The following is a 57,671-nucleotide window of genomic DNA, read 5'->3' as shown; positions in this document are numbered from 1 at the left end:
GCCGTGCGCGGCATGATGAAGCGCAAGATGATGCTGGAGGTGGACCACATGGGCGTCAAGGCCGCGGGCCGGGCCTTCGACATCCTGGAGTCCGCCTCGTACCCGGGCGTCATCTCCTCGCACAGTTGGATGGACAGCGACTGGACCGAGCGGCTCTACAAGCTCGGCGGGTTCGCCGCCCAGTACATGAGCGGGTCCGAGGGATTCAGCGCCGAGGCCAAGGGCAAGGACGCGCTGCGCGACAAGTACCAGGTCGGGCTCGGCTACGGCACCGACATGAACGGGGTCGGCGGCTGGCCCGCCCCGCGCGGTGCGGGCGCGGCGAACCCGGTGACGTACCCCTACCGCAGCGTCGACGGCGGCTCGGTCATCGACAAGCTGACCAGCGGCCAGCGCACCTGGGACTTCAACACCGACGGCGGCGCGCACTACGGCATGGTCCCGGACTGGGTGGAGGACATCCGGCACGTCGGCGGCCAGGACGTGGTGGACGACCTCTTCCGGGGCGCCGAGTCCTACCTGCGCACCTGGGGCGCCTCCGAGCGGCACCGGGCGGGGGTCAACCTCGCCTCCGGGGCGGCCGCCTCGGCCAGTTCGTCGGAGTGGAACCCCTTCTACAGCTACGCGCCCGGCCAGGCCGTGGACGGCAGCACCGGCACCCGCTGGGCCAGCGACTGGAGCGACGACCAGTGGCTCCAGATCGACCTCGGCTCCGCGAGCCTGGTCAAGCGGGTCACGCTGGACTGGGAGCGCGCCTACGGCAGGGCCTACCGGATCGAGGTCTCCACGGACGGCTCGACCTGGCAGACCGCGTGGTCCACGACCACGGGTGACGGGGGCCTGGACACCGCCCTGTTCAACGGGGTCTCCGCCCGCTACGTCCGCGTCCACGGGGTGGGACGCGGCACCCAATGGGGTTACTCCCTGCACGAAGTCGGCGTATACAGCAGCTGACGCGATCACGTGGACGCCCGCTCCCGGCACGCCGGGGGCGGGCGTCCCCCGTGGCACCCGAACGAAGGAGACCGCCATGGCACGGATGCCGCTGGCCGAGCGGCGCCGGCAGCTGACCGCGGCCGCCATCCGCGCGATGACCCGCGACGGGGTCTCCCGGACGACCACCCGGTCCATCGCCGCCGAGGCGGGCGTGTCGCTGAGCGTCTTCCACTACTGCTTCGACTCCAAGCAGGCCCTGCTCGAAGCCGTCCTCACCACCATCAGCGACGACTACATCACCGTCGTGCGCGAGGCGATCCGGCCGCGCGCCACCCTCCACGAGACCGTCCGGGCCGGCTTCCGGGCCTACTGGGACCACGTGGCGGCCCACCCGGGCGAGCACATGCTCACCTACGAGCTCACCCAGTACGCGCTGCGCGAGCCCGGCTTCGAGCACCTGGCCCGGCGGCAGTACGCCTTGTACTGCGACACCTACGCCCAGCTCCTCGACGAGCTGGGCCAGCGGATCGACTTCGAACTCCTCGTGCCCGTACCGGTGTTGGCGCGCTACCTGGCCGCCATGACGGACGGGGTGACCTTGAACTTCCTCGTCCTGGGCGACGCGGCCGCCGCGGCCGACATCCTCGACATGATCACCGATCACGTCGCCGGGCTGATCCGCGAGCGCTGACCGCCGGACGCGGGGCCGCCGCTCACAGGGCTGCCGGGCGCGGGGCCGCCGCTCTCACCCCAGTACGGGGTGCACCTCCGGGTGCGCGTCCCACCAGGCCCGGTGGAAGGGGTTGTTGTCCACATTGGCCAGGTACGCCCCCGCCGCCGCCCGGTAGAAGAGCTCCGCCTGGAGGCCGGAGACCGCCGCGCGGTTCCAGGCGAGCCGGATGCGGCCCACGACCGGCTCTCCGACCAGGGGGCGCATCACCGTCCCCGGCACGGCCGGGGCGGTGGGCTGGCACAGCGAGACCGCGCGGCCCGCCGCGATCAGGTCGTACTGCATCATGCGGTCGGTGATCCGGTAGCGCAGCAGGGGCGTGAACCCGGCCTTCTCGCACGCCTCGACCAGGGCCTCGGGCCCGCCGTCGTCGTCCTCGACCAGGGTCATCCAGGGGTCGTCGGCCAGGTCGGCCAGGTCCACGCCGGCCCGCCCGGCCAGCGGGTGCCGGTCGGACATCCGGATGCAGAAGGGCTCCCTGGGGACCAGGGTGCGGCCCGACACGCCACTGGGCAGCGGGACCTCGTGCTCGTTGACCTCGCCGTACACGATGACGTCGTAGCGGCCCGCGCCGAGCATCCGCACCAGCGCGGTCACCGAGTCCTCCAGGTCGACGGTGATCTCCCGCCCGTACAGGTCCAGGTCGGTGCGGGCGAGCAGGCCGTCGAGCAGGACGAGCATGATGCAGCCGAGGCGCAGCGGACTGTGCCCGGCGATCGCGCGCGCCTCGGCGCCGAGCGCGTCCATCTCGTGCAGCACCCGACGGGCCTTGGCCAGGACGAAGTGGCCCAGCGCCGTGGGCTCCACGCCGTGTCGGCCGCGGACGAAGAGGTCACCGCCGGTGACCCCCTCGATCCGCCGGAGCTGGGCGGAGAGCGCGGGCTGGGACACGCCGAGGAGCCGGGCCGCGCCGCCCAGGCTGCCGGCTTCGGCTATCTGACAGACGGTGTGCAGGTGCCTCAACTCGAGCTGCATTGCGGCAGCTTACGCAGCGTGACGCGACCCGCACCATAACGCGGGTCTTATGCGTGCAGGGATGTCCCAATCTCGCCATGCCCACGCCCATACTCGGCGGCGGACCGCCCGCCTGCGCACATCCCCGGCACAGCCCACGCACAGGTACTGCACAGCCTTTGCCACGGCTGCGCACAGGCCCTGGACAGGCGGCTCCCCGCCAAGAACCCCCCACACACGATCGGAGTGGACTCTTGCAGCCCACCAGATGGATGGCGACCGTGGCAGCGATGGCGCTGACCACGAGTCTCGCCGGAGCGCTGGCCGGTACCGCATCGGCCGCGCAGCAATCGACACGGCAAGTCCAGCCCCCACAGGCGAAGTCGGCGGCCCGCGCGGTCGCCGCCGCCGACGCGGCCGTCAAGAGCGGCCTCGACTCCCTGGTCAACTCACCCCAGCAGCAGTACGACCGGCGAATGGTCACGCCGTGGGTGCAGGACCTGTACTCCGTGGCCTACGAGCGCACCTACCGCGGTCTGCCCGTGGTCGGCGGCGACGCGGTGGTCCTCGCCGACGGCGAGGGCAAGGTCCGCGCCGTCCAGTCGGCGTCCGCCACCGCGATCGACGTGGCGACGACCCCCACCGTCACGGCGAAGGCCGCCGAGGCCACCTCCCGCAAGGAGCTGGTCGCCACCGACAAGGTCCTCGACGGTCGGCTCGTGGTCCGGCTCAAGGACGACCGGCCGGTGCTGGCCTGGGAGACCGTCCTGTCCGGACGGACGGCGACCGCGCCGAGCAAGCTGCACGTCTTCGTCGACGCCCGCACCGGCAAGGTGGTCGACCGTTACGACGAGGTGGTGGCCGGCAGCGGCACCAGCAAGTGGAACGGCCCGAACCCGCTGACCATCGACACCACCGCGTCCGGGGGCACGTACTCCCTGCGCGACCCGAACCGCACCGGGCTGAGCTGCGCCGACTACAGCAGCGGCAGCGTCTTCTCCAAGTCGTCGGACTCCTGGGGCACCGGGAACGCGACGTCGAAGGAGACCGGCTGTACGGACCTCATGTTCGCCGCCCAGAAGCAGTGGGACATGCTGGGCTCCTGGCTCGGCCGCAACGGGGTCAGCGGCAACGGCCGCAGCTTCCCGGGCAAGGTGGGCCTGTCCGACCTGAACGCCTACTGGGACGGCAGCTCGGTCACCATCGGGCACAACAGCGCCAACGAGTGGATCGCCGGCGTCGACGTGGTGGCCCACGAGTACGGGCACGCCATCGACACCAACACCCCCGGCGGCACCAGCGGCCAGGAGGCCGGGCTGGGCGAGGGCACCGGCGACATCTTCGGCGCGCTGACCGAGGCGTACATCAACGAGCCGTCGCCGTACGACGTCCCGGACTACACCGTCGGCGAGATGATCAACCTCCAGGGCCGCGGGCCGATCCGGAACATGTACAACCCACCGGCGGTCAACAACGACCCGGCCTGCTACAGCTCTTCCATACCCGGCACCGAGGTGCACGCGGCGGCCGGCCCGCTGAACCACTGGTTCTACCTGCTGGCCGAGGGCACCAGCCCCGGCGGCGGCAAGCCCAACAGCAGCACCTGCAACAGCACCACGCTCACGGGCGTCGGCGTGCAGAGCGCCGGCAAGATCTTCTACGGCGGCATGCTGCTCAAGACCAGCAGCATGAGCTACAAGAAGTACCGCACGGCCACGCTGAGCGCGGCCAAGTCCCTGGACCCGAGCACCTGCAACCTCTTCAACCGGACCAAGGCCGCCTGGGACGCGATCAGCGTCCCCGCGCAGAGCGGTGACACGACCTGCGTCCCGAGCGGTCAGAACGACGACTTCTCGATGGCCCTCAACCCCGCCTCCGGCACCGTCCAGCAGGGCGCCTCGCTCACCACCAACGTGGCCACGAGCACCACGACCGGATCCGCCCAGCAGGTCACCCTCACCGCGACCGGGCTGCCGGCCGGGGTGAGCGCCTCCTTCAACCCGGCCACCGTGCAGTCCGGCCAGTCCTCGGTGCTGACCCTCAGCGCCTCCTCCTCCGCGGCGCCGGGTTCCTCCACCGTCACGGTCAAGGGCCAGGGACCGGGCCTCTCGCACACCGTCGACTACGCGCTGACCGTCGGCGGCACCACACCGCCCGATCCCGGCCAGCCGAACATCGACGTCGCCAACGTCCAGGCGCACCTGACCCAGCTGAACCAGATCGCCTCCCAGAACGGCGGCAACCGCCGCGCCGGTAGCGGCGGTTACACCGCGTCGGTCGCCTACATCAAGGGCAAGCTCCAGGCCGCCGGCTTCACCGTCAGCGAGCAGAGCTGCACCTCCTGCACCTACCCGTCGAACAACCTGATCGCCGACTGGCCGGGCGGACCCGCCGACCAGACCGTGATGTTCGGCTCGCACCTGGACAGCGTCTCCGCGGGCCCGGGCATCAACGACAACGGCTCCGGCTCCGCAACCCTGCTGGAGAACGCGCTCGTCCTGGCCCAGCGGAACCCGACCATGACCAAGCACGTGCGCTTCGCCTGGTGGACCGACGAGGAACAGGGCCTCAACGGCTCCAAGTTCTACGTGAACCAGCTCAGCAGCACCCAGAAGTCGGCCATCAAGGGCTACTACAACTTCGACATGGTCGGCTCCACCAACGGCGGCTACTTCATCAACAACCTCAACTCCGCCACCTCGGCGCCGATGAAGGCGTACTGGACCTCGCTGAACCTCGCCCCCGAGGAGAACGTCGAGGGCCAGGGCCGCAGTGACGACTACTCCTTCCAGCAGGCGGGCATCCCGACCTCCGGCTACGCGGCCGGCGCCAGCGCCCGCAAGACCTCGGCCCAGGCCACGAAGTGGGGCGGCACCGCGAACGCCGCCTACGACTCCTGCTACCACAGCTCCTGCGACACCACGAACAACATCAGCGCCACGGTCCTGGACCGCAGCGCCGACGGCGTCGCCTACACCATCTGGAAGCAGGCCGTCGGCGGCGACACCCCGGCGCAGGACTTCTCGCTGAGCACCTCGCCCGCGGCCGGCAGCGCGAACCCCGGCGGCAGCGTCAGCTCCACCGTGAACACCACCACCGTGAGCGGCAGCCCGCAGACCCTGAACCTGACGGTCACCGGCGCGCCCCCGGGCGTCACCGCCACGCTCAACCCGACCTCCGTGCAGTCCGGCAGCTCCTCGACCCTGTCCGTCCAGGTCGGCGCGAGCACCACGCCGGGCCCCTACACCCTGACCGTCACCGGCACCGGCACCACCAGCCACGCCACCACCTACACCCTGACCGTCGGGGGCGGCGGCGGCACCTGCACCCCGCGCCAGGTCGTCGCCAACGGCGGCTTCGAGAGCGGTAGCGCCCCCTGGACCTCCACCTCGGGCGTCATCACCAACCAGGCGGGCGAAGCCCCGCACGGCGGCGCCTACATGGCGTGGCTGAACGGCTGGGGCAGCCCGCGCACCGACAGCGCGGCGCAGTCCCTGACCCTGCCGACGGGCTGCTCGACCGGCCGGCTCTCCTTCTACCTGCACATCGACACGAACGAGACCGAGAACGTCGTCTACGACACCTTCAAGGTGTCGGTGGGCGGCCAGACCCTGGAGACGCTGTCCAACGTGAACGCGACGTCGGGCTACGTCCTGAAGACCTACGACGTCTCGCAGTTCGCGGGCCAGACGGTCACCCTCCAGTTCCAGGGGGTCGAGGACCAGTCACTCCAGACCTCCTTCGTGGTGGACGACGTCACCCTCCAGGTGAGCTGACGCCCGCCGATCCACCCGCACGCCCCCGCACCGGGGACCGCACGGAACAGGCGCCTGGCCGGGACTTTCCCGGTCAGGCGCCGTCGTGTGTGTGCGTCCGCGCGTACAGGTGCGCGGTCGGGCGCGGGTGCGCGTGCTCCCGCCCCCGCTCAGGCGGTGGCCGCGGCCGCGGCCGCCTCGGCCATCCGGCGGCGCAGGCTCAGCGGCCGCATGTCGGTCCACACCACGTCGATGTGGTCCAGGCACTCCTGCTTCGTCCCGGACGCGCCCTCGGCCCGCCAGCCCTGCGGCAGCTCGCGGTCCAGCCGCCAGACGGAGTACTGCTCTTCCTCGTTGCGCACGACCTGGTAGCCGCTCTCACCGCTGGCACTCATCGCTTGGGCCCTCCCGCGTTCGATCGCCTCGACGCGCCCAGCCTGCCCCGGAACCGCGGGCCGCCATAGAGACAAACGCGCAGAAGCGGCGGTGTCCGGTGCTGCCCGTCCTTCCCTGGTGGCCCGCTCCCCGCGGCGGCAGGGTTCGAGGGAGCCAGGGTGACGCCGAAGACGGTACCCGGCGCGGAGTCAGTACCGCCTGGAAGGAGCCTCCGCCATGACGGACGTCCCGGAACACGTGCACCTGCCCACGGGTGGCTGGCGCTTGTGGGAACATTTCGCCCTGCGCGGCCCCGGCTTCCCCGCCGAAGGGGTGCTGCGCATGGCGCCTCCCGGGCTGGCCGTGGCAGCCGACAAGTTCGGGCCGCGGGACCTGCTGGCCGGGTCCGAATGGGAGGCCTTCACCGAGACCTTCGACACGGGCGCCGTGCGCACCGCCGAGCTGCTCCAGGAGATCGCCGCCGCCCCGCGCTTCCGCGCCGCGGTGGCCTGGCAGAACCGGACCGTGCTGCGCACGGGCATCGCGCCGTTCCTGAACTGGACGCCGACCGCCGCCTCCCGCACCAGCATGCCCCGCCAGCGCGAGGAGCTCGTCGCGCACTACTGGCAGCGGTTCTGCGTCAAGAACGACACCATCGGCTTCTTCGGCCCCGTCGGCTGGGGCCGCTGGGACCTCGCGAGCCACGGCATCGCCGTCGACCCGGGTACGGGTCTGCTCGCCGACTCCCAGGTGTACTTCGCCAGTTGGGCCATCGACGCGCTCGCCAAGACGCTGGGCGCGGACCCGGCGATGAAGGCGTGGATCCCGCCGCGCCGGGTGTCCTTCGTCCGCGCCGAGGGCCGGACCGTGCGGCTGCCCGGCCGTCCGCCGCAGCCCATCACCGACGCCGCGCGGGCCGTACTCGACCTGTGCGACGGGACGCGGCCGCTGGCCGCGATCGCCGGGGCCGCCGGGATCACCGAGGCGGAGGCGTCCGACACCGTCGCCTGGCTCCAGTCCAAGCGGTGGGTGCACTGGCGCCTGGAGGTGCCGAGCAGCACCTATCCCGAGCGGGAGCTGCGGGCCATCCTGGAGCGCGTCGGCGACCGGGCGCTGCGGGAGTCCGCCCTGGAGCGGCTGGACGTGCTGGAGCGCGGCCGGGACGCGGTCCAGGCGGCCGGCCTGGACGCCGAGGCGCTGGGCGAGGCGATGGGCGCGCTGGAGGCGGACTTCGCGCGGTTGACCGACACCGACGGCCAGCGGGCCAAGGGGGCGCGGACCGCGCCCTGCCGCGGGCTGGTCTACTCCGACTGCCGGCGCTCGGCGACGGCCACGCTGGGCACCGCGTTGCTCGACGAACTGACGCCGCTGGCGCAGTGCCTGACCTCCGCGCGCTGGATGACGAACCGGTTCACCGAGCGGGTGGGCGTACGGCTGCGCGAGGTGTACGAGCGGCTGCACGCGAGCGGTCCGGTGGACCTGGGCGCGATGTGGCTGGCCTGTCTGCCGTCGCCGTACGCCGAGGCGAACGCCGATCTGGACGTGATCCAGGCGGAGATGCGGGCGAAGTGGGCCCGCATCCTGGAGGTGCCCGAGGGGGCGCGCAGCGTGCGGGCGTCCTCGGCGGACATCGCCGAGCGGGTGCGGGCCGAGTTCGAGGAGCCGGGTGCGGGCTGGTCGCTGGCCCGCTACTTCAGCCCCGACGTGCTGGTCCTCGCCGAGGACGCGGCGGCGGTGGGGCGCGGTGACTTCGCGCTCGTGCTGGGCGAGATGCACAGTGCGCTCAACACGATGGGCGCCTCGCTCTTCGTCCACCAGCACCCCGACCGGGCGCAGTTGATCGCGGAGACCACGCGGGACTTCCCCGAGCCCCGACTGCTCCCGATGCTCCCCAAGGAGCTGCCGCTGAAGTGGTCCACGCGCAGCCGGCCCTCGCTGGACCGGCCGCAGGACTACTACGTCTCGCTGGTCGACGACACGGGCGACCCGCACCGGCCGCGCACGGTGCTCAGCGCGGACGTCGCGGTGGAGGACCGGGAGGGGACCTTGACGGCGGTGCTGCCGGACGGGACCGCCTTCCCCCTGCTCGACGTCTACGCGAACACCCTGACCCAGCGGATCATGGACCGGTTCACGATCCGTCCCGAGGGGGACCACACCCCGCGGATCACCATCGACAAGATGATCGTGGCCCGCGAGACGTGGACCTTCGCGGCCGGCGAACTGACCTTCGCTGACGAGAAGTCGGAGGCCAGGCGGTACGTCCGGGCGCGCCACTGGCAGCGGGAACACGACCTGCCGCGCTTCGTTTTCGTGGTCTCCCCCACCGAACCCCGGCCGTTCTACGTCGACTTCGAGAGCCCGGTGTACCTGACCATCCTGGCCAAGGCCGCGCGCAGGCTCGCCCGCAAGGACCCGGAGGCCCGGCTGAAGGTCAGCGAGATGCTGCCGACGCCGGAGCAGGCCTGGTTGACCGACGACCAGGGCAACGCCTTCACCTCGGAGCTGCGCTTCGTCGCCGTCGACCAGAGCGCACTGGACCGGAGCGCCGTGCCCGCCGCGGCGGACGGGGACGCGTGATGCGCACCTTCGTCGACGACATCGCGGCGCACGCGGCCCACCACCCGGGCCGGGTCGCGGTCACCACCCCGGACGGGGAGCTGACGTACGCGGAGCTGGCCGCCCGGATCGAGGCGCTGGCCGCGGTGCTGCGCTTCCGGGGCGCCGGCCCCGAGGTGGTGTGCGCGGTGGCGGTGGAGCGCGGGGTGGACGCCGTGGTCGCGATGGCGGCCGTGGTGCGCTCCGGCGCCGCCTTCCTGGGCCTGGACCCGGAGCAGCCCGCGCCGCGGCTGGCGGCGCTGGTGCGCAGCGGCGGCGCCGGGATGCTGCTGTCCCGGTCGGACCTGGCGGCGCGCCTGGACCTGCCGATCGCGGGGGCGCCCGTCCTGCTGGACCGGCCGGGTCCGGTCGGGGCGGGCGACGGCCCGGCCGGGGCGGAGCCGCAGGAGCGCGGCCTCGCCTACGTCAGTCACACCTCCGGGACCACCGGGGAGCCGAGCGCGGTGCTGGTCGAGCACAGGGGTCTCGATTCGTACCTGCGCTTCGTCGTCCGCGACTACGGTCTCGGGCCGGACACGGTCGCCCTCCAGGTCGCGCCGCTGGGCTACGACGCCTCCGTGCGGGACACCTTCGCGCCACTGCTGGCGGGCGGGCGCCTCGTCGTCGTACCGCGCTCGGCGCTGCTGCGGCCGCAGGAGTTCGGGGAGGTGGTGCGCTCCGAAGGGGTGACCGCGCTGCTGAGCGTGACCCCGTCCTTCCTGTCCTTCCTGGCCGGTCAGCCGGACGCGGCCGCCCTGCTGGCCGGACTGCGGCTGGTGGTCTCCAGCGGGGAGTCGCTGCGGCCGTTCCTGGCCGCGGGCGGCCGGGCGCTGGTCCCGGGCGCGCTGGTCAACCAGTACGGGCCCACCGAGTGCACGATGACCTCGACCCGGTACGCGGTGCCGGCCGATCCCGACACCGCGGCCGACCTGATCGGGACCCCGATCGACGGGGTCGTGGTCCGGCTGCTGGACGCGGCGCTCGCGCCGGTGCCCGAGGGCTCCGTCGGGGAGGTGTACATCGGCGGGACCGGGGTGGCCCGGGGCTACCGCGGGCGGCCCGCCCGGACCGCCGAGTGCTTCGTGCCGGACCCGCTGGGGCCGCCGGGCGCCCGGCTCTACCGGACCGGCGACCTGGCCCGCGGCGGCCCCGGGGGGTTGGCCTACCTGGGGCGCGGCGACCGGCAGGTGAAGATCCGGGGCTACCGCGTGGACCCGGCCGAGGTGGAGGGCGCGCTGCTGGCCCACGCCGCGGTGACGGGCGCCGTGGTCACCTCCGACACCGACGCGCAGGGGCGGGTGTTCCTGATCGCGCACGTCACCGGGGACGCCGCTGTTCCCGACACCGCCTTGCGGGCGCACCTGGGGACCACCCTGCCGCCGCACCTGATGCCGCGCCGGTTCGTCCGGCTGGCCGAACTACCCACCACCCGCGGGGGCAAGGCCGACCGGCGTGCCCTGGCCGAAAGCGGAGGCACCCGGTCATGAGCGTGACGACCATCGACACCCTGGGCCCGGCGGACGTGGACGCGGCCGTCGAACGCCTGGCGGGACACGTGCGGCGCACCCCGCTGCTGCCGGGGCTGGGCGCCGCGGGGCGGCCGCGCTCGGAATGCGCGCTGCTGCTGAAGGCCGAACACCTCCAGCACAGCGGCTCGTTCAAGGTGCGCGGGGCCGCCAACGCCGTCCTGGCGCTCGGCGCGGACCGGATCGTCACCGGGTCCTCCGGGAACCACGGGATCGCGCTGGCCCGGCTCGCGGCCCCGCTCGGGGTCGAGGTCACCGTGGTGATGGCGGCCGGGGCCAGCCCGGCCAAGGCCGCGCTGATCCGGGCGCTGGGCGGGCGGATCGTGTCCGTGCCGGGCGGGGTCGCCGAGCGGGACCAGCGGGCCCTGGAGCTGGCCCGGGAGGGCGGCGCGGTCTTCGTGCCCTCCTCGGACCACGAGCTCGTGATCGCCGGGCAGGGCACGGTCGGGGCGGAGATCCTGGCCGAGGTGCCCGACGTCGAGACCGTCTACGTGCCGACCGGCGGGGGCGGGCTGCTCGCCGGGGTCTGCCTCGCCGCCCACGGGCACCGGGTCCGGGTGGTGGGCGTGGAGCCCGCCGCGACGCCCCGGTACGCCCGTTCGCTGGCGGCGGGCCGGCCCGTCCGGCTGGCGCCGAGCGAGACCGTCGCCGACGGGCTGCGCGCGCAGCAGCCGGGCGCGGTGACCTTCCCCGTCATCCGGGACCGGGTCGACGACCTCGTCGCCGTGTCCGACGCCGAGATCCTGGCCGCCGCCGTCTTCCTGCGCCGGCGCGGGGTCGAGGCGGAACCCAGCGGAGCCGTCGCCCTGGCCGGGGCGCTGCGCGCGGGCCGCGGCGCCGGGCGCGCCGTCGCCATCGTCTCGGGCGGCAACACCACCGCGGCGCTCACCGCCGCCGCGGCCACCGAACCGTATCTGGAGGAGATCTCATGACCACGTCCCTGAACCCGACCCTGACCGGTGCCGCGCTGACGGAGCTGGTGCTCGACATCTACCGCGACACCCTGGGCGAGGCCGGCCTCGACGAGGACAGCGACTTCTACGAGTGGGGCGGGGACTCGCTGACCGCGTTCCGCATCACCGCGCGGATCGAGGAGGCGGTCGGCGTCGAGGTGCCGGTCGCGCTGGTCTTCGCCTACCCCTCCCCCGCCGACCTGGCGTCCGTCGTCGACGCCGACCTCGTCCAGGCGTGAGGGGCAGACCATGAGCGAGACGTACCTGCCGGGCGGCCGCTGGCGGCTGTGGGAGCAGTTCGCGCTGCGCGGGCCGGGCTTCCCGGCCCGGGGCGTGCTGCGGCTGGCCCCGGCCGGGCTGGCCGCGGCGGCCGACAAGTTCCCCGAGGGCGAGCAGCTGGCCGGGGAGGGCTGGAGCGAGTTCGGCGCGCTGTTCGCCGAAGCCGCGGTGGACAACGCGCTGGCCCTGCAGGACATCGCCCGGCTGCCCGCCTTCCGGGAGGCCGTGGCCTGGCAGAACCGGCCGGTGCTGAACTCCGGGATCGCGCCGTTCCTGAACTGGACGCCGACCGCCGCTTCCCGCACCAGCATGCCCCGCCAGCGCGAGGAGCTCGTCGCGCACTACTGGCAGCGGTTCTGCGTCAAGAACGACACCATCGGCTTCTTCGGCCCCGTCGGCTGGGGCCGCTGGGACCTGGAGGACGCGGGCCCGGACGGCATCGCCGTCGATCCCGGGACCGGCCTGATCGCCGACTCCCAGGTGTACTTCGCCAGTTGGGCCGTCGACGCGCTCGCGGCGACGATCGGGGCCGACCCCGGGCTGCGCCAGTGGGTGGCTCCGCGCCGGGTGCCCTTCGTCCGCCTCGCGGACGTCGAGGGCGCCACGGGCGCCGAGGTGCTGGTCCCCGGTCGCCCGCCGCAGCTCGCCGGGGACGGCGCCGCGGCCGTGCTGGCCCTGTGCGACGGCGTGCGCAGCGCGCGGGAGATCGCGGCCGCGCTGCCCGGTGTGGACGTCGCGACCGAGCTGGCGGGCCTGGTGACCCGCAGGTGGGTGGTGTGGAAGCTGGAGGTGCCCGCCGACGCGCGCCCCGAGCGGTTCCTGCGCTCCTGGCTGGAGCGGATGGGTGACGAGGCGGCGCGCGGGCGCGCCCTGGCCGCGCTGGACGTGCTGGAGCGCGGCCGGGAGGCGGTGGCGGCCGCCACGGGCCCCGAGGCCCTGGTCGAGGCGATGACCGCCCTGGAGGGCGAGTTCGTCGCGCTGACCGAGACCGCGGCCGTCCGCGAGAAGTCGGCCGGTACGGCGCCGTGCCGGGCCCTGGTGTACTCCGACTGCCGCCGTTCGGCGAGCGCCCGGCTGGGCCGGGTCGTGCACGAGGCCCTCGCCCCGCTGGAGCCGCTGCTCACCAGTGCGGGCTGGCTCACCGCCCGGCTGGCCGAGGCCGTGATGGACCGGGCGACGCCGGTGTACGAGCGCCTCGCGGAGCGGGGGCCGGTGGACCTGGCCGCCTTCTGGTTCGCCTGCATGCCGATCCTGCACGGGGCGGCGCGCACCGAGACGCGGGAGCTGCAACGGGAGTTCCGGGAGCGTTGGGCGGCGATCCTCTCGCCGCCGCCGGACGCCCGCCGGGTCCGGCTGACGCTGGCCGACATCGCGGGGCCGGTGGCCGAGCGGTTCGGGGCGGGCGCCGACCCGGTCGGGGGCGGCCGGGCGGGCGGTGTGCAGGGCGGCTGGACGGCCGCCCGCTATCTGAGCCCCGACATCATGATCGCGGCGACGGACACGGACGCGGTGGCCCGCGGCGAGTTCGAACTCGTCCTGGGTGAGCTGCACTTGGCCGCCAACACGCTGGGTTCCTCGCTCTTCGTCCACCAGCACCCCGATGCCGGGGAGCTGCTCGCGCTCACCGACCGCGACCACCCCGGCCCCCGGCTGATGCCCCTGCTGCCCAAGGAGCACCGCTCGCGCCTGTCGGTGCGCACCCGGCACGCCCTGGTGCGGCCCGAGGACTACCAGGTCGCGCTGGTCGACTTCACCGCCGATCCGGCCCGGGCGCGTTCGGTCCTGAGCGCCGACGTCACGGTGACCCGCGCCGAGGACGGCGAGCTGCGGGTGGTGCTGCCCGACGGCGCCGAATTCGCGGCGGTGGACGTGTTCGCGCACGTCCTGACCACACTGGCGATGGACCTGTTCCAGATCCTGCCGGAGGACGCGGAGCACGCGCCGCGGGTGACCGTCGACCGGCTGGTGGTGGCCCGGGAGACCTGGCGGCTGCCCCAGGACGGGATCGACTTCGCGGACGAGAAGGACGAGGCCCGCCGCTTCGTGCGCGCTCGCCAGTGGCGCGAACGGCACGGTCTGCCGCGCTTCGTGTTCGTGGTCCTGCCCACCGAGACCCGGCCGTTCTACGTCGACTTCGACAGCCCGGTGTACCTCAACATCCTGGCCAAGGCGCTGCGCCGGCTGGCCCGCAACGACCCGGACGGCCGCGCCGTGATCACCGAGATGCTGCCCAGCCCCGAGCAGGCGTGGCTGATCGACGACCAGGGCGCCGCCTACACCTCGGAGCTGCGCTTCGTGGCGGTCGACGAGGGCGGCGCGCCCCACGTCCCGGGCGGGAGCGACACCCCCTGAGCCGCGTGGTCCCGGCCGGACTCCCCCGTGTCCGACCCGGGACCACGCACCCCCGCGGCGGCGGCCCGCCCGAGCGCGAACGCGTGCGGGCGGCGCCGCCGTTGCGCTTTCTACCCCCACGGCTGCGTGCGGGGCTGCTTCTTCTTCCCTACTGACCGGCCTTCCCAGACAGCAGTGTTGTGGAAAACACCGCTTGGAGGCCCGCAGTGAAGGCATCGTTCGCGCAGCGCAGGCTGTGGTTCCTCGACCAGCTCACCCGAGGTTCCACCGACTCCTTGCTCCCCCTGGCCCTGCGGATCCGAGGCGCCCTCGACGTCCCCGCGCTGGAACGGGCGTTGACGGGGGTCGTCGCGCGGCACGAGGTGCTGCGCACCCGCTTCACCGCGGTGGACGGGGAGCCCGTCCCGCGGGTGGACCCGGCCCCGGCGATCACCCTGGAGCCGACCGACGCCGCCGACGCCGCCGAGGTCTTCGAGCGGGAGCTGTCCCGTCCCCTGGACCTGGCCACGGAGCACCCGGTGCGGGCCACCCTCGCCCGGCTCGGTCCGCGGGAGCACCTGCTGCTCGTCGTGGTCCACCACATCGCGGTCGACGGCTGGTCCTGGGACGTGCTGCTGCGCGAACTGGACGCCGGTTACCGCGGACAGGCCGTGGCGGCGCCCGCCCTCCAGTACACCGACGTCGCCGACGCCGAGGCCGAGCGGCTCGCCGGACCGCGCATGGAGCGGCTGCTGGGGTACTGGCGCGAGCGGCTGGCCGGGGCGAGCCCGCTGGCGCTGCCCACCGACCGGCCGCGGCCCGCGTTCTGGGACGGCTCGGGGGACGTGGTCCGCTTCGAGCTGCCGGCCGCGCTGGTCGCCGAGGTCGACCGGGTGGCCCGCGAGCACCGCGCGACCCGCTACATGCTGCTGCTCTCCGTCTACCAGGCCCTGCTGGGCCGGTACTCGGGCCGCCGGGACATCGCGGTGTGCACCACCCTCGCCGACCGCGGCCGGCCCGGGGTCTCCGAGCTGATCGGCCCCTTCGTGAACACCATCGTGCTGCGCACCGACCTGTCGGGGGACCCGACGTTCGCTGAGCTGCTGGCGCGGGTGCGGACCGGGGCGCTGAAGGACTTCTCGTACGCCGAAGCCCCCTTCGACCGCGTGGTCGGCGAGGTGGTCACCGAACGCGACCTGTCCCGGCACCCGCTCGCGCAGGCCTCCTTCACCCTCCTCAACAACGCCCCCGCCCCGGCGCGCCTGGGCGACCTGGACGTCGCCCTCCTCCCCACGCCGCTCGGCGGCACCGGGCTCGACGTCTTCCTGGACCTCAGCCTGCGCGCCAACGGCGATGTCGCGGCCATGCTCCAGTACTCCACCACCCTGTTCGACGACGCGACGATGGAACGGTTCGCCGAGGGGTACGTCGCCCTGGTGCGCGCGGTGGTGGCCGCGCCCACGGCCACGGTCGAGGCGCTCGCCCGGCAGCTGGAACCGCTGCCCGGCGGGGAGGCCCGGCGCCTGGTGGCGCTGGCGGGCGGCCCGGGAGCCGGGGCCACCGTTCCCGCGCCCCCGTTCGCCGTGTCCGGAGCCCCGCAGGCGCCGGCCCTGGTCTGCGGCGCGGAGTCCCTGAGCTACGGCGCGCTGGACGCGCTGACCGGTGACCTGGCCGCGGCCCTGACCGGGGCGGGGGTCCGGCCCGGCACCCCGGTCGGGGTGTGCATGCGGCGCGGCAACGCGTCCGTGGCCGCGATGGTCGCTGTCTGGCGCGCGGGCGGCGTGTTCGTGCCGATGGATCGCCAACTGCCGTCCGAGCGGCTGCGGTTCATGACCGAGGAGGCGGGGGTGCGGTGCGTGCTGACCGATGCCGCCACCGGGCCGACGGCGCGGGAGCTCGGCGCGCCGGTGCTGGTCGTGGAGGACGTGCGGCCCGGGTCGGGCGCGGACGGCGCGGCGCCCCGGCACGCACCGGATCCGCGGGAGCTGGCGTACGTCATCTTCACCTCGGGCTCCACCGGCCGCCCCAAGGCGGTCGGCGTGGAGCACGGGGCGATGGCCGCCCATGTCGCCGCGGCGCGGGCGGAGTTCGGGATCACCGCGGCCGACCGGGTGCTCGCCTTCTCCTCCTTCTCCTTCGACGCCTCCCTGGACCAGCTGCTGACGGCGCTCGGCTGCGGGGCGACCCTGATCGTCCGGCCCGACGAGCAGTGGCTGCCCGACCGGGTGCCCGCGATCGTCGAGCGGCACGGGATCACCGTCGTGAACCTGCCGCCGACCTACTGGACCGAGCTCGCCTTCTCCCTCACCGACGCCTCGGCCGCGGCACTGGCCCCCCTGCGCCTGCTGATCCTGGGCGGGGAGTCCGTCCCGGCGGGTGCGCTGGCCGCCTGGCGGGCCCGGGTGCCGGGGGTACGGGTGGTCAACGCCTACGGCCCGACCGAGACCACCGTCACCGCGACCGTCCACGACATCGCGGGCCCGGCGACGGGCGAGGCGGCGGCGGCCCGGGTGCCGATCGGCCGCCCGCTGGGCGGGCGCCGGGCGTACGTCGTGGACGCGCGGGACGAGCTGGTCCCCGAGGGGGTCGCGGGCGAGCTGCTGATCGGCGGACCGGAGCTGGCCCGCGGCTACCTCGGCCGGCCCGGTCTCACCGCGCGCGCGTTCGTGCCCGACGCCTTCGCCGGGGACGGCGGGCGGCTCTACCGCACGGGCGACCTGGTGCGCCGACTGGCCACCGGGGAGCTGGAGTTCCTCGGTCGGACCGACGACCAGGTCAAGATCCGCGGCTTCCGCATCGAGCTCGGCGAGGTCGAGGCCGTCCTGCTGGAGTGCCCGGGGGTGGTGGCGGCAGCGGTGGCCACCGGCCCGGACGCCCAGGGCGGTACGGCGCTGGCGGGCTACGTGGTGGGCGCCGACGGCCCGGTCCCGGCCCCCGTCCTGCGCGCCTTCTGCGCCGAGCGGTTGCCGCACTACGCGGTGCCCGCGGACTTCGTGTCCCTCGACGCGCTCCCGGTGAACGCCTCCGGCAAGCTCGACCGTGCTGCGCTGCCGGCCCTGCGCCCGGACCGCGACCGGGAGGCGAGCGGCGCCGAGTTCATCGCCCCGCGCAACGAGAGCGAGCGGGTCGTCGCCGGGATCTGGGCCGAGGTGCTGGGCGTGGACCGGGTCGGCATCGACGACGGCTTCTTCGACCTGGGCGGGCACTCGCTGTTGGCCACCATGGCGGTCTCGCGGATCGCCGAGCGGCTCGGCCGCGAGGTGGAACTGCGCACCCTGTTCGAGAACCCCAGCATCCGCTCCTTCGGGCCGCTGGTGGCGGCGGCCCGGCAGGCGGGGGCGACCGCGGTGGTCCCGGTGGACCGCTCCGGGCCGCTGCCGCAGTCCTTCGCCCAGGAGCGCATGTGGTTCCTGGACCGGATGTCGGAGGCCGGTGACGCGTACGTGCTGTGGTTCTCCTGGCGGATGCGCGGCGGCCTGGACCGGGCGGCCTGGCAGGGCGCCCTGGACGAGGTGCTCTCCCGGCACGAGGCACTGCGCACGACGCTGACCGAGCGGGACGGGCGACCCGTGCAGCAGGTGGTGGAGGGGGTCGGCGTACCGCTGGAGTGGCGCGCGGCCGCGCCCGGCGAGGAGTCCGTACGGCTCGGGGAGGTGCGCGAGCAGGCCTTCGCCTTCGCGACCCGGCGGTTCGCGCTGGAGCACCCGCCGCTGCTGCGGGCCGGGGTGTGGGAGCTGGGGCCCGAGGACCACGTGGCGGTGCTCTCCTTCCACCACGCGGCCACCGACGGCTGGTCCAAGGACATCATCATCGGCGAGCTGTCGGCCTGCTACCGGGCCCGACTGGCCGGGGAGCCGGCGGCGCTGGAGCCGGTCCCGGTGCAGTACGGGGACTACTCCGTCTGGCAGCGCGACCGGCTGAGCGGCGAGGTGCTGGAGCGGCAGCTGGACTACTGGGAGCGCCACCTCGCCGGGGTGCCCGCGCTGGAGCTGGCGACGGACCGGCCGCGTCCGGCGCTCTGGTCGGGCCGGGGCGGCGCCGTCGAGGTGGACCTGCCCGCGGAGCTGGCGGCCGGGCTGGGCGAGCTGACCCGCCGGTTCGGGGTGAGCCGGTTCATGGTGCTGCTGGCGGTGACCCAGGTCGTGTTGGCCCGCTGGTCGGGGCAGCGGGACCTGGCGGTGGGCACCCCGGTGGCGGGTCGCGGCCAGGTGGAGCTGGAGCGGCTGGTGGGGCTGCTGGTGAACACGGTGGTGCTGCGGGCCGACCTGTCGGGCGAACCGACCTTCGAGGAGTTCCTGGGTCGGGTCCGGGAGTCGGTGCTCGGGGCCTTCGACCACCAGGAGGTGCCCTTCGAGCGGCTGGTGGAGCAGCTGCGTCCGGAGCGGGACCCCTCGCGCAATCCGCTCTTCCAGGTGATGTTCGACGTACAGGAGAGCGCCACCGGCGGGCCGCGGGTCGCGGGGCTGGAGGTGGAGCACTTCGTCCTGCCCTGGCGCTCGGCGAAGTTCGACCTGACGGCCACCTTCCTGCTCTATCCGGACCGGTTCGCGCTGAACGTGGAGTACGCGAGCGACCTCTTCGACCCCGGGACGGTGACCCGGTTCGCCGGGCACGTGGGCCGGGTGCTGGCCGCGGTCGTGGCCGACCCGGGGCGGCCCGTCGGGCGCCTGGAGCTCCTGTCGGCCGCCGAGCGCGCCGAGCTCACCGCAGGGGCCGCTGGTTCGCCGACGGTCGCCACCGCGCCGCCCTTCGCGGTGCGGGGCGAGGCCGGTGCGGTGGCGCTGGTGTGCGGGCAGGACAGCGTGCGCTACGGCGAGCTGGACGCGCTGACCGGCGGCCTGGCCCGGGCGCTGGCCGCGGCCGGGGCGGCCCCGCACACGCCGATCGGGGTGTGCCTGCGCCGGAGCACCTGGTCGGTGACGGCGATGGCCGCGATCTGGCGGGCGGGCGGGGCGTACGTACCGCTGGACCCGCACCTGCCCGAGGAGCGGCTGCGCTTCATGGTGGAACAGGCCGGGGTCGGGTACGTCGTGACGGACGGCCCGACCGCCGACCTGGCCGCGGCGCTGGGGCGCCCGGTGCTCCGCGTGGAGGACGTGCGGCCCGATCCCGACGCGCCCCGGCACGTACCCGACCCGCGCGAACTGGCCTTCGTCATCTTCACGTCCGGCTCCACCGGCCGCCCCAAGGCGGTCGGCGTGGAGCACCACGCGCTGGCCGCGCACGCCCGCGCCGCCGGCGAGCGGTTCGGCGTGAGCGCCGAGGACCGGGTGCTGAACTTCGCCTCCCACTCCTTCGACGCCTCCCTCGAACAGATCCTGCCCGCACTCGCCGCCGGGGGCACGGTGGTGATCCGGCCGGACGAGGTGTGGACGGTGGAGGAACTCGCCGAGCAGGTCCGGGCGGAGGGAGTGACCGTCATGGAGGTCACCCCTTCCTACTGGGAGGAGATCGCCGCCCGCCTCGATGCGGTGGCCGGCGACCTCAAGAGCCTGCGGCTGGTGGTGACCGGCGGGGAGGCGCTGCCCTCGGCCCCGCTGGAACGGTGGTTCGCCCACCTGCCCGACGTGCCCGTCGAGAACACCTACGGCCCCACCGAATCCGTCATCTCGGCCACGTCCCACCTGGTCACCGAGCCGGTCGCGGGCCGGGTGCCGATCGGCCGGGCCTGGGGCGAGCGGCGGCTCTACGTCGTCGACGCGCACGACGAGCTCGTCCCGGTCGGCGTGCCGGGCGAACTCCTGATCGGCGGCGCCGAACTGGCCCGCGGCTACCTCGGACAGAGCGCACTGACCGCCCGGCGCTTCGTCCCCGACCCGTACGGCGCCGCCGGCGGCAGGCTCTACCGCACCGGTGACCTGGTGCGCCGACTGCCGGACGGGGAGCTGGAGTTCCTCGGCCGGACCGACCACCAGGTCAAGATCCGCGGCTTCCGCATCGAACCCGGTGAGATCGAGGCCGTCCTCGAACAGTACGAGGGCGTGCGCGGGGCCGCCGTCCTGGTCCGAGAAATGCGCGGGGACCGCGCCCTCGTCGGCTACGTGGCCGGAGCGGGCCTCGGAGTCGAGGAGTTGACCGCCTGGTGCCGCACCCGGCTGCCCGGCTACATGGTCCCGGCCGCCTTCGTGGTCCTCGACTCCCTGCCCCTGACCGTGCAGGGCAAGACCGACACCGCGGCGCTGCCCGACCCCGAACTCCCCGCGCCCGCCGCCTCCGTGGCCCCGCGGACCCCCACCGAAGAGGTGACGGCCCAGATCTGGGCCGAGGTGCTGGACCTGCCCGCCATCGGGGTCCACGAGGACTTCTTCGCCCTCGGCGGGCACTCGCTGCGCGCCGTGGCGGTGGCCTCCCGGCTCCGCACCGCCTTCGACTGCCCGGTCCAGGTCCGTGACCTGTTCGAGCACCCGACGGTCGAACTGCTCGCCGCACTGGTGGAGCAGCGGCTGTTCGAGGAGATCGCCGGGATGAGCGACGACGAGATCGACCTGTCCCTGACGGCTGACTTCTGAGACGAGATAGGACCGCATTCCCATGACCACTTCACAGGTCGAACCCTCCACCGCTCAGGGCGGGCTCTCCCCGGCGGCCCGGCAACTGCTGGAACGCAGACTGCGCGGCCGGGCCGGCGGCGCCGCGGCGGCGGGCATCCCCCGGGTCTCGCCCCGACCGGAGCGCGTCCCGCTGTCCTGCGCCCAGCAGGGCCTCTACTTCCTCCACCGGCTCGACCCCCGCGGCGTCGAGTACCTGATGCCCGCCGCCTGGCGGTTCACCGGTCCCCTGGACCTGCCCGCGCTGGACGCGGCGGTCGGCGACCTGGTCGTGCGCCACGAGCAGTTGCGGGTGGTCTTCCCGGACGTGGAGGGCGTACCGGCCCAGGAGGTGCTGCCCGCCGACGGCGCCGGCCTGCACCTGGTGGAGCTGCCCGAGGGGGCGGACGCCGCCGCCGTGGCCGAGGCCGTGCGCGCGGCGGCGCTGCGCCCCTTCGACCTGGCCGTCGAGCCGGGGTTCCGCGCCACGCTGGTGCGGGTGGCGGCCGAGGAGCACGTGCTGGTCCTGGCCCTGCACCACATCGTCGCGGACGGCTGGTCCCTCGACCTGCTGATGCGGGACCTGCGCGCCTTCCACGCGGCCCGGTCGGCGGGCACCGCGCCGCCCGCCGACCCGGCGCCGATCTCCTACGCGGACTACGCGATCTGGCAGCGCGGCCGCGACGAGAGCGCGGACATCGCCTACTGGCGCTCCGCCCTGGCGGGCCTGACTCCGCTCGAACTCCCCCTGGACCACCCGCGCCCGTCCGCCCGTTCCTACGCCGGCGCCGCGCACACCGTGGAGCTGCCCGCGGAGCTGACGCGGGCGCTGGCGGAGGTGGGCCGGCGGACGGACACCAGCGCGTACATGACCACCCTGGCCGCGTTCCAGGCCGCCCTGGGCTTCCACAGCGGGCAGGACGACATCGTGATCGGCACGGTCGTCGCCAACCGCGAGCGGCCGGAGACCGAGCAGCTCGTCGGCTTCTTCGTGAACACCCTGGTCGTACGGACCGACCTGGCGGGCGACCCGACCGGGGACGAGCTGCTCGCCCGGACCCGGGAGAGCGTGCTGGGGGCGCTCTCGCACCAGACCTTGCCCTTCGAGCGGGTGGTGGACGAGCTGAGTCCCGACCGGGACCTGTCGCGCAATCCGCTCTTCCAGGTGTTGTTCACGCACACCGCGGCCGAGCGGGGCGACTACGCGCTGGGCGGCGCCACCGGCGCGGCCTTCCCGATCGACCTGACCACCGCCAAGTTCGACCTGACGCTGGACGTCCTGGACGACGCGGGCCGCCAGAGCCTGCGCCTGGTCTACCGTCCCGACCTGTTCGCGGCGGAGTCGATCGCCCGGCTGGCGGAGCACACGGTGGCGGTCCTGCGGGCCTTCACCCGCACGCCGTCGCTCCCGCTGAGCCGCACGAAGCTGCTCACGGACACGGAGCTCGCGGAGCTGCTCGGCCCCGAGGGCCCGGCGAACCGGCCCGTGGCGGGCGTGGAGGGGCCGGCGGCGATCGGGGCCGGGAGCGAGGGGCCCCGGCTCGCCGGCGAGCGGCTGGCGGAGCACGTCCGGCGCACGCCCGACGCCGTGGCCGTCTCGGGCGGCGGGCGCGCCCTGACCTACGCCGAGCTGGACGCGGCCTCCCGGGCGCTGGCCCGGCGGCTGCGGGCCGCCGGGATCGGCCCGGAGTCCCTGGTCGGGGTGTGCCTGGGCCGCTCGGTCGACCTGGCCGTGGCGCTGCTCGGGGTGTGGCGGGCGGGGGCGGCGTACCTGCCGCTGGACCCGGCGCACCCGCGGGCCCGGCGGGAGTTCACCGTCGCCGACGCGGGGGTGGAGTGGGTGGTCACCGACGACACCGGGCTCGCCGCGGTGGAGGGGCTGGCGGTGGGGGTGATCCCGCTGTCGGAGCCCGCGGCGGCGGCCGGCGCGGCCGACGACCTCGCCGACGTGGTCCCCGGTCCCGACGCGCTCGCCTACGTCATCTACACCTCGGGCTCCACCGGGCAGCCCAAGGGCGTCGAGGTCACCCACGCCAACCTGGCCTGGTTGCTGGGCGCGGCCGACCACCACTTCGACTTCGGCCCCGACGACGTCTGGACCCTGCTGCACTCCCCCGCCTTCGACTTCTCCGTCTGGGAGCTGTGGGGTCCGCTGACCTCCGGCGGGCGGGTGGTGGTGCTGACCGAGGACGAGGTGCGCGACCCGGCCGCGGTGCACGCCGTGCTGCGCGCGGAGCGCGTGACCGTGCTCAACCAGACCCCGGCGGCCTTCAAGGGGCTGCGGGCGCACCTGGCGCAGCAGGGCGCGGACTTCGCCGAACTGGCTCTGCACACAGTGGTCTTCGGCGGCGACGCCTTCGACGCCCGGGACTACCGGGACTGGTTCGCGGGGCCGGCCGCCGGGCGGCCCGCGCTGGTGAACATGTACGGCATCACCGAGACCACCGTGCACGTCACCTACCGGTTGATCACCGAGGCGGACACGGTCGCGGGGGTCCACTCCCCGATCGGCCGCCCGCTGGCCGGGCAGCACGGGTACGTCCTGGACCGGACGGGCCGGCTGGTGCCCCGGGGCACGGTCGGCGAGCTGTACGTCGCCGGCGGCGGCGTGGCCCGCGGCTACCGCAACCGGCCGGAGCTGACCGCCGAGCGCTTCCCGTCCAACCCCTTTGTATCGGCCGCAGTCCCCGCCACGGCCGCGGCCCCGGCCCGGATGTACCGCACGGGTGACCTGGTGCGGGTGCTCCCCGACGGCCAGCTCGCCTACGCGGGGCGCGCCGACCACCAGGTGAAGATCCGCGGCTTCCGGATCGAGCCGGGCGAGATCGAGACCGCGCTGCGGGTGCTGCCCGGGGTGCGGGACGCCTCGGTGGTGGCCCGGCCCGACGGACACGGCGGCGCCCGGCTGGTGGCCCACGTGGTGCTGAGCGAGGGGCGGCCGCTGGACGCGGCGGACCTGCGGGACCGGCTGCGCCTGACGCTGCCGGAGTACATGGTCCCCGCCCTGTTCGTCCGGCACGCCAAGCTGCCGATCACCGCGAACGGGAAGGTGGACCGTGCGGCCCTGATCGCGGTGGCGGCCGAGGGGGCCGCGGCCCCGGCCGACTTCACGGCTCCCGAGGGCGCGGTCGAGGAGGCGCTGGCCGGCATCTGGTCGGAGGTGCTCGGCGCCGAGCGGATCAGCCGGACCGCGAACTTCTTCGACCTCGGCGGGGACTCCATCCTGGCCCTGCGGGTGATCGGCCGGGCCCGCTCGGCCGGGCTGGGCCTGAGCGTGGCGGACCTCTTCCGGGCCCGGACCCTGGCCGACCTGGCCGCTGCGGTGCGGGAGTCCGAGGACCCGGCGGGTCCGCCTCCGGTCGCACCCTTCTCGCAGCTGGACCCGGCGGACGCGGCGCGGCTGCCGGACGGTCTCGTCGACGCCTATCCGCTCACCTACCTCCAGACCGGCATGCTGCACGAGATGCTGGCGGACCCGGAGCGCGGGGCGTACCACAACGTCACCGACCTGAAGATCACCGTGCCCGAGGGCTTCGACCTCGCCGCCTTCCAGAGCGCCGTGGACGCGGTGGTGCGCGCCCACGACATCCTGCGCTCCTCCGTGGACCTGGTGTCCTTCTCCGAGCCGATCCAGCTGGTGCACCCGACGGCCGACCTGCGGGTGGGCTACGTCGACCTGCGCGGCCAGGACCGGGCGCGGCAGCGGGCGACAGTCAAGGCGTACGTGCGGGAGGAGTTCGCCCGCCGCTTCGACCTGGCGGCGGCGCCCCTGGTCCGGCTGCACCTGCACCACGTCGGCGACCACGAGCTGCGGTTCACGGTCACCGACTGCCACATCGTGCTGGACGGCTGGAGCCTGACCTCGCTCATCGCCGACGTCCTCGACCTGCACCGCCAGGTGGTGGCGCAGGGCCGGCGCGAGCCGAGCCTGCCGGCCTCGCCCCGGTTCGCGGAGTACGTCGCCCTGGAGCGGGCGGCCGTGGACTCGGAGGAGAGCCTGAAGTTCTGGAGCGCCCAGCTGGACGACCTGCGGCCGGTGCGCTTCGGCCGCCGCTCGGGCGGGCCGGTCGACGGCGACGCCGCGATCATCGAGATCCGGCGGTCCTACGCGGCGCTGGCCGAGCCGATCGGGCAGCTCGCGAAGCGGGCGGGCGTCCCGCGCCGGACCGTGCTGCTGGCGGCCTTCCACCACACGATGGGCCTGTTCACCGACGCCGAGGCGGACACCGACGGCGGGTCCGCCGGGCACTCGATCGGTCTGGTCACCAACGGCCGCCCGGAGGAGAGCGGCGCGGACCGGATGCGCGGGCTGTTCCTCAACACCGTGCCGTTCGGGATCCGGCGGACCGGGGAGAGCTGGCTGGACCTGGTGCGCGAGGTCTTCAGCGCGGAGCAGGACCTGATGCCGCACCGCCGGGTGCCGCTGGCCCGCCTCGGCCGGCTGCGGCCGGACGAGCCCGGTCTGGTCGACGTGCTCTTCAACTACATCAACTTCCACCGGCTCTCCGGGGACACCTGGGACGAGTCGGAGGAGATCGCCCGGACGATGTTCCCGCTCAACATCAACGTGAGCGTGCAGGGCTTCACGGTCGACGCCGATACGACCCGGGTCGACCCGGCCACCGCCGAACAGCTCGCCGACGCGGTGTGCGCGCTGCTGGAGACCATGGTCGGGGACCCCGACGGGCCGGTGGCACGGCCCGTGCTGCGGGGCGCGGCCCGGGAGCGGGCGCTGGTGGAGTGGGCGCGCGGTCCGGTGGTGGACAACGACCCCCGGATGTTCCAGGAGTGGATCGCGGAGCACGCGCTGCGCACTCCGGACGCGGTCGCCGTCACCCATGCCGACCGCGAGGTCGGCTACGGCGAACTCGACGCGTCGGCCGGAGTGTTGGCCGGCCGGTTGCGGGAGCTGGGTGTGGGCCCGGAGGTGATCGTCGGGATCTGCGCGGACCGGGGTCCGGACATGGTGCGCTCCGTGCTGGCGGTCCTCAAGGCGGGCGGCGCGTTCCTCCCGCTGGATCCGCAGCACCCCACCGAACGGCTGGAGTTCGTGGCCCGGGACAGCGGGATGCGGGTGCTGCTCACCCAGTCCGCGCTGGTGGGCCGGGTGCCCTTCGAAGGCCCCGTCGTGCTGGTCGACGTACCCGCCGAGTGCGCGGGCTCCGGCGGCGTCCCGGTGGCCGGTACGGGCCCGGACAACACCGCCTACGTGCTCTACACCTCGGGTTCGACGGGCCGGCCCAAGGGCGCGGCGGTCCCGCACCGGGGCCTGAGCAACCTGATCCACGGCCAGCGGGACGTCTTCGCCCCGCGACCCGAGGACCGGGTGCTGCAGTTCGCCTCCTTCAGCTTCGACGTGTTCGTCAGCGAGCTGACCTGGGCCCTGGCCAACGGGGCGCGGCTGTGCACCGCACCGAAGGAGGCCCTGATGCCCGGCCCGGACCTGGTCGCGACCCTGCACCGGTACGGGGTCACCGCGGCCGCGCTGCCGCCGAGCACCCTCGCGGTGCTCGCCGAGCAGGGCGATCCGCTGCCGCTGCTGCACACCATCGTCACCGGCGGCGAGGCACCCACGGCCGAGATGTCGGACGTGTGGTCCCCGGGCCGGATGTTCATCAACTCCTACGGCCTGACCGAGACGTCGGTGTGGTCCTGCGCCGAGGTGTGCGTGGCCGGCACCGGGCTGCCGCCGATCGGTCCGCCGATCCGCAACAGCCAGGTCTACGTCCTGGACCGGGACCTCGAACCGCTTCCGGTCGGGGTACCCGGCGAGATCTGCCTCGGCGGTGACGCGGTCGGCCTGTACTACCTGAACCGCCCCGCGCTGACGGCCACCACCTTCGTGCCCGACCCCTACGGCGCGCCCGGTGGCCGGCTCTTCCGCACCGGCGACCTCGGCCGCTACCACGCCGACGGGAGCATCGAGTGCCTCGGCCGCCGGGACAACCAGGTCAAACTGCGCGGGTTCCGCATCGAACTGGGCGAGCTGGAATGCGGGTTGCGCGAGCTGCCCGAGGTGAACAAGGCGGTGGTGCTGCTCCGCCGTGACCTGCCGGGCGATCCGGCGCTGGTCGCCTACGTCGTCCCGGAGCCCGGGTGCGCGCCGGACGCCGAGGCCGTCCGCCAGGCGCTGCGCGCCACGATGCCGGCCTACATGGTGCCCGCGCGCTTCGTCTTCCTCGACGAACTGCCCCTGAACAGCAGCAAGAAGGTGGACCGTCGGGCCCTGCCGCTGCCGCTGGAACGCTCGGACGTGGACGCGGAGTCCACCGCCCCGCGCACCCCGACCGAGGAGCTGCTCGCCGAGGTGTGGCGCGACGTACTGGGAGCGGCGGAGGTCGGCGTCCACGACGACTTCTTCCGGATCGGCGGGAGTTCGCTCTCCACCGTCCGGGTGGCCGCCCGGGCGGCGGCCCGCGGGCTGAGCGTCTCCGTGCGCGACCTGATCGAGCTGCCGACGATCGCCCAGCTCGCCGCCCGCGCCGAGGAGGCGGCGGCGAGCACCGCGCCCGTCGCCGTGACCTCCGAGGTCCGGCTGCGCGAGGGCACGGGCGACCCGCTGTGGTGCGTGCACCCGACGGGCGGCAGCGCCGCCTGGTACGTGGGACTGGCGCGGGCCCTGCCGGCGGGGACACCGGTGCGTGCCTTCCAGGCGCGCGGCCTGCTCGGCGGGGTGGACCCGACGACGGTGGCCGGCATCGCGGCCAACTACGTCGCCGAGATGACCGCGCACGGCGGGGACGGCCCGCACGACCTGCTGGGCTGGTCCATGGGCGCCAACCTGGCCATGGAGATGGCCACCCAGCTGCACGAGGCCGGCCACCGGGTCGCACCGCTGACCCTGATCGAGCCCTACCTCCCCAGCGAGGTGGCGCGCGGTCAACTGGCCTCGGTCAGCGCCAAGATGGTCACCGGCAAGGAGCTGCGCGACCGGCTGCGCACGCTGGCCCCCGGCGCGGAGCGCGAGGCGGTGACGGCCGAGCTGACCGCCCTGCTGCTGAGCGCGGACATGAGCCCGAGCGAGGCCGCCCTGGTGGAGCACGCGCCGATCGAGGTGTGGCACTCGCTGCTCACCGCCCTGGCCGACTACGAGGTACGGCCCTACCCGGGCCACGTCCACCTGGTGGTGGGCTCGCACGCGGCGGCCCTGCCCGACGGCGAGCCGATGCCCGGCCTCGACGTGGACTTCCGCGCATACGTCGAACGCTGGCGGGAGCAGGCCCTGGGCGGCCTGACCCTGCACGTCACCGCAGGCGACCACATGTCGCTGATGTCCGAGCCCCTGCTGGGCCGGACCGCTTCCCTCCTGCACGCCATCCGGACGGAGACCCGGGCATGACCACGACGATTCCCGCGGGCGGCCCGGCCGCCCTGCTGACCGCGCCCACGAACCTGCTGACCGCGCCCCCGCGGCCCGCCTTCGCCGAGCGCTACCTCCTCGACCCGGAGCTCAACGCCGACCCCTACGGCTACCTCAACGCGCTGCGCGACCACGACCCGGTCCACTGGAGCGCCATGCACCGGGCCTGGCTGGTCACGGGACACGGCCAGTTGATGCACTGCCTGCGCGACCCGGCGGTCTCCGCCGAGCGGGTGGGCCCCCTGATGGACGCCGTCCCCGAGGGCGCCCGGGAGGACACCGAGCGGGCGTTCTCCATCCTGTCCCGCTGGATGGTCTTCAACGATCCCCCGCAGCACCGGCGGCTGCGCCAGGTGTTCCAGGAGCAGTTCTCGGCGCGCGGCATCTCCCGCTACCGCACGTTCGTCGAGCGGGCCACCCGGGCCATGCTGACCCGCCGTTCGGTGCCGGGCAACGGCGGCGACCTGCTCGCCGACATCGCCCGACCGCTGCCGTCGCTGGTCTTCGCCCGCTGGCTGGGCGTCCCCCAGGCGCACAGCCCCTCCTTCTGGTACTGGAACGCCCGGGTGGGCGACCTGGTCCTCGGGGCGGCGCAGGAGGAGCGCGAGTACCGCACCTCCCTCCAGTCCCTGGTGAAGTTGGACGACTACCTCGCCGGTCTCGTCCGCGAGCGCACCGCCGACCCGAAGGACGACCTGATCAGCTCCGTGCTGGCGGGCGGCCAGATCGGGAAGTCGGTCAGCGAGGAGGAGTTCGTCGGGATGCTGACCCAGATGGCCTTCGCGGGCGGGGAGACCACCAGCAACCTGATCGCCAACACGATGCTCGCCCTGCTGCGCCACCCCGAGCAGCTGGCGGAGGTCCGCGCGAACCCGGACCTGGTGCCGCTCGCCGTCGAGGAGGCGATGCGCTTCGACGGCCCCTCGAAGATGTCGATCCGCAGCGCCGCCCGCGACTTCGACCTCGACGGCCGCGCGGTGCGCGGCGGGGACCGGCTGTTCCTGGTCACCGCCGCCGCCAACCGGGACCCCGAGCGGTTCGCCGACCCCGACCTGTTCAGCGTCGCGCGGGGCAGCACCTCGCACCTCGGCTTCGGCTTCGGCGCGCACTTCTGCATCGGAGCCGCGCTGGCGCGGCTGGTGGCCTGCTCGGTGGTCGGCGTCCTCGTGCGCGAGTACCCGGACCTGGTGCTGACCACCGACCGGCACACCTGGCAGCCGTCCCTGCTCAACCGCGCCCTGACGGCGCTGCCCGTCCGGTACTGACACGCGGGCCGTCCGGTACTGACACGCGGGCCCTCACGTACTGGCCCCGGGCGGCCGGGTACCGGACCCGGCCGCCCCTCCTGAAACGCCCCGGCCGCCCTGCGGCGGCCCGACGAAGGGTCCGATCATGGCCTCCACCCTGGCGAGCGCGGGCACCCGCCTGCGCGCCCCCGCCAAACTGCCCTCGTTCCGGCTGCTGTGGCTGGGGCAGTCCCTGTCCCTGCTCGGGGACGGCTTCAGCTACATCGCCTTCTCGTGGATCACGCTGAGCCTGACCGATTCCACGCTGGCCCTCGGCTACGTCCTCGCCTTCCAGGCGGTGCCGCGGGCCCTGCTGACCCTGGTCGGCGGCTCGCTCAGCGACAAGTGGTCCTCGCGGACCCTGATGACGCTCTCCAGTGCGGCCCGGGCGGTGCTGATGGCCGGCGTCGGGCTGATCGGGATGACCGGCTCCCTGACGGTGCCGATCCTGTGCGGGGCCGCCGCCGCCTTCGGCGCGGTCGACGCCTTCTTCCAACCGGCCCGGGCCTCGATCCTGCCCACCGTGGTGGACAAGGAGATGCTCGCCCCGGCCAACGCCCTGCTGGCGGTCGGCACCAAGGTGTCCGCCATCCTCGGCCCGGCCGTCGGCGGCATGGTGGTGGCCCTCTCGGACGCCCCCGTCGCCTTCCTCGTGGACGCCGTGTGCTTCGCGCTCTGCGGCCTGTGCGTCTCCCGGATCCGGCCCCTTCCCCGCGGGCCCGAGGACTCCGTGGACGACGCAGCCGACGCCGCGGCGGGCACGGCGAAGGAGGCCGGGGACTCCCTGCTCACCCGGATGCGGGCGGGGCTGCGCTACGCCCTGGAGGACCCGCGGATCCGCTCCATCCTGGTCGTCGACACGGCGATGACCTTCTGTTACGCCGGTACCTTCACCGTCGGCTTCGCCACGCTCGCCAAGGTGGACCTGCAGGGCGGTTCCACCACCCTGGGCCTGCTCAACGGCGCCCTGGCGGGCGGGGCGATGCTGGGCACCCTGGTCGGCGGTTCGCTGAGCAGCCTCCCCCGGGTCGGGCTGCTGATCGCCGCGCTGGCCGGGTGGCTCGCGGTGGGCATGGGGGTGCTGGGGCTGGTGGACAGCACCGTGGCCGCGTTCGTGACCGTACTCGCGATGGGCTTCGGCATCGGCTTCCAGGGCGTCTTCGGCCTCAGCTGGATCCAGCGCACCATCGATCCCTCGGTGCTCAGCCGGGTGATCTCCCTGGACATGGTCCTCGGCTACGCCATGGCCCCGCTCTCGCTGATCCTCTGCGGGGCCCTGGCCCGCCACGGCAGCGGCCCGATGTTCGCGGTATCGGCCGGGGTCCTCGCCCTGACGGCCCTGGGGGTGCTGAGCTCGAAGGCGGTGCGCGGGATGCGCTGAGGACGACGACACATCCATCATGACAGGTCAGCGCCGGTTTTCGTAGGACGGAAAGCACAGTTCGCAACGCTTGTCCGATCCGTTCCCCGCCGCGCAGAATCTCCTTCTCGCGACATCCGGAGACAGGGGAAACGGTGACGATCGATCACGATGCGGTACTTCGGGCCCGCGTGCTGCTGCTGGGGTCCGGCCGACGGAGTCGCGCCGAACTGGTCGACGCGTACCGGGTTCTGGCCGAGGTGAACCCGAAGGCCTACGGGCCGAAGTTGGTGGACGCCCTGCTCTCGCTCCACTACCAGAGCAGGAATCCGGAGATGGACGTCACGCTGACCGCCGAGGCCGCGCGGGCCGCGCGCGAGATCGAGGTCGGTGAGCCCAAGCGGACCGAGCGGTTGTACCGGGCCTTGAACGCCCACCAGGTGTCGCTCTTCGCCCTCGGGCGCAGGGCGGAAGGGCGTGCGGTCTGCGAGGAGCTGGCCGGGGCCGGCCTGAGCGATCCCTTGACGAGGGTCCTGGCCGAGGAGGGGCGCTTCGCGGAGGCGGCGGAGCTCGACGAAGCGGCCGTCCGCGACGGGGGCTCGGACCACTTGTTCTGGACCAGGTTGCGGTGGGCGGCCAACCTGGAGGGCGCCGGGCAGCACGACGCCGCGGCGGTCGCCTTCCGCGAAATCCTGGCGGAGACCCGGCGCAAGGCGGCCGAACAGGACACCTCGCTGGCCATCCTCACCTGGGAGTCGGTCCACTTCTCCCGGATGCGGGACGCCGTCGGCGACGGGGCGGGGGCCGCGGCCGCCCGGCGCGAGGCGCTGGGCGTCCTGGAGGAGCTCGCGAGCACCGGCGAGCCGAAGAACTGGAGCTGCATCCTCGGGTGGTGGAAGACGCTCTTCGTCCTGTCGGGACGGGCGGCCGAACCCGCCGCGAGCCCCGAGTCCCCGATGCCGCCCTTCGGCACGGATCACGAATGGTCACGCGACGTGCGGGAGGGGTTCCTCGGCATGTCGGCGGGCCTCGAAGCGGAGGCAGCGGCACTGCGCGGGGCACACCGGCTGCCCGAACTGGTCGACGTCCAGCGCAGGATCAGCATCCGCGCGGCCGTCCGCGACGGCGACCGTCCCTACCTGTTCGAGGAGCGGTTCGCCCCGTACTTCGACGAGGGCGTCACGCTCGCCCGCCGCACGCCCGACGACCGCGCACGCCTCGCCCGCGCCCTCGTCGACCGGTCGATGTTCTTCGTCGCCGCACGCACCTTCGAGCCCGCGCACGCCGACTTCGCCGAAGCGGTCGGCCTCCTTGACACCCCCTAGTCGCGCAGGGAGGCGGAAAGGGCGCACAGGGCCGCGCGGTTGGAGCGACCCGTCTTGGTGCCGAGGCTGGCGATGTGCTTCTCCACCGTGCGGGGCGAGATGTACAGGCGGTCCGCGATGTCCTTGTTGCCGAGGCGCTCGGCGAGCAGCCGGAACACCTCGTACTCGCGCACCGTGACCCCCTGGGTGCGCAGCACGTCCGGGATGCTGCCCGAGCCGGTGCGCCGCTGGGCTACGGGGGCGCCCATCCGGCGCAGGGCGGCCCGGCAGGCGTTCGCGACGGGGGCGACGGACTGCTGGTGGAAGTGGAGTTCGGCGCGGCGCAGCCAGGCCACGGGCTCCCCCCAACCGTCCGCGTGGGCCGCCTCGGCGATGAGCCGCAGGCCCAGGTGGAGGGCGGTGGCGTACGGCTCCGCGGTGCGCAGGGCCTCGTTGACGGCGGCGGCCGCCAGGTCGGGTCTTCCCTCCCGGCCGTCCAGGACGGCGCCCGCGAAGAGCACGAACTGTCTGTTCCAGCGCATCCGGCCGGGGGCGGTGGCCGCGATCTCCTCGTACGGACCGCGGCCGGCCTCGCCCGAGAGCACGTCCAGCAGCAGCCCGATGCCGTAGCGGCCGCTGAGGTAGTAGGTACTGGGGTTGGTGCTCTCCAGCTCGGCCACGGCGTGCAGTTCGCGGACCGCGGCGGGCTGGTCCTCCTCCATCAGCGCGCAGAACGCCCGGGCCAGCCCCCGGGTCAGCGGCTCCTCCTGGGAGCCGCTGCCGTCCCACTCGGCGAAGGCCGTGAGCGCCCGTTCCATGTCCGCCCGGTCGCCCTGGTGCGCGGCGAGGGTGGCCCGCGCCATCAGCACGTAGCGGGTGGCCGGAGCCAGCCGCAGCCGCTGGACGACGGCCAGGCACTCCTCGGCAGCCTGGGCGGCAGCGGCGAACTCGGCGCGCAGCACCGCGTCGAGGATCATGATCCCGTCGATGGTGTACACGATGGTGGCGGAGCCGAGCCGCTGGGCTTCGCCGCGGGCCGCGAGCAGCGGGATCGTGTTGCCCTCGGTCAGCCAGTTGTTCCCGCCGATGCGGGTGAGGGCGTACATCCGCTGGAGCGGGAGCTGGTGCTGTTCGGCCGTGTGCAGGGCGGACTCCAACAGGGCCGTGGCCTCGTCGAAGTCCCGCTCGCGGGCCAGCGTGGCGAGCAGCTCCCAGGCCTGGCAGACCACCGTGGGCAGCCCGTGCCGCTCCGCGGCCTGGAGCGCCGAGTAGGCCAGCTTCTCGGCGAGTTGGGTGCGGTCCGGGCCGGGGGTGTCGAGGGCGAGGTAGGCGGCCGTGACGTCGATGGAGGCGGTGCTGCGCTCGTCGGGGTGCACTCCGAGGAGGGCCCTGGCCTGGGCTATCTGCCGGTTGCCGTCCTCCCAACGCCCGGCGGTGTGGGCCACCTTGGCCAGCCTGGTGTGCAGCGCGGCCATCCGCTCGGCGCTCAGGCCGCTCCCGCCGAGGGTGTGCAGGTTCTCGGCGAAGCCGAAGGCCTGGGCGAAGTCGCCGGCTTCGGCGAGCGCGGGCAGCAGGGCCTCCAGGGCCGCCGTGCGGCCCGCCGCGTCGCCGCTGGCCGCGAGCAGCCGCTCGGCCCGGGCCAACAGGGTGACGGCCGAGCCGATGGCGCCGGCCGACAGGGCCCGCAGCCCCGCCACGGTGAACAGCCGCCCGGCTTCGGCTTCGTCACCGGCCTGGGAGCGCAACTCCGCGACGAGCGGGCACCATTCGCCCTCCAGCTCCGGGTAGAGGTCCTGGACCGCGTCGGCGGCCCGGCCGGACATCTCCGCCCGGTTGGTGGGCGTGAGCTGGGTCAGCAGCGCCTCGGCGGTGAGCGAGTGGCGGAAGGCGTACCAGTCGGGGGCGGGTTCGTCGTGGACGACGAGCTGCGCCGCGACCCCCGCGTGCAGGTGGCTGAGCAGACTGCGGTCGTCGATGCCGGTCATCCGCTGGAGCACGGTCAGCGGGAAGCGGCGGCCGATCACGGCGGCCGCGGACAGCAGGGTCAGCCCCTGCGGCGCCAGGCGGTCGACGCGCCGCAGGATGCCGCGCGCGAGGGCGGTGGACACGTCGCTGCGCAGGTCGCCCACGACCCGCCAACCGTCCTCGGCGCGGACCAGCGCGCCGCTGCCGATCATGCCCTGGAGGAGTTCCTCGACGAGGAAGGGACTGCCCGCGCTGTCGTCCCACAGGCGCGCGAGGGCGGCTTCCGGGACCAGGTCGGCTTCGGTGTCCAACTGCGCGGCGATCACGGCGCGGACCTCGGGCCGGGTCAGCGGGGCCAGTTGTAACACGGTTCCCACGCCGCGGCGACGGGCCGATTCGGCCATGTCGAGGGCGTCGCAGGACTCGGTGCGGATCGTGGCCAGAAGTACCACGTTGGTGTATTCGAGGTTGTCCACGAGGTACTCGACGACGGCGAGGGTCTCGGGGTCCGCGTCGTGCAGGTCCTCCAGCAGGAGGAGCTGGCCGTCCTCCCGGCCCGTGGCGATGAGCAGCCGCAACACGGCCTCGCCGAGGATCACCATCGAGCTGTTGTCCTGGGCGTCGCTGCTCCAGTCCGGGATGATCCGGCCCAGCGCGGGCCGGTACGGGCCGAGCGGCAGGTCGTCCAGGGACGGGCCGCCCGCCGGGCCGCCGCGGAACAGCGCCATCAACGCTTCCGTCAATGGCCGGAAAGGCACCGTGGGGCCGGTGGTGCTGCTCCGGCCCCGCAGTGCCCGCATCCCGTCGTTGAAAGCCATCCCCACGGCCTCGGCGGCGAGCCGGGACTTGCCGATCCCCGCCTCGCCCACCAGGAAGACGACCCCGCCGCGCCCACCCTTGGCCTCGGTCAACGCGTGTTTGATCTCTAAGAGTTGAGAGTCACGACCGATGATGTACCGCGGACGGGAACGCATGAGCGCAAATCTAGTTCATGCGTACGGTCCGCAGTGCACCGAAAGTCGGCCTTTTCCACGTACCGCCATCCGGATACCGGGCACTACCAGGTGCCGTCGGGCGCCGAGACGCTGGTGTCGATCTGGCTGAGCGCGACCACGAGTCCGCTGGTGAGGACGAGACCGGCCAGCGCCCGGGCCCGCGCACACGCCTTGTTGCGGCCCGACAGCTTGATGCCGCCCGCGGGGTCCCCGGCGGGAACTTCGGCGGCCGCGTCGGTGGTGGCGTCGGCGGTGGCGTTGACCTGGAACTCCTGCATGGTGGTGAGTACCTTTCTCGGAACCTGAGGTGGAGGTGGCGCTCGGTGCTGCAGTGCGGTCGGTGCTGTGGTGCTGACGAGCCGTTCGTGCGGTCGGTCCGGCCGGAGTCGGTCAGTGGAGCAGCAGGACGGACGGGACCGTCTCCGGGAAGCCCAGCCTGAGCAGGGCGTATCCGATGCCGGAGAGGCCGGTGAGGAGTCCGGGTGAAGGGACGTGGTCGGGGGTGCCGCAGCGGTGGCCGTGGCGTTCGAGGCGGCCGAGGACCTGACCGGCGCGGTGGGTGAGGGCGATGGCGGCCCGGGGGTGGCCCTGCCCGGCGAGGACGCTGAGCAGTTCCAGTGAGCCGAGGGTGCCGTGGCCCAGGCTGAGGTCGCCGAACTCGGCCGACTCGGTGGACTCCCCCGCCTCGGCGGGGTCGCTCAGCAGGGCCGCGCACCAAGTGAGTTCGGCTTCCGGGACCGGCTGGCCGGCCCGGGCGAAGGCATCGGCGGCGGCGAGCGCGGTGCCCGCCAGCCCGGAGTGCCAACCGAGGTCGGCGGGGTGGCGCAGGGCCGCGTCCAGAGCGGGGCGCAGCAGGGCGGCGCCGGTACGGGCGTACTCCTCGGCCCGGACCGCCGCGGTGCCCGCCGGTTCCCGCTCGGTCTCGGCGGCGGCGTAGCGCAGCAGGGCCCAGCCGATGCCCGCGTCGCCCCGGGCGAAGCCGGCGGCGGCGGGGTCCGGCCCGGCGGAGCCGGCGAGGCGCGGTGCGGCCCGGGCGACGAGCCGGTCGGCGAAGGCGGCGGCGAGGACGGCGGCACCGGGCATCCCGGTGAGGCGGTGCACGGCGACGGTGGCGGCCAGTGCTCCGGCGAGGCCGTCGGCCAGGTCGGCCGGGCCGTCGGGGTCGGCTTCGACGGCGAGGGCGAGGGCGGTGAGCGCGTCCGGCAGACAGGCCCGCAGCGCGTCTCCATCGGAATCGGAATCGGTGTCGGTGTCGCCGTCGCCGTCGAGCAGGGCGGACAGGCGGGCCACGGTGTAGACGATGCCGCTGAGTCCGTGCAGCGCGCCCGGCCCCACGGCGGCGCTGAGCGCGGGGTCGACCGCGAGCCTGGCCAGCAGCTCCGGCAGCGGTGCCGCGGCCTGTCGGGCCAGGGTGGTGTAGCGTCCGGCGCCGGTCAGGGCGCCGAGCTGGGCCAGGAAGAGGGCCACTCCGCAGTAGCCCTGGGCCAGGCCGCCGCCCATCGGCAGGACGGCCCAGTGCTCACCGGCGACCTGCTCCAGGCCGAGCCAGTTGACCCGGCCGTCGCCGTGGACGGCGCGGGCCGCGATCTCGTCGGCGATCCCGCAAGCGGCGGTCAGCAGCCGGGAGGGCTCGGGCACGACGGCGGGGGCGAGGTGCCCGGCCAGCGCCGAACGGGGGCCGCCGCCACTGAGGTTGGCGCCGGTCACCGCGAGCGTCGCGGCGATGATCCACTCCTGGTCGTGCCGGTCCACCTCGCCCATGCCGGCGATCTTGTCGAGGGTGGCCCGCAGACCGGGCGCGGGCAGCACTCCCTCGATGGAGGTGCCCCGCGAGGTCCGCACCGAGGTGTGCGCGGGGTGGTGGAAGAAGAGCGGCACGTCCCCCTCCCACAGGTCGGCGCTCTCGTCCTCGATCAGCCGCTGGCGGGCCGGGTCGTTCTCGGATTCCGCCCACAGCACGGCGAAGAGCGCGTCCCGGGTCAGCGCGTCGCGCAGCACGTCGGGATGGGTGGACTCCTCCAGCAGGGTCGTGTAGAGCCGGGTGGCGCGGGCGATCAGCCGGCCCGGGCTGGTGGCCCAGCGGCCCAGCAGGCCGTCCTCGCCCAGGAGTTCGGCGCGGTCCGCGGCGATCGCGTCGTAGCCGGCCCGGAAACCTTCGAGGAGCGCGGCCCGGTGGTCGCCGTGCCCGGCGGCCGGGTCCCGCGGGGCGGGTCGGTTCTGCCCGGCCGGTGTCTCGACGCGGCCGCGCCGCACCCGCATCTCGTCCGTTCCGGCGGCCTCCCAGCTCATTCCGTCGCTGGGGTAGGAGCCGCCGTGACCGCCGCCGAGGGCGGAGATGTCCATGGCGCCGTTCTCGCCGATGAGCAGGCTCGGGAGCAGGCAGGTGCGGTGGACCGAGGCGGACAGGGCCGCCGCCGCGGGGTCGGACCCGCAGGTCACCGCGGCGGGCAGACCCGAGTGGAGCAGGGTCTCGGCGTCCACCAGGACCGGCTGGTCGCCGCAGGCGATGACGTTCTCGTAGTGCATGTCCACGCCGTCCACCGCGTACAGCAGGGCCAGCAGCGCGCCCTGGCGGCGGTAGAAGCGGTCGAGCTCGGTGGGCGTGGTGCACCAGCCGTGCTCGATGAACTCCAGCCAGCCGTACCCGGGCCTGGGCACCGAGCGGGGGGTGCGCAGGCCGAGGCCCGGCACCTTGCCGTTGGTCCAGGCGACGGCCCGGTCGAGCAGGGCGTGCTGGTCGAGCGGGCGGGGCTTGAGCACCACAGTGGCGCCGTCGGCGAAGCGCAGCAGGGCGACGGCGCGGTTGCCCTGGTGGAGGTCGCCGCGGCCGAGGTCGATCCGTACCAGCGCTCCGGGGTCGGCGCCGCCGAGCAGGCCCCCCACGATCGCGGCCCGGTCGGCGGCGTAGCGGCGGACGAGCTCCGCCGTGGCGTCGGTGGCCTGGGCGCAGGACCGGGCCAGCATCCGGGCGAGCACCGGGTAGCCGGCGAAGAGCGCGGTCAGGCCCTCCCGGGTGCCGAGCCCGGCCAGGAAGTCGGCGAAGCGTTCCCGCGGGGTCTCCCCCGCCAGCCGCCCCGCGCTCCGCGCCGCGTGCAGCTCCTTGACCAGGGTGCGGGCGGACTGCCGGATCAGCCGGTCGCCCAGCCAGCCCTCGAAGGCGGCGCGGACCGCGGCCAGTTCCGCCGCGGGCAGGTCGATCCGCTCGGCCGTGTCCGCCCAGGCCACCGCGGTCAGGGGGCGCAGCGCGGGCAGGAACACCGCGGCGCCGTCGGCCGCTTCGTCGCCGCGCGCCCCCGGTGCGGTGCCCGCGGCGGTCGTGGCGCCGTGGTCCGTGCGCTCGGCGGGGGCCCGCGCCACGATCCGTTCGGCGTACCGGGCCCACTCGGGCTTCTCGGCACGGGCGGCGAGCCGCCACGGCAGCTCCGCCGCGAGGGCGTTCCCGGTGTCCTCGCTCACGCCCAGACTCGCCAGCCGCGCCGCGAAACCGTCGGGGTCCCCCAGGGCCCAGGAAGCGGGCCGGGCGTGGGGGGCGTCGGTGCGCGCGGGTGCGGGGGCACCCGGTGCGGCGAGCCGCTCCCGCAGGTTCAGGGCCTGTGCCCACCAGGAGTGGGTCAGGCCGCCGACCTCGGGTCCTGCGGCGGTGGCGGTGTCAGTCACGAGAGAAAACTCGCAGAGCCGCGCGCCGCGCACATGGGGGCACGTCCCCCATATTCCGAACGGCGTCCCCCCAGAGCCCCCCGTCCGCACGGCGCGCACGCCCCGCGCCCCCTGCCCGCACGCTCCCGGCGGACCCGGGGCGCACCCCGGTCCGACCTCGGACGCACCGCCCCGGCCGCCCTCCCGCAGGACCGGGACGGCGGCCTTCACACGATCCGCCGCCGGTGGCACCGCGTCTTCACAAATGTGGGGGCAGGGGCCCGATGCCGCTCCCGGCGGCCGCCCCCAGTCTGGGAACCAGCACCCCTTCCGCCGGTCCGACACCCGGCAGGCGGATGACTTTCGGAGGACCCGGTGGGCGAACCCGTCCCTGTCAACGTCGTCGCACTCGATCCGGTGCTCGAAGCCGGCACCAAGAGCGCCCTGCTCGCTTGTCCGGAGGTGGCCCTGAGCGCTCCGGGCGGCGAACCCCGCGTCGTGGTCATGACCGTGGACCGGGTCGGCCGCACGGAACTCGACGTACTGCGCTCGATCCGGGACACCCCGTCCCGTCCGGACGTGGTGCTGGTGGCGGGCGAGCTGGAGCCCGCCGACGCCCTGCACGCGATCGCCGCCGGGGCCCGGGGGCTGCTGCGCCGCCGCGAGGCGGACCCGGTCCGCCTCGCCCGGGCCGTACGGGCCGCGTCCCGCGGTGACTGCACCCTGCCGCCGGACCTGCTGGACCTGCTGTTGGAACACTCCGGCGCCCGGGGGGCGGCGGCCGACGTGACCGCCGGGCCCTGGGACGCGGCCGGGCTCAGCGATCGGGAGCGGTCGGTGCTGCGGATGGTGGCGGACGGCCACGAGACGAGCGAGATAGCCAAGCGGCTGTGCTACTCGCCCCGGACGGTGACCACCGTCGTGCACGACATCACCCAGCGCTTCCGGCTGCGCAACCGCGCCCACGCCGTGGCCTACGCGCTCCGGGCGGGCATGCTGTGAGCCCCGTCGCCGCACCGACGCGCACGTCGGCCCGCGAGGGGGGCCTCGAAGCGGTCCGGTTGAGCCGGATGTTGGCCCAGGTCGCCACCGGCCTGGCGCCCGCCCCCGAACCGGCTCCGGACACCGTCGAGATGCCCTATCCGGATCTGCTGCGCCTGCTGTGCGGACACCCCGCACAGCCCGCCGCCAAGCCCGCGATCGCCGCGGACGCACCGCACTTGACCGCACGCCAGACCTCGGTGCTGGCACTGATGGCGGAGGGCCACGGCAATGCGGTGATCGCCCGCACGCTGTCCTGCTCGGAGCACACCGTCAAGAACGTCATCTACGAACTGATGTCCCGGCTGCACGCCCGCAACCGCTCGCACGCGGTGGCCTGTGCGGTGCAGTACAGCCTCATCTGACGCGCGCCCGCGGCGTACGACCCCCCTGTCCGCGCGCGGTGCGCGTCCGTCCCGGCTACCTGGACGAGCGCGAGTTGCCGAAGAGGATCCGGTAGGCGATCAGCAACACGAGCGAGCCCGCGATCGCGGCGCCCCAGGTGGCCAGGTCGAAGAACTGGTTCTGGATGGGCCGGTCGAGGAACTTGGCCGAGAGCCACCCGCCGATGAAGGCGCCGGCGACCCCGATCAGGGTCGTCCCGATCAAGCCCCCCGGGTCGCGCCCGGGCAGCAGGACCTTGGCGATGCCTCCGGCCAGCAGCCCCAGGATGATCCAGCTGACGAACCCCATACCCACCCACTCCTCTTCTACCCTGCCCGCACCCGCCCTCGGTGTGCGCGCTCACCAGGAAGGACGCCGCGGGGGCCGAAATGGTTCTCCGGCGCGGATCCGGCCGGTCCGCATGGGGAGGTCACGGAGGTGCGCGGACCCGAACCTTGAGCGGGCTATGCCGCCAAGTGGCCGGAAAGGCACAGTCGTCGGGCAGGCCGAGCACGGTGCAGCGCACCCGCCCCGGTCCCTCCCCGTCCCGCGCTCTCCGTCACGCAGCGAGGCCTCCATGACACTGCCCGATCCGTCCGGTCCGGCGATCATCACCCACGTGCTGGTGGGGTACAGCCCGGTGATGCTCGGCAAGCTGGACGTCCTGCTCCCCGAGAACTCCGTCCTGGTCGTGGAGGAGCCCGCCGTCATCGCCGCGCGCCGCATCGACGGCCTGGCCGACGCGCACCGCTGCGTGGCGGCGGTGCTCGCCGCGCCCAGCCAGGACGAGGAGCACCCGCAGCGGATCATCGCCGCGGTGCCCCGGCCCCCGGCCGTGCGCGCGGTCGTTCCGGTCGTGGAGTACGGCGTGGTGGCCGCCGCCGCCCTCGCCGAGGCGTGGGGGCTGCCCGGCGCGGGCCCGAAGGCCGCGCGGATCCTGCGGGACAAGGCCCTGCTGCGGGCCGCGGTGGACGGTACGGACCTGGACCAGCCCGCTTGGCGGTTGGCCCGCGGCCCCGAGGACGTGAGTGCCTTCCGCGCCCGCTTCGGCGGGGCGTGCGTGCTCAAGCCCGCGGGCCGCCAGGCCAGTCTCGGCGTACGGCTGTTGGGACCGCAGGACGACGGCGCCGCGGCCTGGGCGCACACCACGACCGCCGACGAGCCCTCCCTGCACGCCGGTTACCCGCATTCCGCCCGCTACCTGGTGGAACAGCGCCTGTACGGGCCCGAGGTGAGCGTCGAGGCGGTGGTGCACGAGGGCATCGTCGGCTTCACCAACATCACCGCCAAGATGGTCCAGGATTCGCGTCACCCCGTCGAGACCGGGCACACCGTGCCCGCCGCGCTGCCGGCGGCGCAGGCCGACGCGCTGCGCGGCGCGGTGGAGGTGCTGGTGTCGGCGACGGGCTTCCGCTCGGGCGTGCTCCACGCGGAGTGGATCCTCGACGGGGGCCGCCCGCACCTGGTGGAGTGCGCGGCCCGGCTGCCCGGCGGCGGGATCACCGCCCTGATCGACCTGGCCTACGGGACGGACATCCTGTCCGCGCTGCTCGGGGTCCTGGACGGCAGCGCTCCGGCGCCGCGGCGCCCGCCCGTCCTGGGCGCGGCCGTACGGTTCCTGATCGCGCCCGTCGGCCCGGTGGCGGCGGTGGAGGGCGTAGAGGCCGCCCGGCGCGCCTTCGGGGTGGAGGAGGTGCACGTCGGGGTGGCGCCCGGCGACGTCGTCCTGGCCGTCACCAGTTCGTGGGAGCGGGCCGGCTACGTCATCGCCACCGGTACGGACGCGGCGGCGGCGGCCCGCAACGCCGAGGAGGCCGCCGCGCTGGTCTCGGTGCGCACGGCGGGGTCCGCGGGAGGTGCGCGGTGATGCGGATCTCGCTCTCGGACTACGTGCCCGCCACGGCGGCCGGCCGGACCTTCGCCCTGACCTCGCTGATCAACGCGATCGGCACCGGCCTGTTCCTCGCGGGCTCCACGATCTTCTTCATCCGCTCGGTGGGCCTGTCCCCCGCCCAGATCGGCGCCGGCCTGGCCGTCTCCGGTTTCGTGGGCTTCCTGGCCACCGTCCCGATCGGCGCGCTCAGCGACCGGATCGGGGCCCGGCGGACGCTCATCGCGCTCCAGGTGTGGCGGGCCCTGTGGTTCGTGGCGCTGGCGTACGTCCACGGCTTCGTCGGCTTCCTCGTGGTGTCCTCCTGCCTCGCCGCCGCGGAGGGGGCGACGCAGCCGATGACGCAGGCGGTGGCGTCCGACACGACCGAGGAGTCCGACCGTACGCGGACGATGGCGATCGTCCGGACCGTGCGCAACATCGGCTTCTCGGTGGGTGCGCTGCTGGCGGCGCCGCTGCTGGCCGCCGACAGCATGTGGGCGTACCGGGGCATCGTGCTCGGCAACGCGGCGGCGTTCGTCGCCTCGGCGGTCATGCTGAGCAGGTTGCGGCTGGTGCGCTCCAGTGCGGCGCAGCGCAAGGTGGGGCCGCTGACGGCGATCCGGGGCTTCCGCGACTGGCGCTACCTCGGGCTGGCCGGGCTGGGCGGCGTGCTCAACCTGCACACGACGCTGTTGTCGGTGGGGCTGCCGCTGTGGGCGATGACGGCCACGGGGGTGCCGGCCGGTTTCGTGCCGGTGCTGATCCTGGTCAACACGGCGCTGTCGATCACGCTCCAGGTGCCGGTGTCGCGCGGTGCGGAGCGGCCCGGCGGGGCGGCCCGAGCCCTGCGGCTGAGCGGCTTCGCGCTCGCCGCGTGCTGTGCGGCGCTGGCGGCGGTGCACGGGCTCGCGCCGCTCCTGGCGGGGGCGCTGCTGCTGGTCGCGTGCGTCGCGCTGACCTTCGGGGAGATGTGGCAGGCGGTCGGCAGCTGGGACCTGAGCTACGCGTTCGCGCCGGAGGACCGTCGCGGGACCTACCTGTCGGTCTTCAGCCTCGGCAACTCGGGGCAGCGGATCGTGGGTCCGGCGCTGGTGACGGGCGTGGTGATCGGGACGGGAGCGGTCGGATGGGCCGCCCTGGGCGCCGTGTTCTGCCTGGCCTCGGTCCTCGTACCGCCGGTGACCCGGGCGCTGGAACGGCAGCAGGAGCAGACGCGGGAACAGGAACAGGCGCAGGCGCAGGCGCAGGCGCAGGCGCAGGGTCAGAAGCAGGCAGCGAGCGAAGGGGCAGTGGCGTGAAGGATCTGCTGGTGGTCGGCGTCGGCACGATGGGGCGCCCGTACGTGGAGGCGGCGAGGCGGCTCGGGCACCGGGTCCGCGCGGTGGAGAACGCGGCGCTCATGGGCGGCCGCCCGGCCGAGGAGGACGTCTCCTACTACCCGGTGACGGGATCCCTGGACGAATCCTGGTTCGCCGGGGTGACGGCGGCGCTCGCCGACCGCGCCCCGGACGGGGTGCTCGCCTTCGCGGAGGCCAACGTGACGGCGGGCGCGCTGGCGCAGGAGCGGCTCGGGCTGCCGGGTCCGTCCCTGCACGCCGCGGTGATCTCCCGCAACAAGGCCCTGCAACGCACCGGCTTCGGGGCGTACGGGGTGGCGCAGCCCGATTTCCTGCTGGCCCCGGACCTGCACGCGGCCCGGGAGTGGATGCTGGAGCGGCTGCCGGTGGTGGTCAAGCCGCTGTCCCTGGGCGGCAGCGAGGGCGTCGAGCTGGTCACGAGCGCCGCGGAGGCCGAGGAGATCGTGCTGCGGCGCGGCGGCGAGGGGAAGATCCTTGTCGAGGCCGCGGTGGCGGGCCCGGAGTACAGCTGGGAGGCGCTCGTCCACGAGGGCGAGGTGCTCTTCGCCAACGTGACGGAGAAGGAGACCACCGCCCCGCCGTACTTCGTGGAGCTCTCGCACCGCTGCGGGTACGAGTTCACCGATCCGGCGCGGGCGGCGCAGGTGGACGCCCTGACCGCGGGGGTGTTGCGGGGGCTGGGGATGCGGACGGGGCTGGTGCACCTGGAGTTCCGGGTGGGGCTGGACGGTCCGGTCCTCATGGAGGTGGCGGTCCGCACCCCCGGGGACTTCCTGGCCGAGGCGGTGAGCCTGACGTACGGCTTCGACCTGCACGAGGCGGTGGTGCGGCTCGCGCTCGGCGAGCCGCTCGGCGACCTGCTGCGCACCCGCCCGGTGGCGTACGCGGCGACGTACTTCCCCACCTGTGCGCCCGGCACGATCACGGCGGTCGACGGGCTCGCGGAGATCGCCGCGCACCCGGCGGTGGTCCGGGTCGGGCTGCGCAAGGGGGTGGGCGACCGGGTGGGCCCGCTCACCTCCTCCTCGCAGCGCCTCGGCCACATCCTGGTGAAGGCGGACTCCCCCGCCGCCCGCGAGGACGCCCTGAAGTTCCTGGCGGAGCGGCTGCGGATCACCGTACGAACCGACTGAGGCACCGGCGTGCCGGGGGGCGGGTCAGGGGCCGTCCGGCTACTTCCACCACGGCTCGGGGACCCGCCTGCGCGACCTCCGGCCCGCCTCACGGCTCTTGCGCAGGTCGCCGAAGGGGCCTCCTCGGTGAAGGCCCTCTTCTCGGGCTTCGGTGCCGGCGCCGCGACGCTCACCCTGTGCTGCCTGGTGTACTCCACCTACCGGGCCTGAACCGCCCCCGCCCCGCGGCGGCTGCGGTCAGGGTCGCGGGGTCAGGGTGACGGGCAGGTCGAAGAGGTCGTTCTGGGTCACGATCGGCTTGTTGCGCAGCTCCTCGCGGGCCACCGCCAGGCTCAGTTCGGGGAAGCGCGCGTACAGCGCCGGGAGGGCCACCGCCGCTTCCAGCCGGGAGAGCGCGGCGCCGGGGCAGACGTGCGGGCCGTGGCCGAAGGAGATGTGCCGGTTCGGGGTGCGGGTGATGTCGAACGAGCCGGCGCTCTCGCCGTGTTGGGCCTCGTCACGGCCGATGGCACCGAAGGAGACGACCAGGCCCTCGCCCTTCGGCAGGACCGTGTCGCCCACCTCCACGTCCTCGGCGGCGAAGCGGATCAGGACGTGCGAGGTCGGGGTCGACCAGCGCAGGGTCTCCTCGATGACGTCCTCCCAGGACGCCTCGCCCTTCAGCATCAGGGCGCGCTGTTCGGGGTGGGTCTCCAGGGCGACGACCGCGTTGACGATCAGGCTGATGGTGGTCTCGTGGCCGGCCGCGACCATCAGTTGGAGGGTGTTGGTGATCTCCTCGGTGGTGAGGCGGTCACCGTCCTCGGAGGCGGCGATCAGCGCGCTGGTCAGGTCGTCGCCGGGGTTCTCCCGCTTGGACTCCACGATCCGGCCGAACAGCGCGCCGAGGTCCGCCATCATCTGCGGGACCTCCTCGGGCAGGGTCTGCGTCGAGAAGAACTTCTCGAACAGCTCCTTCATCCGCGGGTGGTCGGCGGCGTCCACGCCCATCAGTCGGCTGACCACGTTCATCGGCAGCGGGTAGGCGAAATGCGCCTTGAGGTCCACGCTCTCCCCCGCGGGCAGCTCGGCGAGCCGGTCCAGCATCTCCGTGGTCAGCGCTTCGATGCCGGCGCGCAGCGTCTCCACCCGGCGCACGGTCAGCGCCTGCGCGACCAGGGTGCGCAGCCGGCGGTGCTCGTCGCCGTCGACGGTCAGCATCGAGCGGCCGGGGTTGACGAGCCCGATCAGCGGCCAGTCCAGGGGTATCTCACCGCGCTGCCAGGCGCCCCAGGCGTTGATGTCCTTGACGATGCGGGGGTCGGTGAGCAGCTTGCGGGCCTCGGCGTGGTGGGTGACCGCGTAGCAGGCCACCCCGCCGGGCAGGACGACGCGGACCAGCGGGCCGGCGGCGCGCAGGGCGGCGCTCTCGGCGTCGAGGTCGGCCACGAAGGGGTCCAGGGCGATGGCGGTGGAGCCGGTGTGGTCGATCGGGCACGTCATCTGGTGGCTCCAAGGGCGGGGGTCGGGGTGTAGGTCACGGGCAGTGCGGACAGGCCGCGCAGCCAGGGCGAGGGGCGGCGGGCGAGCGCGGAGGCGGGGACCGCCAGGTCGACGTCGGGGAGCCGGTCGAGGAGGACCTCGATGCCGGTCCGCGCGATGACCTCGGCGACCTCCTGCGCGGGGAACGGGCAGCGGTGTTCGCCGTGCCCGAAGGAGAAGAAGGCGTTGTTCCCGCCGGTCAGCGCCCCGGCGTCGGTGCGCACGTGCGGGTCGGAGTTGGCGGCGGCCAGCCCCAGCAGGACGAGGTCGCCGCTGGCGATCCGGCGGCCGCCGAGGTGGGTGTCGCGGGAGGTCCAGCGGCCCGCCACGTTCTGGGTGGGGGTGTCCTCCCACAGGACCTCGTTCATGGCCTCGCCGACGCTGTGCCGGCCGCCCGCGAGGGAGGCCGCGAAGCGGTCGTCGGTGAGCATGAGGCGCAGCGAGTTGCCGATCCAGTCGGCGGTGGGCTGGTGCCCGGCGGCCATCATGACCATGAGGTCCTGGGCGACCTCGTCCAGGGTGAAGCCGGACCGGTTGGCGAGCATCCGCGAGGCCACGTCCGGGCCGGGCGCGGCCGACTTGGCGGCGAGCAGCGCGTACATGGAGCCGCCGAGGTGCTGCTGTCCCGCGAGCGCGCCCTCGCGGCCGTTGATCATGTCGTTCATGGCGGTGACGAGGCCCGGCCCCTCCTCGTCCGCGAAGCCGTAGATGCGGGCGAGGACGCGCAGCGGCAGCAGCATGGCGTACTCGCCGACGATGTCGCACTCGCCCCTGCCGCAGAGCTGGTCGATCAGCTCGTCCGCGAACCGCTCGGCGTGGCCCTTGAGTTCGAAGGGGTCGATGGCCTCCAGCGCGTCGGAGATCACCGCCGCCCGGTCGCGGTGGCGCTCGCCGACGGTGTAGAGGATCGACGGCTGCTTGCGGCCGATCATCGGCAGGAGCGGCCAGTCGGCGGGGATCCGGTCCCACTGGTTCCACAGGTCGGAGTCGCGGGAGAAGAGCACCGGGTCGCTGGTGACCTGGTGCAGTTCGCGGTAGCCGAGGACCAGCCAGGCCGGTACGTCGCCGTCGAGGACGACCGGGGCGACGGCGCCGTGGTCGCGGCGCATCTCCCGGTACAGCTCGGCGGGGTCGGTCTGGAACCGGGGGCCACCCAGCGGTACGGGGCAGTGCTCGGGGGTGGTCACGGGGTGGGCTCCGGGGTCGTCGGCCGGTCGGCCGTCTGGGCGTGCTGGGTGTGCCGTTCGTGGCGGACGTGTTGGACGTGCCGGACGAGGGAGATGAGGACCTGCTTGCTGGACTCGCGCGAACGGGCGTCGCAGAAGACCAGCGGGACGTGCGGCGGCAGGTCCAGGGCGCCCCGGATCTGTTCCGGGGTGTGCACGGGACCGCCGAAGTCGTTGCAGGCCACCACGAAGGGCGTGCCGTGGTGTTCGAGCCTGTCGATGGCGTACCAGGAGTCGGCGAGCCGTCGGGTGTCGACGAGGACGACCGCCCCGAGGGTGCCGGAGAACAGCCGGTCCCACAGGAACCAGAAGCGCTCCTGGCCGGGGGCTCCGAAGAGGTAGAGCACGTTGTGGGCGTCGAGGGTGATCCGGCCGAAGTCGAAGGCGACGGTGGTGGCGGTCTTGGTGGCGACGCCGCCGGTGTCGTCGACCGCCTCGCCCGCCTTCGTCATCGTCTCCTCGGTGTTCAGCGGACGGATCTCGCTGACCGAGCGGACCATGGTGGTCTTGCCGACGCCGAAGCCGCCCACGACGACGATCTTGAGACCGTTGTCCGCGGTGCTGCTGAGGGCCTGCCGGGCCGGGCGGGGTTCGCGCTGGTCAGCGGGCTGATCAGAGATTGCGGAGTCCAACGAGCACCTGCTCCAGGATGTCGGGGTCGGGAAGGAGGTACGCCGAACGCGGGTGCCGGGCACTGATCTTGCCGGTGCCGAGCAGGTCGGCGAGCAGGATCCGCACGATCGACACCGGCAGGCCCAGCTCCGCGGCGATCTCGACGACCGCCGTCGGGTACTGGCACATCCGCAGGATGGCCGCGTGTTCCGACTGCATGCCGACGAGCGGATCGCATTCGGCGACGACCAGCGTCACGAGGTCGAAGGCGTCCGAGCCGGAGCGGCTGCGGCCGCCCGTGAGGGTGTAGAGCCGGTCCGGGGAATCGTCCCGGCCCGGCCTGCTCCGGCTCATCCCCGCGGCCTGGCGATCAGGTGCTCACCGAGCTGTTCGACCAGTTCCGACATGTTGTGGCCGACGAGGCCCGCGTCCGCGTCCTCCGCCGCGACCAGCGCCAGGTGGGCGCCTTCGCCCGCCTCGACGATGAAGAGGATCCCGCCGTAGAACTCGGCCATCGCGGAGCGGACGCCGCCGCTGCCGTCGCCGAACTCGATGGAGGCCCCGTGCGAGAGGCTCTGGATCCCGGCGGCGATCGCCGCGAGCTGGTCGGCCTGGTCGACGGACAGCTCCGGGGTGCGGCAGAGCTTGAGGCCGTCCCGGGAGAGCACGAGGGCGTGGCGGGCGCCGGGGGTGCGCTCCAGGAGGCTCTCCAGGAGCCAGCCGAGCGTCTCGTCGGTGGTGGTGCCGGTCATCGCGTGTTGCCTTCCGGGTGCGGGGGGTTCGAGGCGTGCGGGGGCGCTGCGGGCGGCGCGGCCGCGGCGCCGCGCACGGCCTGGCGGAAGCTGCCGAAGCGGGCGGCGGAGCGGGAGGCGTCCGCGGGCGGGCGCGCGGCCGACGGGTCGCCGGCCCCCTCGGGGTGGGCTGCGGCCAGGGTCCGGCCGCGGCGCCGCTGCGGCAGTCCGCTCTCGCCGAGTGCGGGGTGCTCGCCGGTGTCCTCGGCGTCCGCCGCGCCGGCCGCGCCCCCGTCGGTACGGGTCGCGGTGCGCGCGGGGTCGCCGGCGCCATCGGCGCCGGTGCGCGCGGCGCCGTGGTCCGCGGCGGGTTCGACCGTCGCGGCGTCGGTTCCGCCGACGGGGACACCACCCTCGGCGGCGGGGTTCTCCGAGGGACCCCGGCTGATCAGGTCCTGAGGGAGCATCATCAGCGCGCCGGTGCCGCCGCGCGCCGACGGGCGGAAGGACACGGTCAGTCCGTGCTTGCGGGCGAGGCGGCCGACCACGGCCAGGCCGAGGCGGGTTCCGGAGAGCCCGGCCAGGTCCAGCGATTCGGCGGCCACGGCCTGTTGGGCGCGGCGCAGCTGCACCTCGCTCATCACCAGGCCGCTGTCCTCGACAGTGATGATGATCCCGGCCGGGACCTCCTCCACGTACACGTGGACCTCGGCGGTCGGCGGCGAGAAGTTGGCCGCGTTGTCGAGCAGTTCGGCGAGCGCGTGCATGACGCCCTCGGCGGCGTGCCCGGCGATGGCCGCGTCACTGGTGAAGTGCAGCCGCACCCGCTGGTAGCTGCCGATCCGGCCCATCGCGCCGCGCAGGATCGACTCCATGACGATCGGCCTGGCCCAGCGGCGGCCCGAACGGGCGCCGGTGAGCACCGCGATGGAGTCGGCCAGCCGGCCCGCCTGGGCGGTGCGGTGGTCGAGGTGCAGCAGGTCTCCGAGGACGTCCTCGTCGGCGTGCCGGTGTTCCATCTCCCGCAGGTCGGCGAGCATGCCGGTGGCCAGCGCCTGCATCCGGCCCGCCGCGTTGGCGGCGGCGGCCATGGCGGCGGCCCGGCCGGATTCGGCGCGGCGCAGCTCGTCGCCGAGGTGTTGGCGCGCGCTGAGGTGGGAGGCCGTCAGCCGGTCCGCCTCGGCGGCGCCGGCGCGCACGAGCCGGTCCAGCTCGGCGGCGTGATCACCGGTCAGTTGCCGCCGCTCGGCGGTGCGGGCGGCCGCGTCACGGGCCGCCGCGGCGGTGAGCCGGGATATCTCGGCGTCCCGGGCGGACACGTCGGCGGCGAGGCCGGCGGTGCGCCGGCGCAGCAGTTGGGCCGTGCGCGTCGTCCAGGTGAGTCCGAAGGCGGCGATCCCGAGCAGCAGGACGCCGGTCACGGAGAACCAGGCGAGGGGGGTCCGGACGGTCGACGGGGCCGCGGCCACCGCCGCCGTGCAGAGCGCTCCGCCGACCGCTGCGGTGAGCAGCAGGGCGAGCGCGGAGGGGCGAAAGGGGGAGGGCGACGCCGTCATCAATCAAAGCCTCAAACCGGACAGAAATGGAAGAGAGGGTTCCTGTGGCAACGAGAGGCAACTATAGGAGAGTTGCTGATCGATTGAGAAAGCCCTTGATGAAGATTGGATCGCGATGGGGTCACTTGGTAGCGATCTGAGGCGTTTTGTCGTCTCATTTTCACGTGCCAACACCCCACGACGCGCCCTCTCCGCACCCTCGCCGCACCCGCGCACGACGGCCGGAGCAAGATCATGTGACCCGACATCAGGGCCGAACGCTCCCCCGGCGGACTCGGCCGCGGTGACCGGCCAGCACGGCGAGTCCGTGGACTCCCACCTTGAACCGGCTTCAGCCGCGGCCGGGGTTCCCGGCCCCCGTGCCGCGCTGGGAGCGCCCACCGGGGTCACCGGTACCGTGTGGCGCGGCGTCGTCGTGGTGGTCGCCGAGGGGGACGTCCGGCAGAATTCCGCCGACGCGCCTCGCGACGAACCCCAGATGACAGCCGCCTTCGGCACGTTCGCCGGGCTGCTGGCGGTGTTGGCGCTGATGTTCGGTGCGGTGCGGCTGGTCAGGCCGCGCGACCCCGGATTCCTCACCTGGCAGCCGTACGGCAAATGGCTGCTCATCGTCACGGGGGCCAGCTGCGCCGTCGTGGGTCTGTCCACCGTTTGGACGGGCCTCCCGTGGTTGCTCGTACCCACGGTCTGCGGGATGGTCGTCGCGATTACGGCGTGGTTCCTCCACCGAGACCTGAGGCTCGGACGGGTCGGCCAGTAGAACAGTCCGGCCCACCAAGAGGACTTCGGGCTCCTCCTGGCAACCACGAACGATCCCATCGCCGCCCTGGATGCTGCCGAGGGTCGAGCAGGAGCGGTACGCGACCGCTGGGTAGACCAGTCCATGGCAGGCGACGAGTACCGCGGCACGGAGTTGCCGGCCGCCCGGCCAAGGCCCCTGACGGCCAGCCATCGCCGACACCGCAGACTTCCTGACCGGAGACTTCACGGAACTCCGACCAGAGCCTGAATTTTCCTCGGTGTCGCCCTCCGCCCCAGTTGGTTCCCGAAGTGAACCAACTGGGGAAATGCGGGAGCGGCAGGTAGCAGCATCACGATCACTTGGTCGGTGAGTGCCTGACCGGCAGCTACGGACCAGCCCGCTAGGGGATCAGGGCCGCCACCCCGTCCAGGATCCGCTCCAGGCCGAAGTCCAGCGGGTCCCCGCCCTGTGGCGCGAAGGCGCCCTCCGCAATCGCCAACGTGAGCGCGGGGAAGCGGTCCGCGTGGCGCTCCAGGACGTCGGCCGTGAGCTGTGCCCACTGCGCGTTCGCCGCCTCGTCGTGGTCCACGTACTGCTGGGTGATGTTGCGGACATGGCCTACGAGCAGCAGGAACGTGTCGTGTCGCTGGGCCGCCGACAGGCCGGTGCCGGCCAGCGCGGCCAACGCCGTCTCCACCCAACCGAGTTGATTGGGGCCCATGATCTGACGACGCATGTCGGTGGCCGCCAGGATCCACGGGTGGCGGCTGTACCTGGCCGAGCACTGCCGGGCCCACTCGGTCAGCTGCGGGCGCCAGCCGCCGGGGATGCCCGCGGCCGGGGCCGGGGGGCCGATCGCGAGGCAACGCCTCCCTGATGAAGATCGGCACCCCGAACGGCATCGACGAGCAGGGCTTCGTCCGCATCGGCGGCATGGACCAGTGGATCTCGGTCCGCGGCGAGGACCTGGCCAACCCGGTCGTCCTGGAGCTGCACGGCGGCCCCGGCGGCTCGACCGCGATCTTCGGGCCGCGCACCAGATCCTGGGAGAAGCACTTCACGATCGTCCGCTGGGACATGCGCGGCTCCCTCAAGACCTTCGGCCGCAGCGGCGCCGACGGACAGGGCGAGATGACCTTCGCCCGGATCTACGCGGACGCGATCGAGGTCACCGACCACGTACGCAGCAGCCTGGGCGTCGAAAAGGTCGTCCTGCTCGGCCACTCCTACGGCAGCGCCTTCGGCCTGCGGCTCGCCCGCGAGTTCCCCGAGCGCTACTCCGCGTACGTCGGTACCGACCAGAACATCCACGACGCCGGCCGCGACGACTCCGTACACCAGGCCCTGCTCAGCCGGCTGCGTGCGACCGGAAAGCGCAAGGAACTGGCGGCAGTCGAGGCGCTCGACCCCGATGCGCACCAGTGGACCGCCCGCGAGCGCGCGACGCACGCCAAGCTGCTGGCCACCAGCGACCCGCTGACCCTGGACACGATGAAGAAGGTCGTCATGGGATCCCTGTGGTTCTCGCCGCTGCACTCGCTGCGCGAGCTGGGGCGCTACGTCAAGGGCATGACCTTCTCGGAGCAGATCACCGTGGGCACGTCCGGGTTCGACGACTGGGCGGACGGCACGGAGTTCGAGATCCCGTTCTTCCTCTTCCAGGGCGAGAAGGACGTCCTGACGTCGCCGGAGCTCGCCCGTGGCTTCTTCGACGACGTCCGGGCGCCCGTCAAGGGCTTCGCGCTGATCGAGGACTGCAGCCATTTCGCGGCCTTCCGACGGCCTGAGCGTTTCCTGGAGCTGCTGCTGGCTCATGTGCGGCCGGTGGTCGCAAGCGGGTCGGATGCCGTGGCAGGCATCTGACCGACGTGCGGTCGGTCGATGCCCAGCGGTCTCGATGTCGAGTTCGACCGCCGGACTGTCCCCCTCAACCCTCAACCCTCACCTCACGCCGGCAGGCCCGTGGGGCGCGCGCGGGTGGTGGCGTCAGCGCTTCCTGGAGAGCTGCGGGACTGAGGGACTGAGGGCCCCTCGCTGCTCAGCCGACTGCCTGCTGCTGTTCGGCGCGGCCTCGGGCGCGGGTGGCGGCGAGGCGGTAGGACGGAGCAACCGCTTCACGGCGCCGGGTCCGGGCGTCGAAGGCCGGGGAAGGCGGCTGGGGTCGCCCAGCCGCGCAGTACGGCACCGATCGTCGACCGGAACGCGGCGTCGGCCGCGGTGCCGTCGAGGCCGCCGGCGAGTTCGAGGGTCACGAGCCCGTGCAGGGCGACCCACAACGAGACGGCGATCAGTGTGGTGTCGCCCGTGAGGACGTGGGCCGCCTGGGCGCGGTCGATCGCCGCGACAAGCGGTCGTACCGGGTCCCGGTCGCCGACCCAGGTCGACGGTACGAAGGACTGTGCGCCACCGAACAACACCGCGTACAGGTGGCGGTGTTCGCGCCCCCAATGGCGGTACGCGATGGCCAACGCGTACAGATCCTCCTGGGCGGCCTCCGAGGCGGGAACAGCTGTCAGGTCCTGGAACAGGCCGGCGACCGCCTGGTCACGCACCTCACGGATCAGTCCGTCCTTCCCCTGGAACAACGTGTACACCGCCGCCGTCGACGTTCCGGCGGCAGTGGCCAGTGCGCGGACCGTGACCGACTCCTGCGGGCGAGTGGCGAACATCTCGGTCGCGCATGCGACGAGCCGTTCTCTGACGGCGGCGTCGTTCGTTCTCGGCCTTCCCATGGGAAGCAGTCTACCCATGCTGATAACATCGTTTCAAAACGACGTTTCAAAAAACTGGGAGATCACCGTGCCGCCGTCCGTCATACGTCCCTTACGTCTCTTCGGCCGCCTGCTGGCGGCCACCGCCGCGGTGGTGGGGTTGGTTGCCCTTTTCCTGACGCTGATCGTCGCCACAGACGGCGCGGGCTCGGGGTTCGTCGCATGGTCCGCGACTGTCGGGGTCGCGGTCTTCGCAGCGCTGTGGCGGGGCCGCCGGCGCCCCTGGCGGGGACAGCTGATGCCATTCCTGCCGGTGCTCGTCGCAATGGCCCTGGCGCTGTCGGTGTGCGTCCCCACCGTCCCCACAACGCGCCGCCACCCGCCCGGCCTGTCGTTCGTGACCGCCGAACACTGGAGCCTGTCCACCGGCAGCCGGGTCGCGGTCTACCACTACCCGCCCACCGGCAACAGCCCCCGGCAACGCGTCCCGCTCGTCTACCTCAACGGCGGCCCGGTGCGCGGCATCTCACTGCTCGACCACCGCTTCCTGCAGCGGCTCGCGGGGCAGGGCTACGACGTGTACGCCTACGAACAGGCCGGCGGCGGACGCAGCGACCTGCTGCCCATGAACCAGTACTCGATCACCCGGTCCGTCCACGACCTCGGCGCTTTCGTCGGCAAGCTCGGTAAGGGCCCCGCCGACGTGCTGGGCTTCTCCTCGGGCGGGGTCGTGCTCACCCGCGCGCTGGCCGACCCGGCCATCGCCGCCCACCTGCGCCGGGCGGTCATCGCCGAGCCGGGCCCGATGGACGGCCCCACCGCCCGGATGGCCGAGCAGAAGGGTCGGCCGTCGGCCCGCGACATCGCACCGGCCGTGACCGGACCGCGCTCCACGCACGTCCCGCGGTACGCGGTCGCCTTCGGCCTCATGCGGCTCGGACTGCTCAGCCCGGACACCGGGCTGGTAGGGCAGGCGGAGGGCGACAACGCCTTCACCGCTGCCGATCTCGGCAGCGACACCGCGTCCGCCTACTGCGCGCGGGACGCGCACCGCATCCCGGTCGAGGACACTGCGGAGAACTTCTCCTTCAGCGCTGCCGCCAGCCTCCGCATCCAGCAAACGATCAAAGACTCCCCCTCCATCGCCCCTCAGCTCAGGCGCTCCCGGACACCCGCGATGCTGATGATCGCCGAGTGCTCCTCCCAGGCCCGGCCGTGGCAGACGACCCTCCTCGCGGACAACCCCGCCGTCCAGCGCACCCAGTACATGCCCGGCGTCGGCCACCACATGTGGAACGGCCTGGGTGACAACGACCAACGAGCAGCAGCCACCATCACCGCGTTCCTCCAGGACGAGCCCGCACCGCTGCCCGACTACCCGACCCGAGCCGACATCCCCGCCTTCCTCCGGGACCACAAGTAAGCGAGCAGACCCATGGCCTCGCATCCAAGGTGCGTGGAGGATCCGGCGGCATCCGCGGCGACCTCACCCGTCTCTCACAAACGGAACCCTTTCGCGGAGCCTGGCCGCGGTAGCCATACGAGAACAGGGCCGACTCCCCGCGGGGCAATGGCCCACTCCCACGGCAGCAGAATGGCCCTTCTGGACGGGACATGGGCCTCCTAGGATCGGACGGGTGACCAACAAAGTTGATTTCTACTTCGATCCCATCTGCCCCTTCGCCTGGATCACCTCCCGCTGGATCCTGGAGGTGGAGAAGCAGCGCGACCTGGACCTCAATTTCCGTGTCATGAGCCTGTCCGTGCTCAACGAGGGCAAGGAAGACCTACCCGAGCGCTACCGCAGGCTGCTGGAGACCGGCTGGGGCCCCGTGCGGGTCTGCATCGCCGCCGCCCAGGAGCACGGCGAGGGCGTACTGCGCGACCTGTACACCGCCCTCGGCACCCGACTGCACAACCAGGACCGGTCGGCCACGGACGAGCTGATCCGCGAAGCCCTGGCCGAGGTCGGCCTGCCGGTGGAGCTGGCCGAGGCCGCCGAGCGCACCGAATACGACGACGCCCTGCGCAAGAGCCACCACGAGGGCATGGACCCGGTCGGCGAGGAGGTCGGCACGCCGACGATCCACATCGACGGCACCGCCTTCTTCGGACCGGTCCTGACCTCGATCCCGCGCGGCGAGGACGCCGTACGGGTCTTCGACGGGGTGCGGCTGCTCGCCGGGTACTCCGACTTCTTCGAGCTCAAGCGCACCCGGACCGGCGGCCTCGACTTCAGCTGAGGCCGCTCCACGGCCGGGGCGGACCACCGACCGGGTGGGACCTCCGACCGGGAAGCCCCGCGTTCACCGCGAGCCGGATCGCGGCCGGTCGCCCCCGCGGCGGCCGGCCGCCGCCGTGAGCGCGACACAGGCCGTGAAGACCAGGCCCGCGCCCCGCAGGCCCAGCCACAGGGTGAGCGCCCCGACGCCCACCACGGGCAGGGAGATCCCGCAGTAGGCGACGACGAACAGCGTGGAGATCGTGGCGCCGCGCTGCTCCGCGGGGGCCGCGGCCGATACGGTCGCCACCGCCGCGCGGAAGGCCATGCCCTGGCCGACCCCGGCGAGGGCGCCGCCCACCACGAGCAGCGGCAGCGATTCCACCGCCAGCGAGGCGGCGACCAGAGCCAGGCCGGCCACCAGCAGCAGCCGCCCGCGCGGTAGCGCGCGCTCCGCCTCCAGCCGGCCCGCGGCCCACTGGCCCACGGTGGAGGCCAGGAAGACCGAGAAGACGATGGCCCCCGCCACCGCGTGGTTGGTGACGTCGAGCGTCTGCGCGACGAAGGTGGGCGCCACCGCCGTGAACAGCCCGAGCAGGGCGAAGCCGGCGAAGGCGGCCGGCGCGCAGAGCGCGAACGCGGCCCGGGCCCCGGGCGGTACGCGCAGGCCCTGGGGATGCGGCCGGGCACGGCGGTCGGGCCGCTCCACGGTCTCCGGCAGCAGCAGCACGACCACCGCCGCGGGCACGAGCAGGGCGAGGTGCACCAGGAAGGGCAGTGCGAGCGGGTGCGGAGCGTACTCGGCGAGCAGCCCGGCCACCAGCGGTCCGCAGCCGAGGCCGCCCATGTTGGCGGCGGTGGCGGCGAAGGCGGCCCGGGCCCGGCCCTCGGGCGGGGCGAGCTCGATGACGGTGGCGGTCGCGGTACCGCTGAGCAGCCCGGCCGCGAAGCCGGACAGCAGCCGCCCGGCGAAGAGCAGCGGCAGCCCGTCCTCGGACAGGAAGCAGACGGCACTCGCCGCCGACAGCGCGAGCGCGGCCAGCAGGACGGGCCGCCGCCCGGCCCGGTCGGAGTAGTCCCCGGCGAGCAGCAGCACGGCCAGCACGCCGACCGCGTAGACGGCGAAGACGACGGTCACCACGAAGGTGGAGAAGCCGATCTCCTCGCGGTAGAGCCCGTAGAGCGGTGTCGGCAGCGTGGTGCCCATCATGCCGATCGCGAAGACGGCCGCGGCGGCCAGGTATCCGGGTCTGCGGCGCGGTGCGGCGGTGATCACCACCGCATCGTACGAGCGGGCCCGCGCCCCGCCCGGGAGCCCGGCCCGGCCCCGCGCGCCCTGACGCGCGCCCGCTGAGCATCCGGTGCACATCCGCCGCACACCCGCTGCGCGGATCGTCAACGATCTCCGCGCGCAGTGCACAACCACGGCGGCCGTCCCTCCCTAGGCTCGGGGAGCGGAGTGCGTGAGCGGTGGTGTTGGCATCGGGGGACGCAACACCACCCCTCGCGCACCCGACCCCGTGGCGTCGCCCGGGGTACCTCCCAGCGGTAGCCGGGGGAGTTCGAGGCGCGGGCCCCAGCGGAGGCAAACCCAGCCTCGCCGGCGTTTGAGGCGCGGGGCCGGGCGGAGCCCGGGGCGGCCCGCCAGGGCCGTTGTCCCCTGCGGGGCTCGGGGGGGGGCGCCCCCCCCCC

Annotated in this window: 37 protein-coding genes (1 of these 37 running past the window's edge); 22 read left to right on the top strand and 15 right to left on the bottom strand. The window is 73.8% G+C overall.

Annotated elements, in window-relative coordinates; all coding sequences use genetic code 11:
• Both ACIQWR_RS38105 and ACIQWR_RS38100 read left to right on the top strand, forming a co-directional pair.
• A protein-coding gene (locus tag ACIQWR_RS38105; RefSeq protein ID WP_404019684.1) for a discoidin domain-containing protein crosses the window boundary here: on the top strand, positions 1-954 show its 3' portion. Its footprint begins 1,110 nt before the window's first position; only the last 954 of its 2,064 coding nucleotides appear in the window; the start codon falls outside the window, past its left edge; it ends in the stop codon at positions 952-954.
• Positions 955-1,030: 76 nt separating this feature from the next.
• Positions 1,031-1,627 carry a TetR/AcrR family transcriptional regulator gene (locus ACIQWR_RS38100; RefSeq protein WP_404019681.1) on the top strand — a complete coding sequence of 199 codons (597 nt, stop codon included), beginning with the start codon at positions 1,031-1,033 and terminating at the stop codon, positions 1,625-1,627.
• Between the two features lie 54 nt (positions 1,628-1,681).
• On the opposite strand, the gene ACIQWR_RS38095 is transcribed toward ACIQWR_RS38100, so the two are convergent.
• Positions 1,682-2,641: a LysR family transcriptional regulator gene (locus ACIQWR_RS38095; RefSeq protein WP_404019678.1), complete on the bottom strand. Its 960-nt coding sequence runs from the start codon at positions 2,639-2,641 to the stop codon at positions 1,682-1,684.
• Between the two features lie 269 nt (positions 2,642-2,910).
• Between ACIQWR_RS38095 and ACIQWR_RS38090 the strand changes: the two genes are divergently transcribed.
• Entirely contained in the window at positions 2,911-6,396 is a 3,486-nt protein-coding gene (locus tag ACIQWR_RS38090) for a M28 family peptidase (RefSeq protein ID WP_404019745.1), read from the top strand.
• 149 nt (positions 6,397-6,545) lie between these two features.
• On the opposite strand, the gene ACIQWR_RS38085 is transcribed toward ACIQWR_RS38090, so the two are convergent.
• A complete protein-coding gene (locus ACIQWR_RS38085) occupies positions 6,546-6,770 on the bottom strand; it encodes an MbtH family protein (protein WP_404019675.1) in 225 nt (74 codons plus the stop codon).
• A 217-nt stretch (positions 6,771-6,987) separates the two neighbouring features.
• Here ACIQWR_RS38085 and ACIQWR_RS38080 point away from each other — a divergent pair, with 217 nt between their 5' ends.
• The 10 genes from ACIQWR_RS38080 (at position 6,988) to ACIQWR_RS38035 (ending at position 32,295) form a co-directional block, all read left to right on the top strand.
• Positions 6,988-9,330, top strand: a complete 2,343-nt coding sequence (locus tag ACIQWR_RS38080; RefSeq protein WP_404019673.1) for a lantibiotic dehydratase — start codon at positions 6,988-6,990, stop codon at positions 9,328-9,330.
• Complete coding sequence (locus ACIQWR_RS38075) at positions 9,330-10,835, top strand: amino acid adenylation domain-containing protein (RefSeq protein ID WP_404019670.1); 1,506 nt, start codon at positions 9,330-9,332, stop codon at positions 10,833-10,835. Before ACIQWR_RS38080 ends, ACIQWR_RS38075 begins: the two co-directional genes overlap by 1 nt.
• A complete protein-coding gene (locus ACIQWR_RS38070) occupies positions 10,832-11,806 on the top strand; it encodes a threonine/serine dehydratase (RefSeq protein ID WP_404019667.1) in 975 nt (324 codons plus the stop codon). The genes ACIQWR_RS38075 and ACIQWR_RS38070 overlap by 4 nt, the downstream gene beginning before the upstream one ends.
• On the top strand, positions 11,803-12,066 hold the full coding sequence (locus ACIQWR_RS38065; RefSeq protein ID WP_404019665.1) for an acyl carrier protein: 264 nt from the start codon (positions 11,803-11,805) through the stop codon (positions 12,064-12,066). The genes ACIQWR_RS38070 and ACIQWR_RS38065 overlap by 4 nt, the downstream gene beginning before the upstream one ends.
• Before the next feature lie 10 nt (positions 12,067-12,076).
• Positions 12,077-14,458, top strand: a complete 2,382-nt coding sequence (locus ACIQWR_RS38060; RefSeq protein ID WP_404019663.1) for a lantibiotic dehydratase — start codon at positions 12,077-12,079, stop codon at positions 14,456-14,458.
• Positions 14,459-14,664: 206 nt separating this feature from the next.
• On the top strand, positions 14,665-20,946 hold the full coding sequence (locus tag ACIQWR_RS38055; RefSeq protein WP_404019660.1) for an amino acid adenylation domain-containing protein: 6,282 nt from the start codon (positions 14,665-14,667) through the stop codon (positions 20,944-20,946).
• Positions 20,947-20,968: 22 nt separating this feature from the next.
• Positions 20,969-28,303 carry an amino acid adenylation domain-containing protein gene (locus ACIQWR_RS38050; RefSeq protein ID WP_404019657.1) on the top strand — a complete coding sequence of 2,445 codons (7,335 nt, stop codon included), beginning with the start codon at positions 20,969-20,971 and terminating at the stop codon, positions 28,301-28,303.
• Complete coding sequence (locus tag ACIQWR_RS38045) at positions 28,300-29,589, top strand: cytochrome P450 (protein WP_404019654.1); 1,290 nt, start codon at positions 28,300-28,302, stop codon at positions 29,587-29,589. Before ACIQWR_RS38050 ends, ACIQWR_RS38045 begins: the two co-directional genes overlap by 4 nt.
• 127 nt (positions 29,590-29,716) lie before the next feature.
• Positions 29,717-30,991 (top strand): MFS transporter, encoded by a 1,275-nt coding sequence (locus ACIQWR_RS38040; RefSeq protein WP_404019651.1) that lies wholly within the window; start codon positions 29,717-29,719, stop codon positions 30,989-30,991.
• Between the two features lie 134 nt (positions 30,992-31,125).
• Positions 31,126-32,295 carry a hypothetical protein gene (locus ACIQWR_RS38035; RefSeq protein ID WP_404019648.1) on the top strand — a complete coding sequence of 390 codons (1,170 nt, stop codon included), beginning with the start codon at positions 31,126-31,128 and terminating at the stop codon, positions 32,293-32,295.
• Here ACIQWR_RS38035 and ACIQWR_RS38030 read toward each other — a convergent pair.
• From ACIQWR_RS38030 to ACIQWR_RS38020, 3 genes are all read right to left on the bottom strand, one after another.
• Positions 32,292-35,213: an AAA family ATPase gene (locus ACIQWR_RS38030; RefSeq protein WP_404019646.1), complete on the bottom strand. Its 2,922-nt coding sequence runs from the start codon at positions 35,211-35,213 to the stop codon at positions 32,292-32,294. The two genes, ACIQWR_RS38035 and ACIQWR_RS38030, sit on opposite strands and share 4 nt — an antisense overlap.
• Before the next feature lie 83 nt (positions 35,214-35,296).
• On the bottom strand, positions 35,297-35,512 hold the full coding sequence (locus ACIQWR_RS38025) for a hypothetical protein (protein WP_404019643.1): 216 nt from the start codon (positions 35,510-35,512) through the stop codon (positions 35,297-35,299).
• 112 nt (positions 35,513-35,624) lie between these two features.
• Complete coding sequence (locus ACIQWR_RS38020; protein WP_404019640.1) at positions 35,625-38,891, bottom strand: type 2 lanthipeptide synthetase LanM family protein; 3,267 nt, start codon at positions 38,889-38,891, stop codon at positions 35,625-35,627.
• A 354-nt stretch (positions 38,892-39,245) separates the two neighbouring features.
• Between ACIQWR_RS38020 and ACIQWR_RS38015 the strand changes: the two genes are divergently transcribed.
• On the top strand, positions 39,246-39,872 hold the full coding sequence (locus tag ACIQWR_RS38015; RefSeq protein ID WP_404019637.1) for a LuxR C-terminal-related transcriptional regulator: 627 nt from the start codon (positions 39,246-39,248) through the stop codon (positions 39,870-39,872).
• Positions 39,869-40,276 carry a response regulator transcription factor gene (locus tag ACIQWR_RS38010; protein WP_404019634.1) on the top strand — a complete coding sequence of 136 codons (408 nt, stop codon included), beginning with the start codon at positions 39,869-39,871 and terminating at the stop codon, positions 40,274-40,276. The genes ACIQWR_RS38015 and ACIQWR_RS38010 overlap by 4 nt, the downstream gene beginning before the upstream one ends.
• 55 nt (positions 40,277-40,331) lie before the next feature.
• Here ACIQWR_RS38010 and ACIQWR_RS38005 read toward each other — a convergent pair whose 3' ends face one another.
• Positions 40,332-40,604 (bottom strand): GlsB/YeaQ/YmgE family stress response membrane protein, encoded by a 273-nt coding sequence (locus ACIQWR_RS38005; protein WP_385777056.1) that lies wholly within the window; start codon positions 40,602-40,604, stop codon positions 40,332-40,334.
• A gap of 268 nt (positions 40,605-40,872) precedes the next feature.
• Here ACIQWR_RS38005 and ACIQWR_RS38000 point away from each other — a divergent pair, with 268 nt between their 5' ends.
• The 3 genes from ACIQWR_RS38000 to ACIQWR_RS37990 are packed head-to-tail and all read left to right on the top strand — an operon-like array spanning position 40,873 to position 44,659.
• Positions 40,873-42,162: an ATP-grasp domain-containing protein gene (locus ACIQWR_RS38000; protein WP_404019631.1), complete on the top strand. Its 1,290-nt coding sequence runs from the start codon at positions 40,873-40,875 to the stop codon at positions 42,160-42,162.
• On the top strand, positions 42,162-43,466 hold the full coding sequence (locus ACIQWR_RS37995; RefSeq protein WP_404019628.1) for an MFS transporter: 1,305 nt from the start codon (positions 42,162-42,164) through the stop codon (positions 43,464-43,466). Before ACIQWR_RS38000 ends, ACIQWR_RS37995 begins: the two co-directional genes overlap by 1 nt.
• Positions 43,463-44,659 (top strand): ATP-grasp domain-containing protein, encoded by a 1,197-nt coding sequence (locus ACIQWR_RS37990; RefSeq protein WP_404019626.1) that lies wholly within the window; start codon positions 43,463-43,465, stop codon positions 44,657-44,659. The genes ACIQWR_RS37995 and ACIQWR_RS37990 overlap by 4 nt, the downstream gene beginning before the upstream one ends.
• Before the next feature lie 237 nt (positions 44,660-44,896).
• Here the strand turns inward: ACIQWR_RS37990 and ACIQWR_RS37985 are convergent, their stop codons facing one another.
• The 6 genes from ACIQWR_RS37985 to ACIQWR_RS37960 are packed head-to-tail and all read right to left on the bottom strand — an operon-like array spanning position 44,897 to position 50,305.
• Positions 44,897-46,141, bottom strand: a complete 1,245-nt coding sequence (locus tag ACIQWR_RS37985) for a cytochrome P450 (RefSeq protein ID WP_404019623.1) — start codon at positions 46,139-46,141, stop codon at positions 44,897-44,899.
• Positions 46,138-47,367: a cytochrome P450 gene (locus tag ACIQWR_RS37980; RefSeq protein WP_404019621.1), complete on the bottom strand. Its 1,230-nt coding sequence runs from the start codon at positions 47,365-47,367 to the stop codon at positions 46,138-46,140. Before ACIQWR_RS37980 ends, ACIQWR_RS37985 begins: the two co-directional genes overlap by 4 nt.
• Positions 47,364-48,038 carry a GTP-binding protein gene (locus ACIQWR_RS37975; protein WP_404019618.1) on the bottom strand — a complete coding sequence of 225 codons (675 nt, stop codon included), beginning with the start codon at positions 48,036-48,038 and terminating at the stop codon, positions 47,364-47,366. Before ACIQWR_RS37975 ends, ACIQWR_RS37980 begins: the two co-directional genes overlap by 4 nt.
• A complete protein-coding gene (locus ACIQWR_RS37970) occupies positions 48,019-48,372 on the bottom strand; it encodes a DUF742 domain-containing protein (RefSeq protein WP_404019615.1) in 354 nt (117 codons plus the stop codon). Before ACIQWR_RS37970 ends, ACIQWR_RS37975 begins: the two co-directional genes overlap by 20 nt.
• Complete coding sequence (locus ACIQWR_RS37965) at positions 48,369-48,770, bottom strand: roadblock/LC7 domain-containing protein (protein WP_354381922.1); 402 nt, start codon at positions 48,768-48,770, stop codon at positions 48,369-48,371. Before ACIQWR_RS37965 ends, ACIQWR_RS37970 begins: the two co-directional genes overlap by 4 nt.
• Positions 48,767-50,305 carry a sensor histidine kinase gene (locus tag ACIQWR_RS37960; protein ID WP_404019612.1) on the bottom strand — a complete coding sequence of 513 codons (1,539 nt, stop codon included), beginning with the start codon at positions 50,303-50,305 and terminating at the stop codon, positions 48,767-48,769. The genes ACIQWR_RS37965 and ACIQWR_RS37960 overlap by 4 nt, the downstream gene beginning before the upstream one ends.
• Positions 50,306-50,588: 283 nt before the next feature.
• Here ACIQWR_RS37960 and ACIQWR_RS37955 point away from each other — a divergent pair, with 283 nt between their 5' ends.
• Positions 50,589-51,065 carry a hypothetical protein gene (locus tag ACIQWR_RS37955; RefSeq protein ID WP_404019610.1) on the top strand — a complete coding sequence of 159 codons (477 nt, stop codon included), beginning with the start codon at positions 50,589-50,591 and terminating at the stop codon, positions 51,063-51,065.
• A gap of 382 nt (positions 51,066-51,447) precedes the next feature.
• On the opposite strand, the gene ACIQWR_RS37950 is transcribed toward ACIQWR_RS37955, so the two are convergent.
• On the bottom strand, positions 51,448-51,852 hold the full coding sequence (locus ACIQWR_RS37950; RefSeq protein ID WP_404019744.1) for a TetR/AcrR family transcriptional regulator C-terminal domain-containing protein: 405 nt from the start codon (positions 51,850-51,852) through the stop codon (positions 51,448-51,450).
• A 71-nt stretch (positions 51,853-51,923) separates the two neighbouring features.
• On the opposite strand from ACIQWR_RS37950, the gene ACIQWR_RS37945 reads away from it, so the two are divergent.
• Positions 51,924-52,910: an alpha/beta fold hydrolase gene (locus ACIQWR_RS37945; RefSeq protein ID WP_404019607.1), complete on the top strand. Its 987-nt coding sequence runs from the start codon at positions 51,924-51,926 to the stop codon at positions 52,908-52,910.
• A 251-nt stretch (positions 52,911-53,161) separates the two neighbouring features.
• On the opposite strand, the gene ACIQWR_RS37940 is transcribed toward ACIQWR_RS37945, so the two are convergent.
• The gene (locus ACIQWR_RS37940; protein WP_404019604.1) at positions 53,162-53,779 is read right to left on the bottom strand and encodes a TetR/AcrR family transcriptional regulator; all 618 of its coding nucleotides are present in this window, start codon (positions 53,777-53,779) and stop codon (positions 53,162-53,164) included.
• A gap of 67 nt (positions 53,780-53,846) precedes the next feature.
• On the opposite strand from ACIQWR_RS37940, the gene ACIQWR_RS37935 reads away from it, so the two are divergent.
• Positions 53,847-55,181, top strand: coding sequence for an alpha/beta hydrolase (locus ACIQWR_RS37935; RefSeq protein WP_404019601.1), 1,335 nt, complete (start codon positions 53,847-53,849; stop codon positions 55,179-55,181).
• A 214-nt stretch (positions 55,182-55,395) separates the two neighbouring features.
• The gene (locus ACIQWR_RS37930; protein ID WP_399258910.1) at positions 55,396-56,001 is read left to right on the top strand and encodes a disulfide bond formation protein DsbA; all 606 of its coding nucleotides are present in this window, start codon (positions 55,396-55,398) and stop codon (positions 55,999-56,001) included.
• Between the two features lie 63 nt (positions 56,002-56,064).
• Here ACIQWR_RS37930 and ACIQWR_RS37925 read toward each other — a convergent pair whose 3' ends face one another.
• Positions 56,065-57,189 (bottom strand): MFS transporter, encoded by a 1,125-nt coding sequence (locus ACIQWR_RS37925; protein WP_399259066.1) that lies wholly within the window; start codon positions 57,187-57,189, stop codon positions 56,065-56,067.
• Positions 57,190-57,671 lie beyond the last annotated feature (482 nt).

It is taken from the genome of Streptomyces sp. NPDC098789 (assembly GCF_044759975.1).
GTDB lineage: Bacteria > Actinomycetota > Actinomycetes > Streptomycetales > Streptomycetaceae > Streptomyces.
Note: the sequence above shows the minus strand (reverse complement) of the source record. Positions and strands in the feature narration are given on the sequence as shown.

What these genes read in the sequence shown, in the direction of transcription:
- ACIQWR_RS38070 (WP_404019667.1), top strand. Translation starts at nt 10,832, where the DNA reads ATGAGCGTGACGACCATCGACACCCTGGGCCCGGCGGACGTGGACGCG.
- ACIQWR_RS38100 (WP_404019681.1), top strand. Translation starts at nt 1,031, where the DNA reads ATGGCACGGATGCCGCTGGCCGAGCGGCGCCGGCAGCTGACCGCGGCC.
- ACIQWR_RS38025 (WP_404019643.1), bottom strand. Translation starts at nt 35,512, where the DNA reads ATGCAGGAGTTCCAGGTCAACGCCACCGCCGACGCCACCACCGACGCG.
- ACIQWR_RS38065 (WP_404019665.1), top strand. Translation starts at nt 11,803, where the DNA reads ATGACCACGTCCCTGAACCCGACCCTGACCGGTGCCGCGCTGACGGAG.
- ACIQWR_RS38045 (WP_404019654.1), top strand. Translation starts at nt 28,300, where the DNA reads ATGACCACGACGATTCCCGCGGGCGGCCCGGCCGCCCTGCTGACCGCG.
- ACIQWR_RS37940 (WP_404019604.1), bottom strand. Translation starts at nt 53,779, where the DNA reads ATGGGAAGGCCGAGAACGAACGACGCCGCCGTCAGAGAACGGCTCGTC.
- ACIQWR_RS38000 (WP_404019631.1), top strand. Translation starts at nt 40,873, where the DNA reads ATGACACTGCCCGATCCGTCCGGTCCGGCGATCATCACCCACGTGCTG.
- ACIQWR_RS38075 (WP_404019670.1), top strand. Translation starts at nt 9,330, where the DNA reads ATGCGCACCTTCGTCGACGACATCGCGGCGCACGCGGCCCACCACCCG.
- ACIQWR_RS38005 (WP_385777056.1), bottom strand. Translation starts at nt 40,604, where the DNA reads ATGGGGTTCGTCAGCTGGATCATCCTGGGGCTGCTGGCCGGAGGCATC.
- ACIQWR_RS38085 (WP_404019675.1), bottom strand. Translation starts at nt 6,770, where the DNA reads ATGAGTGCCAGCGGTGAGAGCGGCTACCAGGTCGTGCGCAACGAGGAA.
- ACIQWR_RS37965 (WP_354381922.1), bottom strand. Translation starts at nt 48,770, where the DNA reads ATGACCGGCACCACCACCGACGAGACGCTCGGCTGGCTCCTGGAGAGC.
- ACIQWR_RS37945 (WP_404019607.1), top strand. Translation starts at nt 51,924, where the DNA reads ATGAAGATCGGCACCCCGAACGGCATCGACGAGCAGGGCTTCGTCCGC.
- ACIQWR_RS38030 (WP_404019646.1), bottom strand. Translation starts at nt 35,213, where the DNA reads ATGCGTTCCCGTCCGCGGTACATCATCGGTCGTGACTCTCAACTCTTA.
- ACIQWR_RS37960 (WP_404019612.1), bottom strand. Translation starts at nt 50,305, where the DNA reads ATGACGGCGTCGCCCTCCCCCTTTCGCCCCTCCGCGCTCGCCCTGCTG.
- ACIQWR_RS37970 (WP_404019615.1), bottom strand. Translation starts at nt 48,372, where the DNA reads ATGAGCCGGAGCAGGCCGGGCCGGGACGATTCCCCGGACCGGCTCTAC.
- ACIQWR_RS38060 (WP_404019663.1), top strand. Translation starts at nt 12,077, where the DNA reads ATGAGCGAGACGTACCTGCCGGGCGGCCGCTGGCGGCTGTGGGAGCAG.
- ACIQWR_RS38050 (WP_404019657.1), top strand. Translation starts at nt 20,969, where the DNA reads ATGACCACTTCACAGGTCGAACCCTCCACCGCTCAGGGCGGGCTCTCC.
- ACIQWR_RS37925 (WP_399259066.1), bottom strand. Translation starts at nt 57,189, where the DNA reads ATGATGGGCACCACGCTGCCGACACCGCTCTACGGGCTCTACCGCGAG.
- ACIQWR_RS38095 (WP_404019678.1), bottom strand. Translation starts at nt 2,641, where the DNA reads ATGCAGCTCGAGTTGAGGCACCTGCACACCGTCTGTCAGATAGCCGAA.
- ACIQWR_RS37985 (WP_404019623.1), bottom strand. Translation starts at nt 46,141, where the DNA reads ATGACGTGCCCGATCGACCACACCGGCTCCACCGCCATCGCCCTGGAC.
- ACIQWR_RS37995 (WP_404019628.1), top strand. Translation starts at nt 42,162, where the DNA reads ATGCGGATCTCGCTCTCGGACTACGTGCCCGCCACGGCGGCCGGCCGG.
- ACIQWR_RS38080 (WP_404019673.1), top strand. Translation starts at nt 6,988, where the DNA reads ATGACGGACGTCCCGGAACACGTGCACCTGCCCACGGGTGGCTGGCGC.
- ACIQWR_RS38090 (WP_404019745.1), top strand. Translation starts at nt 2,911, where the DNA reads ATGGCGCTGACCACGAGTCTCGCCGGAGCGCTGGCCGGTACCGCATCG.
- ACIQWR_RS38040 (WP_404019651.1), top strand. Translation starts at nt 29,717, where the DNA reads ATGGCCTCCACCCTGGCGAGCGCGGGCACCCGCCTGCGCGCCCCCGCC.